Consider the following 57671-nt stretch of genomic DNA (forward strand, 5'->3'; position numbering starts at 1 on the left):
CGCGAGCGCGAGGCCGCAGAGCGCGAGCACGACGGGGTCCAGCGTCGAAGACACCGGATCCGCGGTGCTTCTCTCGACAACGATCGACGCGCGCATCTGATCGGGCTGACGCCGGGTGTCGAAGTCGGTGACGCACGCGCTGCCGGAATCCTGGGCGAGGGGCGTCGCGTGGAGCCTTGCGAAGCCGATTTTGGGGAGCGCGCAGCGGCCCCGACCGGGTGGTGGACCATCCCGGTCGCGAAGAGGGAAGTGCCGTTGCGCGCGCGGCGCACGAGCACGGCCTCGGTGCCGATCAGTGGATCGGCGCCGGACGTCGTGCGGGCGAGGCCTGCGAGCGACTCTGCATTCGTGGGTCACCCGTAGTTGGCGCCCCGCGGAGAGCCGACCCTGGTTGCCAGGTTGGGGCCCGCGGATCCTCTGTGCCACGCCGCGTGGGTGAGGATCCTCCCGGCTCTGCTGCGTAGACTCCTCGGCGAGGAGAGGATCCCATGACTGCATCGAACCCCACACCTGAGACGGGCGAACACTCGACCCGCGGAGCCTACGTCACCGGCGCCGAGTTCACGCGCGACACCCAGTACATCGAGGACCGCATCGTTGCCGACCCCGCAGCGACCGGCGCGCTCCCCGCCCCGCCTGCCACCGGCATCGGCGCACTCGGCTTCGGCCTGAGCGAGGGGGCCGAAGCCTGGCCGGTCGAGGCCGGCCGCTACCGGCTCGTCGCAGCCGCGGCCTGCCCGTGGGCGAACCGCACGGTGATCGTGCGCAGGCTGCTCGGCCTCGAAGACGTGATCTCGCTCGGCTCACCGGGTCCAGTGCACGACGTGCGCTCATGGACGTTCGACCTCGACGAGGGCGGCCGCGATCCCGTGCTCGGCACCGAGCGGTTGCAGGAGAACTACTTCAAGCGCTTCCCCGACTACCCGCGCGGCATCACGGTGCCGGCGATCGTCGACATCGCCAGCGGGGGAATCGTGACGAACAACTACCCGCAGATCACGCTCGACTTCTCGACCGAGTGGCGCGAGTTTCACCGCGACGGCGCACCAGACCTGCTGCCCGCCGAACTCATGGAAGACATGTGGCCGGTCATCAAGCGGGTGTTCACTGAGGTGAACAACGGCGTCTACCGCTGCGGCTTTGCCGGCAGCCAAGAAGCGTACGACGCCGCATACGCGAGGCTCTGGGATGCCCTCGACTGGCTCGAGGAGCGGCTCGCGACGCGACGCTTTCTCATGGGCGGCACGATCACGGAGGCCGACGTCAGGCTGTTCACGACGCTCGCCCGCTTCGACGCCGTCTACCACGGGCACTTCAAGACGAACCGCAACAAGCTCAGCGAGATGGACAACCTCTGGGGCTACGCCCGCGACCTCTTCCAGACCCCGGGCTTCGGCGACACGATTGACTTCGCGCAGATCAAGCAGCACTACTACGTCACCCACGAAGACGTCAACCCGACGCAGATCGTGCCTGGCGGGCCGGATCTCGGCAACTGGCACGATGCGCACGGCCGCGAGCGCCTGGGCGGCGAGCCCTTCGGCGATGGCACCCCGCCCGCGGCGTGAATCCTGGGAGCGTTTTGCCGCTCAGATGCTACCTTCTAGCACATGAGCGAGCGAGGGGAGAGAGAATTGAGGACCCAAATGCGGCCTCCCAAGTCGGAATTCACGCGCTGAAGCAGAACGCCTGAGAGGCAGTGGCTCGCGTCAAACTCGGCGCTCCGGCGGTCGTGACGGACCGTGGTGTGCCCGTCGCGAGAATCGTGCCGATGCAGTCGACGCCGCTTGAAGATCTCATCAGTTCGGGGGCGCTGGTGCCCGCGCGAATGAACATGTCTGAGTTCTTTGCGCGGCGGGCGGGGTGGGATCAGCGGGTGCCCGAGGGATCTGCTGCATGAGACAGCGGCGCAGCTTGCGGCATCGTCGTTGACCCACCTGGAACTGCGGCGGGTGACTGCGCGGCGTGCACCCTGGCGAGCGGCCGGAGTTTGGCCGTCGTTGTCAGGTTGAGTGCGCTAGCGCACGTCCTCGTCGACCCAGTCCATCGACTTCGTGACGGCCTTCCGCCAGAGTCGCAGCTGGCGCTCGCGTTCCGTGTCCGCCAAGGCGGGCTCCCAGCGGCGATCCTCTTGCCAGTTCGCGGAGAGCTCGTCGAGATCCTTCCAGAAGCCGACGGCGAGGCCCGCCGCGTAGGCCGCCCCGAGGGCAGTGGTCTCCGCCACGACGGGACGTACGACAGGGACCCCCAAGATGTCGGCCTGGAACTGCATGAGCGCGTCGTTGGCGACCATGCCGCCGTCGACGCGCAGCTCGGTGAGATCCACGCCCGCGTCGGCGTTCACGGCGTCGAGCACGTCACGGGTCTGGAACGCGACCGCCTCGAGCGCGGCTCGCGCGATGTGGCCCTTGTTCGCGTAGCGGGTGAGGCCGACGATTGCGCCGCGCGCGTCCGGTCGCCAGTACGGCGCGAAGAGCCCGGAGAACGCCGGCACAATGTACACGCCGCCGTTGTCTGGCACGCTCGCGGAGAGCTCCTCGACCTCGGGTGCGGTCTGGATGAGGCCGAGCTGGTCGCGCAGCCACTGGATCAGCGAGCCGGTCACCGCGATCGACCCCTCGAGCGCGTAGTGCGCCGGCCCGTCTCCGAGCTTGTAGCCGACCGTGGTGAGCAGGCCGTTCTGCGAGTGGACGATCTCCTCGCCCGTGTTGAAGATGAGGAAGCAGCCGGTGCCGTAGGTGTTCTTCGACTCGCCAGCCGTGAACGCCGCCTGTCCGAAGGTCGCCGCCTGCTGGTCCCCGAGAATGCCTGCGATCGGGGTCTCGCGCAGCAGCGAGGAATCCTCGGCGGTGCCGTACACCTCCGACGATGACTTGATTGCCGGCATCATCGACTTCGGCACTCCGAACGCGTCGAGGATGTCTTCGCGCCACTCGAGCGTCTCGAGGTCCATGAACAGCGTGCGCGACGCGTTCGTCACGTCTGTGACGTGCACGCCGCCGTCGGGGCCGCCCGTGAGGTTCCAGAGGATCCACGAGTCGGTGGTGCCGAACAGCAGGTCGCCCGCGTCGGCGGCCTCTCGCGCACCCGCGACGTTCTCGAGGATCCACGCGATCTTCGTGCCCGAGAAGTAGGTGGCGAGGGGGAGGCCCACGACGGGCTTGAAGCGCTCGGTGCCGCCGTCTGACGCGAGCCTGTCGACGATGTCTTGCGTGCGGGTGTCCTGCCAGACGATCGCGTTGTAGACGGGAGCGCCGGTGTGCCGGTTCCACACCACTGTGGTCTCGCGCTGGTTGGTGATGCCGATGGCGGCGACGTCGTGCCGCGTGAGGTCGGCGCGGCCGAGCGCGATGCCGATGACCTCCTGCACGTTCTGCCAGATCTCAGCCGCGTCGTGCTCGACCCAGCCGGCCTGCGGCATGATCTGCTCGTGCTCTTTCTGGCCGACGGCCACGATGGAGCCCGCACGATCAAACACGATCGCGCGGGAGGAGGTGGTTCCCTGGTCGATGGCGACGACGTAGTCAGACATGCATGGCTCCTTCGGCGATGAATGCGCCGCCCGAGGCGGTATCGATCCGGTGCGCCTCACGCAGCAGCGTCACCACCCGCTCGACCTCGGCGGTCGTGCGCTCGGGATCCCACCCGAGTGCGGGCGCGATCGCGTCGGCCGCGACGCGGATCCGTGACTCGGTGAGGCCGCCGACGAATGCGAGTGAGGTGCGCCGCAGCAGCAGGTCATCGAGGTGCACGAGCTGCTCACTCGCCGCGAGGTGGGCGAGCTCCGCCGCCGTGTAGCCGGGGAGCTCGGCAAGCTCGGGATCCTGCTCCGGCGTTGCCGCGAGCACCTCGACCGCGCGGGTCCCGTAACGCTCGAGAAGTTGCTCGACGCGGCGGGGGTCGCGGCCGTCCGCGTGCTCGGTGATCCACCGCGTACGCGCATTGCGGTCAGCGGGGAACCCGACGCCGCCCCCGATCTGTCGCGCGGTCGTGCTCACCCGGCGCTCGGTGCCGAGCAGCTTCAAGGTGTCGTTAGCGAGGTGCTCGGCGAGCGCGCGGAACGTCGTCCATTTGCCGCCAACGAGGCTGAGCACGGGCACGCCGAGGGCGTCTGACTGCACGATCCGGTAGTCGCGCGAGACGAACCCGGGGGCGGTGTCGTCGTGGTGCGGCAGCGGGCGGATTCCCGAGAACGAGTAGACGATGTGCGAGCGGTTGACCGCGATTTCGGGGAAGACGTGCCCGATGAGATCGAAGAAGTAGTCGACCTCGTCGTCGGTGCAGACCACGGGCTTCGCGGGATCTGCCTCGATGTCGGTCGTGCCGACGAGCACACGGCCCTTCAGCGGATAGATGAGCACGATGCGGCCGTCGGAGTGCTCGAAGAAGATCTCGCGGCCAGCGGTCGCCGCAAGCAGCTCGGGGTGGTCGAGCACGACGTGCGAACCCTTGGTGCCGCCCATGTAGCGGGTCTGCTCGCCGAGTGCCTCGTTGGTGATGTCGGTCCACGGCCCGCTCGTGTTGAGCACCACCTTCGCGGTGAACTCAAAATCTTCGCCGGTGGTCTCGTCACGCAACTGGACCTTGCCGCCCCGCATGCCTGCCCCGCTCACGTAGTTCGCGCTCCGGGCGCGGTCGCCGCCGGCCTGCTCACCATCGTGCAACACGTCGAGCGCGAGCCGCTCGGGGTCGTGCATCGAGGCGTCGTAGTACGTGGCGGTGTACTTGATGCCGTCGTTCATTGCGGGTAGTTCTGCGAGCGACTTCTTCTTGCCCAGGAAGCGGTGCCGCGGCACCTGGCCGCCCCCGCGCGAGAACGTGTCGTACATCATCAGGCCCATCTTGATGAGCACCGCCCCACGCTCACGCGGCTTGCCGCGACCGTGGGTGACAAGCAGCCGGAACGGAGCGGAGAGGATGCCGGAGAAGGTCGAGAAGATGGGGATCGTCGTCTCGAGCGGCCGCACGTAGTGGGGCGCGGTGCGCAGCAGCCGGTTGCGCTCGGCCACAGACTCCTGCACGAGCCGAAACTCGCCGTTCTCGAGATAGCGAATGCCGCCGTGGATCATGTGGCTCGACGCCGAAGACGCCCCCGACACGAAGTCGCCGCGCTCGACGAGTGCAACGTCGACGCCCTGCAGCGCGAGGTCACGGAACGTGGCGATGCCGTTGATGCCGCCGCCGATGATGAGAACGTCCGCGCTGGGGCGCTCGCGCAGCCGCGCAACACTCGGGCGGAGCGAATCGTGAGTGACATGCATGGCGCGGCCTTTCTCGGAGTGTGCTTCCAGCATGGTTCCATTCTGCACCCAATTGCAAAAGGGTTGCACAAACGTGCAAGACTGGGTGCGAACGGGAGGACAGCCGATGGCCGAAGAGCGGAAAGCTGTGAAACTGCGCGAGGCGCTCGCCGCCGCGCAGCTGTACTACCGGCAAGACTTCACGATGCAGGCGATCGCGAAAGAACTCGGGGTATCGCGCTCCTCGGTATCGAGGCTCCTCAGCTACGCGAAGGAGTCTGGGCTCGTCGAGATCCGGATCCACTCGCCGCAGGAAGCCCGCTCCCGCGTCGAGCAACGCTTCGCCGAACGATTCGGCGTCACCGCCCATGTCGTACCTGTCGCTGGCCGCCTCAGCGAGAACGAGCAGCTCGAGCGCACCGCCCAGGTCGCCGCTCACCTCATCGCCGCGAGCGTGAAGGCCCGATCCATCGTGGGTGTCGCCTGGGGATCGACAATCAGCGCAGTCACCAAGTACCTGCCGAGCACGAGCAAGCACGGCGTCCAGCTCGTGCAAATGAACGGTGCGGCAAACGTCTACTCGACCGGGGTGCAGTACACGACGGAGCTCCTTGGCGGCTTTGCCGAGCGGCTCTCGGCAGAGGTGTTTCAGCTCCCGGTGCCCGCCATCTTCGACGACCCGGCAACGCGCGAGGCGCTCTGGCGCGAGCGCTCGGTCGCGCGCGTACTCGACCTGCAGGCAGCCGCGAACCTGTGTGTGTTCGGGCTGGGCTCCCGCATCGGCGACCCACGCTCCCACATTTACTCCGGCGGCTATCTCGGCAGCGACGACCTCAGCGAACTCGCGAGCCAGGGTGTCGTCGGCGACTGCGCGAGCCGCTTCTACCGGCTCGACGGCAGCACAGCAGGGATCCCCATCAACGACCGCTCGAGCGGCCCCTCGTTCGAGGCGGTGCGGCGAGCCCCACAGCGGATCTGCGTGGTGTCTGGCGCGATGAAGCGCGACAGCCTCCGCGGGGCGCTCGCCGCCGGCCTCATCACCGACGTGGTGGTTGACGAGGCGCTCGCGCGGCTCGTGCTCGCCGCCGGGTAACAATCCGGCAGCCGCCCCGCGCGGGAGACATCCAGGCGGCGGGATGTCAGCGGTGTGTGGTGTGATTGTCGGGAAGGAACGGGCAGGGCAGACATGAGCAGCGAGCGAGGAGCGGGAGCGGGATCAGCGCAGCGCGCGACCCCGTCGATTCTGCACGTCGACATGGACGCGTTCTTCGTCTCCGTGGAGCTGCTCGACCGCCCCGAGCTCAAGGGGCTTCCCGTCGCCGCCGCCCACGACACCGTTCGCTCGGTGGTGTCGAGCGCGAGCTACGAGGCGCGGCGCTTCGGCGTGAGATCGGCGATGCCAGTGGGGCGCGCCAAACAGCTCTGCCCGCAACTCGTGCTCGTCACCCCCGTCTACGAGAAGTACCGGCTCGCCTCGCGCCAGGTGATGGCGATCTTTCGCGAGTTCACGCCGCTCGTTGAACCGCTGAGCATCGACGAGGCCTTCCTCGACGTGGCCGGGGCCGTCAGGATCTTCGGCCCGCCGCTTGAAATCGCCAGGCAGATCAAGGAGCGCGTGCTCGAGCGCACGGGCCTCCCGGTGTCGGTTGGACTCGCGAGCACCAAGCACGTTGCGAAACTCGCGTCGCAGCGCGCGAAGCCAGACGGGATCCTCGAGATCCCGCCGGCGCGCACGCTCGAGTTTCTGCACCCGCTCCCGATCGGCGCGATCTGGGGCGTGGGCGCGGCAACGGCGCGCTCGCTGCAGGCGCGGGCGATCCACACCGTCGGCGACCTCGCGCGCGAGCCCCTCAACTCGCTCCGCGGGATCGTCGGCAACGCCTCCGCTGAGCGCCTGCACGCGCTTGCGAACGGCCGCGATACGCGCGAGGTGGAGACCACCCGCGTCGAGAAGAGCATCGGCCACGAGGAGACCTTTGCGAGCGACGTCGCCGACCCGGAGAAGCTCGAACGCGAGCTGCTGCGGCTCGCAACCCGCACCTCGGAGCGACTGCGCGACGCGGGCCTCGAGGCGCGCACCGTCGCGATCAAGGTGCGCTGGGACACTTTCGAGACGGTCACCCGGTCACGCACGCTCGGTGAGCCAACGAACGCGACCCAGCGCGTCTACCGCACCGCGCGCGAACTCTTCGCCGCACTCTCGCCAGGCGGGCGGCCGGTGCGCCCGGTCCGGCTCATCGGGGTGCGCGCCGAGCAGCTGATTCCCGCGGGCAGCGAGGGGCAGGCACTGTGGGATGACGACGAGCAGTGGCGCGCGGTCGACTCGGCCGTCGACAACGTGCGCGACCGCTTCGGCGCGCTCGGCATCACCTCGGCGAGGCTGCTCGGGGGCCGCGACGAGGTGGTGGATCCGCGCTCGCTGCAGGATCCCGGGTAGCGGGGCGGCTCGCCTAGGATTCGCCGTTTGGTGCGCTGTCGGGCGCGGTGCCGTCGGGTGTAGTTTAGTCGGTTGACGTTTCGTCGGTCGCGTCGCCAAGGGCGAGCACGGCCTCGAGGAGACCGGCGAGCCAGTCGTACACGAGCACCGTGCCGCGGGTAGCGTCGGCGTCGATGAGCCGGTTGTAGTCGGCCTCGCTTTCGAGCCCTATGCGCGCAGCCATTGCCAGCCGCAGCGCCGTCACGGTTCTCGCCCAGGCAGGAAACGACTCAGGGGTGATGTTGACGGGCACGGGGGAGCCGCCACCAAAGTCCTCACCGTCGTCGGGTGCTTCCGCGGGCGCGCCAGTATCGGGCACCGGCCCGGCCACAGCCTCTGCGGCCTCCGCAAAACTGTCGGCACCCTCGGGCATGACCGTGAGATCCGCGGTGACCTGGAGTGCGTCTTGCAGCTTTCGGTTGATGAGCCCCTGCTCGGTGACGCGGCGAAAGCCCGCCGCGTCGTCGGCGTCGGCGAAGGCGTCGGGGAGGAGCCGCGCGAGCGCTGGATCCTCTGGGGTTTCCTCGCTCCCGCCGACCTCGAGGCTCGCGAACAGCGGATCCGGATCGAGCGCCGTGCCACTGTGGCTCTCTAACAGCATGATGAGCTGGTGCACGAGCTGCTTGAGCACGCCCGCCTCTTCTGGGGCGAAGAGGATCTCGACGCCGCCGTCGCCTGGCTGCAGCTTCACGATCCATCCCCTTCTTCGGCGGTGGCCCAGAGGCCGTATTCGTGCATCGCTTCGACGTGGAGTTCCATCGCCTCGCGCGATCCCTCCGCGACGACCGCGCGCCCGAAGCTGTGCACCCGCAGCATGAGTTCTTCCGCGCGCTCGGGCGAGAACCCGAAGTGAGAGCGGAAGACATAGCTGACGTACGACATGAGGTTTACTGGGTCATCCCAGACGACGGTGCGCCAGGGCTTCGTAGGTGCGACCGCGACAGCCCCATCGCCGAGCGGATTGCGCTCGACGCCCGGGATGCGGTCTACCACTATCCCCACCCCAGCTCGTGAATTCGTTCCTCGGAGAGCCCGAGGAAGTGGGCGACCTCGTGGACCAGCGTCACCCGGATCTCGCTCACGAGATGCTCGTGGTCATCGCAGTGCGCGAGGAGGTTGAGCCTGAACAGGGTGATCCGGTCGGGCTCTTCGCCGTAGCCGTACACCTCGCGTTCGGCGAGCGAGAAGCCCTCGTAGAGGCCGAGCGTGTCAGCCCCATCCTCGGGCTTGTCTTCGACCAGGAAGATGACGTTGTCGAGGTGCTCGAGCATTTCGTCGGGAAGCGTGTCGAGGCCGTCGGAGACCAGCGCCTCAAACTCATCGAGTGACACATCGAGCATGCCTTCACCCTAGCGGCTCGGCTCGAAGCCCGCCGTAACAATCTGTGAAGACTGGACCGGTAGGGTGCGGGCCGGGAGCGCCGTTGTCTGCCTATCCCATCCGGTAGGCGTGCACGGGCAGCGCAAATGGCAGCCCGGACTGCTCGCCACCCGCGGTGAGCACGCCGGTGACGAGATCCTCTGGCGTCGGGTGGTCGGGGAGCGCCGCCAGGTATTCGCGGTGCGCGGCGAGGGAAGCGATCCCGCGCTGCAGCGACTCTGCCGATACCTCGACCGCGTGATCCGGCCGGTGTGCGGTGGCGAGCAGCCAGGTCGTCTTCCATGCTTCGACGCCGTCAGTGAGCTGCTCGCGGAACAGCCACGGGTTGTCCGCGTCGCGGATCGCGTCGACGACGGCGAGCCCGGTCGCGCGGTGATCGGCGTGGTTGAGCCCCCAGCCGGCCTCGAGATCCCAGGTCATGGTGAAGATCGCGTTGGGGCGGGTCTCGCGGATCGCCTGCGCGATGCGTCGGCGCGTCTCGAGTGAATGCTCGATGAGGCCGTCGGGGAGATCGAGGATTGTGAGCTTCGAAACCCCAACAATGTCGCAGGCCTCGCGCTGTTCGGCGGAGCGGAGCGGCCCGACCTCTTCGGGGGAGCGGTCGCGCATACCGGCCTCGCCGGCGGTGAGTAGGAGGTACGAGACCTCGATGCCCTGCGCCGTCCACTCGGCGACGGCCGCTGACGCGCCGTACTCCATGTCGTCGGGGTGCGCCACGATGCAGAGGACGCGCTGAATGCCTGTCGGATCGAAACGTTCGAGAGTGGTCATGTCTCTGACTCTAGCCTCGCGAGCATGTGGGTGCGGAAAACAGTTGAGGCCCACACTCTCTGTGAGAGTGTGGGCCTCAACTACTTGGGGTGGCTAACGGGACTTGAACCCGCGACCACCGGCACCACAAGCCGGTGCTCTACCGACTGAGCTATAGCCACCATGCGGCCGAGGGGGTGGAGCCCACCCGGCAACCCCATAAGCATATCCCAAGGGGTGCCGCCTCGCCAATTCGTCGGCGGTCGCGTGTCGCGCGGAGCGAATCAGGCGGTGTGAATCAGCTCGCGGGCTCCGCGTCGATGAACGGCGCGTACTGCTCGCTCACCGCACCCGCAACCTTCTTCGAAGCCTTCGAATCGGGGCCGTCGCCATCGATCATCACGGTGCCGCGGAAGTATGCGAGCTCCTGGATCGACTCGGCGATGTCTGCGAGGGCGCGGTGCCCGCCACGCTTCTCGGGGGAGGCGTAGTACGCCTTCGAGTACCAGCGGCGCGCGAGCTCCTTGATCGTGGAGACGTCGATGGAGCGGTAGTGGAGCCGCTCCTCAAGGATCGGCATGTACTTCGCGACGAAGCGACGGTCCATGCCGATGGTGTTGCCTGCGACGAGCGGGCGGCGGCCAGCCGGCACGAACTTGTCGATGTACTCCAGCACCTGCGCCTCGGCGTCTGCGGGCGTGACCCCAGCTTCGATGCGGGGGAGGAGGCCCGACTTCTCGTGCATGTTGCGCACGAAATCGTTCATGTGCGCGAGCGCGGCCTCGCCGGGGTTGATCACGACGTCGAAGCCCGGGTGCAGCGGCGTGAGGTCGAAATCGGTGACGATCACGGCGATCTCGCACAGGCCGTCGTTGTCTGTGTCGAGCCCGGTCATTTCGCAGTCGATCCAGACGATCTGTTCTGCGGGGGCATTCGACAAGGTGACTCCTTCACGCGGGGGATACGGTGAGGCCAGTCTATCCGCGCACTCGCTCGCCGGTAGGCTAGCCGTCATGGCTATTCTCCCCATCACCATCTGCGGCGAGCCCGTACTGCACCGCCCCGCGGCACCCGTGACCGAGTTCGATGCGAAGCTGCGCACCCTCGTCGACGACATGTTCGAGACGACCGTCGCGGCCCCCGGAGTCGGCCTCGCCGCCCCGCAGGTCGGCATCGGCCAGCGGTTGTTCGTGTGGATGTACGAGGATCAGGACGAGGCACCCGCCCAGGGCGTCGCGATCAACCCGGAGCTGTGGATCGCGCCCCTCGAGCCCGGTCTGCCCGAGGAAGACGAGGTCGAGGGCTGCCTCTCATTCCCGGGCGAGCGCTTCCCGCTGCGCCGGTCGCAGAAGGCACTGCTGCGCGCGCAGGACATCGACGGCAAGCCGTTCGAGGTTGAGGCGAGTGGCTGGTTCGCCCGCATCATGCAGCACGAGTACGACCACCTCAACGGACTGCTGTACGTGGACCGGCTGGTGCACCCAGACAGCCGGACCGCGCAGAAGATCGAGCGCAAGCGCGGCTGGGGCGTGCCCGGCTTGAGCTGGCTTCCCGGCGTCGACGACCTCGAGGGCGAGTAGCCCAGCGCTCCCCAGCGTCGAAATGATATGTGTTCGGCGAGGTCAGGCATTTTCTGCTGCCAAAAACCCCTGACTTCGCTGAGGACATGTCTTTTGAGCGCCACTCAGCGTGGGAACTCTTCCTGTTTGAGGGAGAGCAGGAGAGCTTCCCTGTGTCCCTTGGTGCGGAGCGGGCCGCTCAGCGCAACTCGGGCCGCCTGCCCGCGCTACGGCCTGCCGAGCGCCGCGGTCTGCTTCGAGGTGACGATCCACCCCATCGCTGCGGCGGCGAGCAGCGCGGCGGTAAGGCCGAACGCCCAGCCGAAGCCCGCGAAATCAACGATCGCACCCGCAATCAGCGGCCCGAGCACCCCGCCGAGGTCGCTCGACATCGAGTACGTCGAGACGACCATGCCGCCGCGGCGCGCGCCGAGCACGTCGGCGAGCACAGCCTGGTGGCCGGGGTTTGCGAGGGCGGATCCGACGCCCGCAACCACCATGATCGCCATCGCGACCCACAGCGCCCCCGAGAACGGGAACGCGAGGAACGCGGCTCCCATGAGCACGAAGCCGGTGATGAGCAGTGGCGTGCGGCCGATCGAGTCGCTCCACCGGCCAGACGGGAAGATGAACAGGGCGTTGCCTGCGGCGTAGGCGGCGAGCACCCACGCGGCGGTCGGTGCGTCGCCGGAGAACACGACGGCGACGAAGATCGGGATCAGTGAGACCCGTACGCCAAACGACGTCCAGCCGAAGGCAAACTGTGACAGCAGCAGCGACCGGTAGGTCGGCAGCCGCAGCGCCTCGCGCAGCTGCATTTCGTCGCCGCCGGTCTTCGAACCGGGGGCGGACTGCGGCAGCGCGTGCTTGCTGCGCAGCGCGATGGTCACGACGATCGCCGCGGCGACGAGGGTGAAGAAGTAGAAGATGAAGGGCGCGCGGATCCCGAAGCCAGCGACGATGCCGCCGAGTACCGGGCCGAGCAGCCCGCCGAGCAGGAAGCCCGCGGCGTTCACACTCGCGACGCGGGCGCGGCCCTGCGGCGGGCTCGCTTCCACGAGGAGCGCGGTCGCGGCGATCGTGAACATCGCTGATCCGAGGCCGCCGAGGCCGCGGAGGATCAGGAACTGCGGGTAGTTCATCGCGAACGCCGCGGCCCCGGTCGATGCCGCAACGATGAGCAGACCGGTCGTATAGGTCGCGCGCTCGCCAAACTTGCCGACGATCCAGCCCGCGAGTGGTGCACCGACGAGCCGCATGAGCGCGAAGGCGCTGACGATTGCTGAGGCAGCGAAGGTCGAAACGTCGAATTCGAGCGCGAATTGGGGGATCGCGGGGGCGACCACGCCATAGCCGAGGGCGACGGTGAAGCCGCCGGCGACGAGGGCCCACACTTCGAACGGAAGCCGCACCTTGGGTGGTTGAGCGGCGGAGTTTTTGGGCATCGAATCAGTCTAGCTCGCGGCCGGTGCTGGCGGCCGGGCGAGCATTGCACGGGCCCTGTTCAGGGAAACCGCATAGGATTATGGCCGACAGTACCGCCGGGACGACCTGGCGGTTGTGTGCTGAGTGGGGACGGCCCCGCAGAGGGGTGCGTCGTTATGCCCACCACATCAGTTCTCAAGCGGGTGCTCACACCCGCAGCCATTATCAGGCTCGTGCTTGGCTGGGGCGGCTTTCTCGTTCTCACGCTTGCGGGCGGTGCGCTCGACGGTGACCTGTCGACGCCCGTGCTGTTCACCGTGCTCGGCCTGATTGTCGCGGTGATTCTCGCGTCTGCGACAGGCGTCGTGACGGAGGCCGAACACCTCGCTGAGAAGCTGGGTGACCCGTACGGCACGCTCGTGCTCACGCTGTCGATCGTGCTCATCGAGGTGATCCTCATCTCGGCGGTGATGCTGGGGCCGGGGGAGCACGCGACAATCGCGCGCGACTCGGTGATGGCCGTCTCGATGATCATCTTGAACCTCGTCGTCGGGCTGGCGCTCCTCGTTGGCGCGCTGAAGCACACGAATATGCGGCCGAACAAGACTGGGGTCTCCACGTACCTGTCGCTGCTCGTCGTGCTCGTCACCGTCGCGTTCGCGCTGCCGGCGCTCATCGGCAGTGAAGGGGCATACCTGCCCGCGCAGGCGATCCCGATTATCGGGCTCACGGTCGTGCTCTACGCGTTCTTCCTCGTGCGCCAGATGGGTGCGCAGCGCGGCGACTTCCAGGAGGTCGTGGTTGCAAGCGCGGGATCGGGATCTGGAACGGGGTCGCAGCCCGCAGGCACAACCGCACAGACTGCCGAGCCCGGCAACCAGCTCTCCGACGCGCTCGCGAATCACAAGCCCGAGCTCGTCGCCCGCAGCCTGCTGCTCGTCGCGATGGTTGTGCCAATCGTGCTGCTCTCACACGATATGGCCTCGCTGCTCGATGACGGGCTTGACCGGCTGGGCGCACCCGTTGCGCTCTCCGGGATCCTCATCGCGATGATCGTGTTCCTGCCCGAGACGATCACGGCGATCCGTGCGGCGCTTGCGGGCGAGATCCAGCGCGTGAGTAACCTGTGCCACGGTGCCCTGGTGTCGACCGTGGGGCTGACGATTCCCGCGGTGCTCACGATCGGCCTGCTCACCGGGCAGACGGTCACGCTCGGCGAGGGCCCAACGAATCTGCTGCTGCTCGGGGTGTCGCTGCTGCTCACGATGACCACGTTCTCGGGCCGCCGGGTCACCGCGCTGCACGGCGCAGCGCACCTGTTCGTGTTCGTGCTGTACGGGATTACCGTGTTCCAGTAGCGGCCGACTCGGGTGGGAAACTCCTAGACTGGAGATACCGACTCGAAAGGAACTCGAAGCATGGGATTTTTCACGAAGGATACGCCGACCCCCGCGGCCGCCGGTGGCGCGCTGAAGCCGCTCTCGAAGGATCGGATCAAGCACTCACTCGAAGAGGCTGGCTGGTCGTACAACGTTGATTCCGACGGCGACATCGGCGGCGGCTGGGAGTACGGCTCGTTCTACTTCTTCGTGAACGGCGAGAACGACGAGCTGCTCTGCGTGCGCGGATTCTGGCGGGGCGAGCTCGACGAGAGCCACTACCTGCAGGCGCTCGAAACCGTGAACGCGTGGAACCGCGACAAGCTGTGGCCGAAGATGTACGTCGCCCGCGACGACGCAGGCAACGTGCGCGTGAACGCCGAGCTCAACGTCGACTACGAGCACGGCCTCACCGACGAACAGCTCTCGCAGCACCTGCTGTGCGTCGTGAACACGAGCATGTCGGGCTTCGAACACCTCAACGAGGTCTTCCCCGAGGTCTGGGAAAAGGCGAAGCCGCAGGAGTAGTCGGCGCTCCCGCGGCACCCCGCCGCGGCACGTCCCGCCCGCACCCCCGTTTCGAACTGAGGAATTTCGTGTCCGAACGTTTCCAAGTCGACCTCACCGGCATGGTCGATCTGCTGTCCCGTCACCTGTATTCGGGGCCGCAGGTGTATCTGCGTGAGCTGATCCAGAACGCGGTCGACGCGGTGACGGCGCGCGTGACGCAGGATCCCGCGGCCCCGGCCCAGATCCGCCTGCGCACCGGGGTCGACGAATCGGGTGGCTCGACCCTCGAAGTCAGCGACACGGGCATCGGGTTGACGGCTGACGAGGCGACAGAGCTGCTCGCCACCATCGGCCGCTCCTCGAAGCGCGACGCCGCCCTCGGAACCGGCCGCAGTGAGTTCATCGGGCAGTTCGGGATCGGCATGCTCGCCGCCTTCATGGTCGCCGAGCAGATCGAGTTCACGTCGCGCTCAGCGAAGCCGGGCGCGGTGCCGGTGCGGTGGCGCGGGCGGGCTGAGGGCACCTTCGATGTGACCGAGCTGCCGGGCGCTGGCGACGAGATCCCGATCGGCACGACCGTGCGCCTCACGGCCCGCCGCGACGCCGCGCACTGGCTCGCGAACGACACCGTGCTCGGGCTCGCACGCGACTACGGATCGCTGCTGCCATTCGACGTCGCGGTGCGTGTGCCGGTCGCGAGTGGCGCTGGCGAGACGAGTGGCGCAGCCGGCGGCGAGAGCGGCGAGTGGACCTGGCGTCGCGTGACGGAGCCGGAGCTGCCGTGGCGGGTCGAGTACCCCAGTGGATCGGCGCGGGCGGCCGCGCTCACCGACTACTGCGAGCGCACCTTCGGGTTCACGCCCCTCGGCCACATCGACCTGGAGCTACCGGTCGCGGGCGTCACGGGCGTCGCGTTTATTCTGCCGCAGGCCGTCACCCCGGGATCAGGGCAGCACCGCGTCTACATGAAGCGGATGCTGCTGAGTACCCGCAGCGACCGCGTGCTGCCAGACTGGTCGTTCTTCGTGCGCGCCGTCATCGACAGCGACACGCTCTCGCCGACCGCGTCCCGCGAGCAGCTCCACGACGACGAGATTCTGCTCGGGGTGCGCGATGCCCTCGGCGAGCAGATCAAGCGGTGGGCACTCAACACGCTCCGTTCGCCGAGCCAGCTCGCCCGCAAGGTGCTGCAGACGCACCACCTCGCGCTGCGCGCGATCGCCCTGACCGACTCCGAGATGCTTGACCTTGTCGCCGAGGTGCTGCCCTTCGAGACGAGCGACGGACCGATGACGCTCGCGACTGTCGCAAAGAGCGGCGAGCTCGTCTACACCTCGACAACCGAGGCGTTCCAGCGGGTCGCGGCGGTCGCCCGCGCGCAGGGCCTGGTCGTGGTGAACGCGGGCTACGTCTACGACTCCGACATCCTCGCGAAACTCGCCGCCCGCCCAGGCTGGCAGGTGCGCGAGCTGACGTCGGCCGACCTCGTGCAGGTGCTCGGGATGCCCGGCGTCGAACGCGAGATTGCGGCGGCCGGGGCGCTGAGCGTCGCCCGCGGGCTGCTCGCTGATGAGGACTGCGACGCGATCCTCCGCAGCTTCGCACCCGAGACGGTGCCCGCGATGCTGCTGCGCGACCCCGAGGGGGAGCACCGGCGCGATCTGGATCGCGAGCGCTCCGCCTCCCCAGACCTCTGGGACGGCCTGCTCGACTCGTTTGCGGGTGAGAGCCAGGCGCGTACCCGCACGCTCGTGCTCAACGACTCCTCACCCGTCGCGCGGCGACTGCTCGAATCACCCGGCAGCGAGGTGTTCGGCGCGGGGCTGCGCTCACTATATCTCTCGGCGGTGATGCTCGCCGGTGAAGGGCTGCGCTCGGCAGAATCCGCCGCGCTGTCCGACTCGCTCGGCGTGCTGCTCGAGGCGGCGCTCGACGCGCCGCGTCCCGCCCCCGAAGCTCCCAGCAACGACTCCTGAGGAACCCATGCCTGTCGCACGAGAACTCCACAACATCCGGCATATGCCCTACGGCACCGCCCGCACCGCGGCCGCGGAGGCCGCCGCGCGTAAGGTCGAGGCCGACGGCCCGCGCGAGCACCTCGCCGAGGCGCTGCTCGACCTCGTCGAGGCGTACACCTTCGGTGGGGAGGGGCAGAAGTCGTTCGTCGTCTTCGCCCGCACGCTTCGGCTCTGGGACGAGAGCCCTGAGCTCTTCGACGAGAGCGACGAACACAACCTGTTCTGGGAATTCAAGTGGATCGCGAGCGACCTGCCCGACTACCCGCAGATCACTCGTGCGCAGGCCGAGGCGTTTCTCGACGACATGCAGCGCAGATTCGAGCTGCAGGGCAGCGGCATCTCCGCGGTGCTCGCGGCGCGTTTTGGGTGGGCCTGGCAATCGGGTGCCGCGCGAGCCGAGGAAGCACGCCTTACTTGGATCACGAGCCCCCGCGACAACTTCGACGACTGCCACGCCTGCGTGATCGGTCGGCAGACCGACTTCCTCACTGAGCAGGGACGCTACGCCGAGGCCTTCGAACTCGGGAAGAAACAAGACGGCAGCTGCAACATTGAGCCGGCAAAGACCTACCACTCCGCGGCGCTCGCGGCCCTCAACGTCGGCGAGGCCGCCGAAGCACTGAAATACCATCGCCTCGCAACGGCCAGCGAGACCCGCGGTAACCGCGACCTGGCCTCGTCGCGCGGCCAGAGCTTCGAGCTGCTCGCCCGGGGTGGCCACCTCGAGCGGGCGCTGCGGGAGCTCCGCGGCGACTACCGCGAGCTGCTCACCGACCCGCCGTCGCCGCTGCAGCACCTGCGTTTTCTGCTCGGACTCCTCGCCGGGCTCTCGGCAAATCTCGACCGGGGCGAACTCTCGACTGGCGTCGTACTGCCGGGGGTCGGAAGCGCCGGGAGCGACGCCACGGTCGCAGAGTTCCACGGCTGGGCCGAGCGCGTTGCGAGCGAGCACGCCGCCGCCTTCGATGCTCGCTCAGGCACCTCGTATTACACCGATCTCGTCGCGCGCTCGCGCGCCGCGGAGCTCACCGCTGCGGTGCTCGACTTTGGCCCGGCCGTCGCCGCTGCACCCGGTGCTGCCGGTGCCGCTGGTGCCTCCGCGAACGGAGTCGCTGGCACCTCAGCGAACGGAGTTGCGGGTGCCTCCGAGACCGGTGCCCCAGGCTCTGTAGCCCCAGACCCCGCCGACCCAGACACCGCCGCCCCAGACACCGCCGCCCCAGACACCGCCGCACCTGGCGCAAGCGTTGACGCCGACGGGCTGCTCGCTCGCGCAGAAGAGGCCGTCGCGCGGAAGGACTACCCAGCCGCAACGCGCGACTTCGAGCGCGCCGTCGCGCTGCTCGAGGCCGCCGGCTGGATCGAGCGGGCAGGCCTCGCCGCGGCCGAAGCGGCGCAGTGCGCTGCGCTTGGCCTGGACGAGGAGCGCTCCCATGCTTTCTTTGGCAGGGCGCTGCCGCTGCTGCGCTCTGGCGGCGCAGACGCGGGAACACTCGCTGCCGTGCTCACCGCGTGGGCACCCATCGCAGCGCGTATGAACGACGCCGAAGCCCAGATCAGGGTGACGGCTGCGGTGCTCGCGGCGCACCCCGAGTTCGACCCCGAGGGGCTCAGCGAGGACCTGGCCGAGCGGCGAAGGCACGAGTGGGGCACGCAGCGCGCAACCCTGCGTGACACCCTCGCCCGCTCACTCGCGGCAACCCGCGGGCGAGTGTACGCGGATGATTTGAACGCCGAACGCGCCGCAGCCGAGGCGCTCACGGCGGGCGAAGAGTTCGCGCAGCTCGGCCTGCTCGCAGATGCCTCGCACGCCTTCTGGCTCGCCGGTAAGGTGCAGGTCGACCGCGGCGACACGGCGGCCGCGGTGTGGGGCCTCGAGTCTGCGTTCGAAGGGTTTGGTGTCGCCAAGAAGCGCAAGGACCGACTGCTGGTGGCCGGTGAGCTCATCGAGCTGCTCAAGCAGACCGGGCAGGCGGAGCGCGCTGCAGAGATCGTCGCGCAGCTGTAGCGCGCGAGGCCGCGGCGCCGGCCGCAACCCGCGGAGCGGCACCCCCGCGGCAGGCTGAGCCCCAAAGCCTGGGAGAGGCCACGTGTGCAGCTGGTTCCCGCGCGAGCACCCCCTTCCTGCAAAAGCACCCCCTTTCTGCGCGTAGAAAGCGGGTGCTTTTGCAGGAAGGGGGTGCTTTAGCGAGGCATCACTGGTGGGGTGCCGCAGCAGACCGGGCAGGCGGAGCGGGCCGAGGACATCGTCGCGCAGCTGTAGCGCGCGGGGCCGCGCCGTCGGCCGCAACCCGCGGAGCTGCGCCCCGGCGACCCGAGGCAAACCTCACCACGGGTGATTACCTTGCTCCGGCGAGCGCCCTGGGCGCGGTTGTTGCCTTCGGAATCTCGTTCTTGAGGAGTTGCGCAGCCATGAGTACCTCTGGCCAGCGGCTGTCGTGATGGAGATCGTCGCGAATGAGCCCCGCGATTCGCGAGAGGCGCTGTCGCAGCGTATTCCGGTGGATGAAGAGGGCGTCTGACGCGCTGACAATTGAGCCGCCGTGGCTCGCGAGCGACTCAACGGTCTCGAGAAGCTGCGTGCCGTGGCGCTGGTCGTACTGCTGCAGCGGGGCGAGCTGCTCGAGGTACATTTTCACGCGGGGTGCGAGCTCGCATACGAGTTGCGGAAGCGCTCGCACCTCTCGGACGGAGTCGTAGTCGATGAGCCGCGAGGTCTTCCTCGAAGCCGAGAAGCTCGACCAGGTCAGCGCGATCCTGGCCTGAGCGAGCGAATGGCGGATGCTGTTGCTGCGGATGGTGCTCTCTCCGATTCCGACATCCGCTGAGAGCCCGATCCTGTCCTCGAGCCGAGCCAACCAGTCACCGATACGGGTGGCAGCGCTGCCCTCCGGCGTCGACTGATCGCTGTGGAGCAGAATCACCAGCAGCGTCCCCGAGTGCGCGAGCAGAGTTTCGGGACCGAGTTCGGCGAGCACGGTCTCCTGCACAACTCGCCCAAAGGTGTCGGCGTTCGCGCCGATGTATTTCACCTGAACAAGCACGGGCGTGAAGCCGTTGCCCTTCCACCCGAGGTGCTTCAGGCTTTCCAGCATCTGGTCCTCGCGGTCGGATGCAAGGAGCGCCATGATCTGCGCCGCGCGATTCGGGACCATCCCGATGTTCTCGATGAGCACGCCGACCTGGGTAGCGAGCATATGCAGCCGACGGGTCTCCTCCTTGGTGAACCGGCGCTCGCGAAAGCAGGTGAGCACCCCGTTCGATACGCCATAGCCGAGGGTCGCAGAAATCTGGTCGTACCCTTCGGCCTCGTATCGTTTCTCAAGATCGTGAGCTTGGGTCTTGGAATGGCTCAACCAGACCTTCGGGTGCAGCGGATCCCCGAGGCGCTCTGCGACGGCAATCGGCTCGGTCGCCATAGCCATCCAGCCGACGTAGTCGATGATGCAGACGTCAGCGTCGAGCAGCGTGAGGATGCGACGGGTGCACTCTCGTGCCACCGCCGGAAAAGACGCGTTGGCGGACTGCGGAAGGTCGATGAGGAAGCGGGCGGTCGCGGACTGGAGCTCAAGCTCGTGCACCGTCTCAGCGCGTTTGAGTGCGCTCGCAAGCAGCAGCCCGACCTCCTCAGCGATCGCCAACTCATCATCGCCGAAGGCGTGCCCCGCCACGGAGTACAGCGAAAACACGCCGTAGAGCTTCTCGTCATCGTAGATGGGGGCGATGAGGGCAGACAAGAACTCGTTCTCGTCGACGCCCATATCGAAGAACCGGGGATCGTCGCGAAAGCCGTCGTTGAGCAGGATCGGCTTGCGATGCAGCGCGCTCCAGCCGGTGAGGCCCTCACCGAGTCGCATCTGCACGCTCCTTTCGGAGTAGGCGATGTCGTCGTCGGTCATGTTACTCAGGACGAGTCGATCGGCGCTCTCATCCCAAAAATAGACGAACACGCTCATCCCGCCCGTTGCCTCAGCGACGAGCTGGACGGCTGCTTCAACGAGTTCAGCGGGTTCTTTGCCAAGCGTGAACAGACGAATAAGCCCGGAGAGCACCTCTGCTCGCCGCTCCGAGAAACGTTCCCGGGCGACAGCCTGACCTGCGTGAGGGTTCTTCAAAATGGTGCCTCCTCCTCGTCATTGAGTGGTGAAACAGCGATCGTGCCGCTATAGATTATTGCGCTCAGTTCCCGTGATCCTCACGCGAGCCCCGCGCCCCCATTCATTTCTATCAGTAAACGTCCTTGGCATATTTCTCGGCGGCCCGAAGGGCCTCCAAACGGGCGGCGCCATCGCCGCTGCCGGAGCCTGAGGCGTCGCTGCCCAGAATCTGGATGAGTGTTTCCTCGACGTCGTGTGCCATGTGGTTCTTGTCGCCGCAGATGTAGATGTGCGCCCCTCTGGCGATCCAATCACGCAGCTCCGCAGCATGCGCCAACAGCTCGTGCTGCACGTAGTGCTTCGCTTCTTGGTCTCGTGAGAATGCGAGGCTCAGCCTGGTGAGCACCCCAGACGCCAGCCAGTTCGTCATCTCCTCTTCGTAGAGCCAATTGCTTGCGCGATATTGATCGCCGAAGAAGAGCCAGGTGTCGCGGGCCGAGCCGCTTGCCTCAATGTCCTCGAGAAACCCGATAAACGGCGCGACTCCCACTCCGGGCCCAATCATGATCACGGGCGCGTCGGGGGCGTCTGGCAACCTGAAACTCTTCGCCGCCACCCGGCGGACGGATACCCGTGAACCCAGCAACGCCTCAAGGTGCGAACTGCCGGTGCCGAAGTGTGAGCGGCCGTTCGCCGCGTATTCCACGGAGGAGATAGTGAGGCCCACCTGCGACGGGTGCTTCCGCGGGCTCGACGCGATTGAATACGAGCGGAACTGCAGCGGGCGCATGGCGTCGACGATGGCTTGCAGATCGGTCCCGGGCAAGCCGAGTTCCTCGACGACATCGAGCACGTCTCGGCCCCACAGCCACGCTTCGATCTCTTGCCGATCGCCCGCCTCTAACAGCCGCCGGGTTTGCGCCGCGGCCTCCGAAGCGGGGGCGAGGGTGACGAGGGCGTTGATGAGGCCGACGTGGGGGATCCGCAGCTCGAGTCTGCCCCTGAGCGCGTCTCGCACCGCGACGACCTCGCCGCCGACGCTCACAGACGTTGCCTCCGGAAACGCGTCGAGCCATTCGTCGACAAGCACGATGTTGTTGAGTGGCCGGGAGTCGAGGGAGTCGCCTGGGAGATACTCGAACGGTTCGGGGAGATCGAGGGTGAGATGAAACGCGCTCTTGTCTGAACCGGGTGCCGTGAGCGCGCGCAGCGCAACGATGTGCGCCGAGTGCCACTCTTCTCCCTGGGAGACGAACTCCCCAGCGGTCTCGGTGTCGATCTGCTCGGAGATTTCTGGGCTCCACGGGGCTGTCTCAGGCGCGGCTGCAAGGAATTCCTTGACCCAGGGCGTAGCCGTCATGTCGAAGTCGACGTCGCACTCTTTGCGACTGAGCATGGGGATAGCGCCGCGCTGCGCGAACCCATCGTCAAGATCCTGGCCGGCCTTGCAGAAATCGTCGTACATTGAGTCGCCGATTGTGAGCACCGCGTACGGGAGCCCTGCGTAGGTTTCGCCCTCCAGCGAGGTCAGCCAGCTCCAGAACGCGTCGGCGTTCTCTGGCATATGCCCGTTGTCGTGGGTCGAGGTGACGACGAGCAGTCGCTGCCATGCGAGGTTTCCCTCGGAGAGGGCGTCGTTCAAGGTCAGTAGTTCGGCGTTGATACCGGCCTTTTTCGCATCCTCACAAATGTTGTACGCAAGAAACTCTGCGTTTCCGGTCTGGCTGCCATACAAGATCGTGAGCTCTGCATCGGATAGTGAGTTCATCATTTCCAATCGCTCTGGGAACTGGCCTCCACGGCAAATCGCGAAGCCCCGCCACACTGCGTGATCATCCCGGTGCCAGAAACCCCTGGCGGGAGAGACAAGTTTGGAAGAGCCTTTCCGTGGAGAAAACTTTGGGTTCTCCAACTCTCGGGGATACGAGAATTTCCGGGGAATGCGAAGAGTACTCATCCAGCGCAAACTATGTGCAGGATGCACATAGCCAGTTGCCTGCTGGCAGGCGGGAGATTGTAGCGTTGTGACGCGCTGAGTCTTCATCGCGGGTCGAGTAGACGACCCACTTGGCCCACTAGGGAGAAACCGCAAGGGAGAAACATTGTCTGCTGGACGCGAACAACACACGCACGCAATTCTGGTGCTGCAGCCCGATGGAAACTGCGGGCCTGACCGGATCGCAACCTGGTCGGCTGAGCACGGCATCGAGCTCAACGTGTACAACATGTCCGAGTCGACGAAGATGCCGGCGTCGCTCGACGGGTATGACGGGCTGATCGTGCTTGGTGGCGATATGGGCGACCGCGACACCGCAGAATACCCGTGGCTCGAGGACATGCGCGAGCGGCTGCGCGAGGCGCACCGAAACGACGTACCGGCACTCGGCGTGTGCCTCGGTGCCCAGCTGCTGGCCTCCGCCCTCGGGGGAGAGGTGGAGCTCGGCGAACCCGGTCTTGAGACGGGGGTCGTTGGTATTCGCGTCACCGAGGAGGGCGCGGGCGACCCGCTGATGCAGGGGGTGTCCGACGTGTTCCACTCGGGCTCGATGCACAATGACGCGGTCGTGCGGCTTCCGCAGGATGCGGTCTTGCTCGCGAGCGGCGATGTGTACCCGAATCAGGCGTTCCGCAGCGGGTCTACCTGGGCTGTGCAGTTTCACCCAGAGGTGAGCCCGGCGAGCTACGAAATGTGGGTGGGGCTTGAAGACCACAGCGCCAACCCTGAACTGCAGGCCAGATTCGATGCCTCAGTTGCAGACTTCTGGCGGCGCGACGATCTCGTGGCACCCGAATGCGAGCGGCTGGTGAGCAACTTCCTGAACGTCGTGAAAAGCTCAGCCGCGGTAGGCGCGGACGGGGCCTCGCCGCAGGCGAGCTAGGGCCTCTCTGAGAGCGGGGTTGCGTCACGCGCACCCCGCTCTCGGCCCACGCTGCCCACGCTGCCCACGCTGCCCACGCTGCCCACGCTGCCCGCTGCGCCCCGCTGCGCCCCGCTGCGCCCCGCTGCGCCCCGCTGCGCCCCGCTGCGCCCCGCTGCGCCCCGCGAGCCGCTCCCACCGGGACTTCCTCTCTGACCCGATTCATTCAGACCGACCCTTGCGGCGGCCAAAACCGGGTCGGAATGGATTAATCGGGGACTTTTGAAGGCGTTTCTAGTACGCGCGGCCAGTCACAGGCACGGCTGAGCAGCGTCTGAATCGCGCACACGACGATGGCCTCAGGGAATTCTCCCTGAGGCCATCGTCGTCTCGTCATGCGGGCCATGCGTACTGAGACGCGCGGGCCCTGACTCGCAGGCCCTGACGGGCGGGTTACAGCTCGTCGAAGACGCGGCCCATGTCGGCCCACGCCTGGGCTCGCGCGCGCCGGGTCCAAGCAGCCACCGCCCAGCCAGCAACGACAACGGCGACGCCCACCCAGGGGATGAGGCGGAGCGCCATCATAATGTCGCCGCCAGGCTCGTCGGGAACGAACGAGAAGTAGAGCCCGCCCGTGATGGCCACCGTGGCGAACACTCCGGCTCCGATGCCGGCCCAAACAAACTTCGCGAGGTGGTTGCGCACCCCGTGAATGATGCCGGCGATGCCGAGCATGAGGTAGACAAACATCACAATGGGGGTGCCAAAGTTCAGCAGCAGCGTAAACGCAAACACGCCACCGGTGACGTTGTCGTCAGCGCCGCCAGCGAGCGCGATTTGCGTGTCACGCGAGACGAAGATGACCGAGCCGAAGATCAAGAGGATCCAGATCACAATCGCGAGGATCATCGAGTTCCACGGCGTATTCCAATTCGGGTGCAGGCGACCGAGTCGTTTCGGAAGCACGCCCTCGCGGCCCATCGCGAAGAGCACGCGAGACGATGCGGTGTGCAGCCCGAGCGCGCAGAACAGGCTCGCGCCGGCGGCCGAAGCGAGCACGACCGCTGAGGTGAAGGTGTTGGGTGCGAGTCCCGCAAGTCCGGTGGCCGACGCTGGCCAATCGGTCTTGGCCTGCTGCACGCCGAAGCCAATGGCGGTCGCGTAGCTCACGATGAGGTAGAACAGGCCGGCGATCACGATCGAGCCGATGACCGCACGGGGGATGTTCCGCTTCGAATCGCGGGTCTCCTCAGAGAGCGAAGCGCTCGACTCGGAGCCGACGAATGAGAGCATCGCGAAGCTCATGCCGAAGAAGATCCCCATCCACGAGGAGCCAGCTGCCGGTGGCCAGAAAGCGGCGGGGTCCCAGCTCTGCCCGGCGGTGGCGATCGGCGTCTCGCCGTCGACGACGCTCACCTCGGGCGATCCGATAGCGATGACGATGAACGAGACGGTGAGCATCGCGGCCATGCTCAGCACCAGGAAGATCAGCTGGTTCCTCGTTGAGACAGCGATGTTGAAGAAGTTGAGCGCCGCGATAACGACGATCCCGATGAGCGTGAACCAGTACCAGTCGACAGCGGCTCCGAAGAGCATCTCCACGAGCTGGGCCATGAAGAACCCGAACCCTGCCAGCACTCCCGAGCCGAACAACAGGTACGCGCTGACGTAGGCCCAGCCGCCCACGAATCCGGTTGTACGACTGGCGCCTTTGCTCAGGTACGTGTACATGGATCCGGAGGAAGAGAGACTGCGTGCGAAGAGCGCCACAACTGATCCAACGCACAGCATTCCGAGCGCACCGAGCAGGAAGGAGACCGGTGTCGCGCCCCCTGCCTGGGTGGCTGCGAGGTACGTGAGGAACGCGCCAGACATCGCTGGCGCAATGACTGAAAGGCTCTGAGCAATCACATCCGGGAGTCCGAGTTTCTTCCGAAACTCTTGGACGGGTTGTCCATCTAAAGTTGTCATTCTGACTCCTGATTGAACGAAAACACCCCTCATTGGGTGCAATCTGCGTTCGCAGATTGCCAAGACTGTAGGTTAGCTATGCGTCAGGGGCAAGGGTGCTCGGGCAAGCTCGCGGCAAGTGTGGTGAGATGTGCCGCCCTATGGATTCTTTGCCCATATGGGGCTATGGACTGCGCAATTTCGGTTTGATATGTTGCAGCGGAGCGGGGCAGGAACACGCGCCCGCTTCCCACACACCTGCGCCGCCACCTGTGCCGCAGGCTGCCCGGCGAGCTGGGCGTTTTCTGACGAAACATCGAGGTTGAGTTGAATAGTGCGTTTGCGTCCATCACGCTGCAAGAAGCTATCGAGCAGGCCGATCCGCAGCTGAGACAGGTGCTGACGATGCTCGCCGGGCTTGACGGAGTCACGCGGGGACGGCCGCGCGAGGTTCGCGACATCGTCGGAGCTGCGTCGGCGGTTCACGAGCTCGCGGCGAACCGGAGTGTCGGGCAGACAGCGGTCTCCGTGCGCACCCCCACGGTGAGCGAGGACGGGTGGAGCTCGCGCGGCACGGTGGTCACTATCTGCACCGAGGACGCGCCCTTTCTTGTCGACTCCGTGGTAGCGGCGCTCGCGCGCGCGGGGCTCGGGATCCACGCGCTGACGCATCCCATCGTGCCCGTGCGGCGGGGAGCCGACGGCGAGCTCCTCGAGATCAACGCGCCTGGCGGTGAGCTTGAATCGTGGATCTACCTCGAAGTCGACCGGGTTGCGTCTGCAGCGGCGGGCGTGGAACTCAGCGAGCGGCTCCACTCGGTGATCTCCGACGTCCACCTCGCGGTCGACGACTGGCAGGCCATGCGCGAGGCCTGCCTCAACGTCGCGGCGTCGCTGCGCGCAGCACCACCCCGCTCCGTTGATGAGACAACGGTCGAACCAACGATTGAGTTCCTGAGCTGGCTCGCGGACAACAGCTTCACGTTTCTGGGCTACCGAGAGTACGCGCTCGAGACCGATGAACGCGGCGCGGAAGTGCTTCGCGCGCTGCCCGAAACCGGCCTCGGGATCCTGCGCAATTCGAAGCAGCACGACGTGCAGCTTGGCCCAGAAGCGAGGCGTACCGCCAGGGAGCCGCGGCTGCTCACGATCACGAAAGCGAACTCACGGGCGACCGTCCACAGGGACGCGTTTCTCGACTACATCGGGTTGCGCACGTTCGACGAGCTCGGGAATGTGACCGGTGAGCGCCGCATTCTCGGGCTGTTTACCTCTGCCGCCTACGCGGCATCGGTCATGTCACTGCCGATCGTGTCCACAAAGGTCGCAGCCGTGCTGGCGGCGTCCGGGCTCTCGCTGAACTCGCACTCGGGCAAAGACCTGCTGCAGATGTTCGAACAGTACCCGCGCGACGAACTGTTCCAGGATTCCCCGGAGCACCTCCTCGAAGTGGGGACTGAGGTGACTCGGCTGTCAGAGCGGCGCCGCACTCGATCGTTCATGCGCCTCGACGAGTTCGGACGCTTCGTCTCAGTGCTCGTCTTCATGCCGAAGGATCGCTATAGCAGCACGGTCCGGCAGCGGATTGAAGCCTTGCTGAGCGAGACATTTGACGCGACGAGCGTGGACCACACGACACGCATTGGCGACGCGCCGCTCGCGCAACTGCACTTCGTGGTGCGATTGAAGCGGGGGGCGGCGGCTCCCGTGCTCGACGAGGCCGGCACGCAGGAAGAGCTGGAGCAGGTGATCCGCAGCTGGTCCGAACACCTCGGCGACGCACTGCTGCGTGACCACACGGAAGACGATGCGGGCTCCCTGCTCAGTCGATACGGCGAGGCGTTTCCTGCGGCGTATCGGGAAGCGGTCGCTCCCGAGGAGGCGCTGCGTGACATTCGACTGCTCGAAGACCTCGAGCACACGGAGTTTTCCGTCCGCCTGGGCGCCCCACAGCCCGGTGACGACGCGAGGCGGGTGCACACCGTCGCCTCGCTCAGACCGTATCCGCTCACCGAGGTGCTTCCCGTGCTCACCGATCTTGGCGTAGATGTCGTTGACGAGCACCCGTATACCGTCACACTCCCCGACGGTCGTATACGATACCTTGCCGACTTTGGGCTCCAGGGCCCTGATTCGCCGCGGTGGCGAGACCCCGCGTGGGGCGAAACCTTTGACGAGGCGTTCACCGCGGCGTGGACGGGCAGGGTAGAAAGCGACCGGCTCAACTCCCTCGTGCTGCTCGCGGGTCTTGACTGGCGGCGGATCGTGGTGCTGCGCGCGGTGGCGATGTATCTGAAGCAGATCGGCTCCGCGTTCTCCGTGGACTACATCGATCAAGCGCTGATCGCGAACCCCGAGATTGCCGTCGATCTCGTGCGGTTGTTCGAGCTGCGCTTCGATCCGGCGCTCGGGCAAGATCGCGCCGCTGCGTGCGCCGCACACCAACGGCATCTCGACAGCGTGCTGGCTGAGGTGGCGAGCCTCGATCACGACCGCATTCTTCGCTCTCTCGCGGGAGTGATTGTCGCGACATGGCGCACGAACTTTTACCAGCTCGCGAGCGACGGAACCCCGAAGCCGTGGGTGTCGATGAAGATCGACTGCGCGCGGGTTCCCGATCTACCGAAGCCTCACCCAATGGCGGAGATCTGGGTGTACTCGCCCGAGGTCGAGGGAGTCCACCTCCGCTTTGGGCAGATCGCACGCGGCGGCTTGCGCTGGAGCGATCGCCGCGAGGACTTCCGCACGGAGGTGCTCGGCCTCGTGAAGGCACAGATGGTGAAGAACGCGGTGATCGTGCCGACCGGGTCGAAGGGCGGGTTCGTCGCGAAGCGGCTGCCGTCGCCGAGCAACCGGAGCGCGTGGCTCGAGGGCGGACGGAGCGCCTACGCGACGTTTATTCGCGGGCTTCTTGACGTCACTGACACCCGCGAGGGCGCAGAAATCGTTCCTCCGGCGGATGTTGTTCGGCACGATGCTGACGACTCGTATCTCGTTGTCGCGGCAGACAAGGGCACGGCAACCTTTTCAGACCTCGCGAACAGCATCTCCGAGGAATACGGCTTTTGGCTCGGCGACGCGTTTGCCTCCGGCGGCTCCGCGGGGTACGACCACAAGAGCCTCGGGATCACTGCTCGCGGTGCCTGGGAGTCGGTGAAACGACACTTCCGTGAGCTTGGTCACGACACGCAGGCAGCTGACTTCACGGTTGTGGGAGTGGGCGACATGTCGGGCGACGTGTTCGGCAATGGCATGCTGCGCTCGGAGCACATTCGCCTGGTTGCGGCGTTTGACCACCGTCATGTATTCGTGGATCCGCATCCAGACGCTGCTGCGACCTTTGTCGAGCGGCGCAGGCTGTTTGAGCTGCCCGGTTCATCGTGGGATGACTTCGACCGGTCGCTCATCTCGCCGGGTGGCGGCGTGTTCCCGCTCAGCGCGAAATCAGTCGATATCACGCCCGAAATGCGCGAGGCGCTCGGCCTCGATGCCGCGGTCATGACGCTGACCCCGGCGCAGTTGAAGCAGGCTGTGCTGCTCGCTCCCGTCGACCTCATCTGGAACGGCGCGATCGGCACGTACATTAAGTCAAGCGAGGAGACACACGCGTCGATCGGGGACCGGGGCAATGACTCGGTTCGCGTTGACGGCAGGCAGCTTCGCGCCCGCGTAGTCGGGGAGGGTGGCAACCTCGGGGTGAGTCAACTCGGGCGAATCGAGGCGGCCCGAGCGGGGGTGCGCATCAACACCGACGCGATCGATAACTCGGCTGGCGTCGGCACGTCTGACCGCGAGGTCAACATCAAGATCTTGCTCGGCGCCGCCGAGCGAGCCGGACGCCTCACCCGCGAGGGGCGCAACGAGCTGCTGCACTCCATGACCGCCGAGGTCGCAGAGCAGGTCCTGCGGGACAACTATGAGCAGAATGTGCTGCTCGGCAATTCCAGGGAGAACGCGGTCGAGATGCTCCCGAGCCACGAGCGGCTCATCGAGTGGTTTGAAACCAATGGGGTGCTCGACCGTGAGCTCGAGAGCCTGCCGAGCCCCGCGAGCATGGCGGACCTCGTGCAGTCTGGGCGGGGGCTCACACGGCCGGAGTTCGCGGTTCTCGTTGCCTATTCGAAGATCATGCTCAAGGATGACCTCGTGCTCACCGAGCTCGCGGAGGATCCGTGGCTCGCCAGTACGCTCGCCGACTACTTCCCCGAGGCGTTGCGGCTCGCGTATGCGGGGGATCTCTCAGCCCACCCGCTCCGCGCCGAGATTATCGTGAACTCGGTGGTGAACTCGATGGTGAACCGGGGCGGGATCACCTTCGCCTATCGCGCAGCTGACGAGACGGGTGCGAGCAGTGAACAGATCGCGCGCGCGTTCATCGTGGCGCGCGAGGTGTTCGACCTTCAGTCGTTCGTCGCGGCGGTCGAGAGCACTGACAACTCGGTGTCTACCGCGGTGCAAACGGACCTGTATCTCACGTTCCGCCGCCTCCTCGATCGGGCGACACGATGGTTCGTGCAGCACCGCGCAGGCGGAATCGATATCGGCGAGGAAATCTCACTCTTTGGCGAGTCTGTGCGCGAGCAGAGCGCGCGCATGGAGCAGCTGCTGCGTGGGGACGACCGGAACCACTTCAGTCAGCGCGCGGCCGCGTTCATCGCAGCAGGCGTGCCTGAGGAACTCGCGCGGCGCGGTGCGGGGCTCCTCGAATCGATACCGCTGCTTGACATTATTGAGCGCGCTCGGGCGGCCGGCTGGGACCTCGATGCTTTCGCTGACCTCTTCTTTGCGCTCGCCGCTCGTGTGCACTTCGACGACATGCTTGAGCGAGTGTCGGCCCTCCCGCAGGATGACCGGTGGGGATCGATGGCGCGCGCTGCCATGCGCGACGATCTCTACGGCGTCATGATCGACCTCGCGGCTTCCGTGGCCAGCCTTACGGAGCCAGGAGCGTCCGAGTCGCGAATCGACGAGTGGATAGTTCAGGGAGGCGCGTACACCAGCAGAGCGCTCGGAGAGGCGCTCGAGGCGACACGCGCGGGGGACGAAACTGGGCTCGCAACTCTTTCGGTTGCGTTGCGGCGGCTGCGTTCACTCGTGAGGTAGTTCTGGAGGGGGCTGGACAGCCCCCTTCCTGGAGTTCCTTCGTTAGGGCCTGGCAACCGCACATTCGTGGTCTCGGCCTGGCTTCCGGGGCCCTCACGGTGTTTCGTCGCGCCCGAACTTCGGGCCCCCTTGCCTCGCGCATTCAGGGTCAGAAATCTCAGTGTGTGCGAAAGACGTTCCTACTGCACTGCCGATGAGCGAGCTGTGTCCGAAATGCACACCGGTCGGAGTAGGTTCCTTGCATACGGTTGAGCAACACACATCGGCAGAAGAAAGGCCTTCCTCGAAATGAACAAAGAAGTTCGTGGGTACGACCCGGCAACCGACCTCAAAACCTATCTCGAAGAGAACGGCGTAAAGGTTGTCAAAGTAGGTGCGCCTGACATGGAAGGCATGTGGCGTGGCAAGCGGATCATGACGGAATTCTTCCTGAAGACCGTTGCGGCAGAGGGCAGCCACTTCGCAGACCTGTTCTTTGCTTGGGACCCCCAGTCAGAGCCGATTACCGGCCTCGACTACACGGGAGCGCACACCGGCTACCCAGACCTCGCGCTCGTGCCCGACCTCTCAACGCTGCACCTTGTCGCCGGTGAACCGGGCGTCGCCGCGGTGATCTGCGACGCGTTCACGCCGACGGGCGAGCCGCTCGAACTCGCCCCGCGCGAGGTGCTGCGACGCGTCATCTCACGTGCGGAGGAGGCCGGCTTCGACCCCATCTGTGCATACGAGTTCGAGTTCTACCTCTTCAAGGGCACCCCGAACGAGCTTGCCTCCCAGGGATACCGGGAGCTCGTTCCGATCACTGAGGGCATCTTTCCCTACAGCTTCACCCGCGACAGCAGCACCGAATACATCATCGGCGATATCCGCGAGCGGCTCGCCAAGATGGGCGTGTTCATCGAGGCGAGCAACAGCGAATACGGCCCCGGCCAGATCGAGGTGAACATCCACTACAGCGACGCGATGTTCGCTGCAGACAGCGCGCTCATCCTCAAGAACACCGTCAAAGAGGTCGCCGCGGAGCACGGCTACACTGCCTCGTTTATGGCGAAGGTGCAGTCGAACGTCGCCGGCAGCTCGGGCCACGTCCACCTGAGCCTGCTCGACCGCGAGACCGGCGCGTCGCTGTTCGCGAACCCCGACTCACCCCGCGACCTGAGCGATCTCGGCATGCACTACCTGTCTGGCATCCTCAAGAACGCCGGGCACATGGCAGCGATGTACCTGCCGACACCAAACGCCTTCAAGCGCGCGGCCGCGGGCGACTTCTCGGCCACGAACTGCACGTGGGGCGTCGACAACCGCACCGTGGCGATCCGCTCGATCCCGGCGGCCACGAACTCGGCACGAGTCGAGAACCGTCTGGCCGGGGCCGACGCGAACCCATACCTGGTCATCGCGGCGAGCATCGCGAGCGGCCTCGACGGCATCGAGCGGCGCCTCGAAGCAGGCGAGCCGGTTGTCGGCACCGCCTACGGCATCGAAGACAGCGAAGAGCTGCACCTGCCGGACTGCCTCGAAGAAGCAGCCGACCTCCTCTTGAGCTGCGAGGTCGCGAAGAACTACTTCGGCGAGACCTTCCTCAAGCACTTCGCGCGGATGCGCCAGTGGGAAGCAGAGCAGGCTCGCCTGGCTGTGACCGACTGGGAGATCCACCGCTACCTCGAACGCATGTAACGCGCGCTGCAGCAAGCGACGCACCCGGACAAGCAAAGGAAAGAATTCATGGCTAAGACCAAAGCAGATCTAGAGAACTTCAGCTACCACGGCGACAACCTCGACGACATCTTCGAGGACTACGAGGTCATGGTGAACGAGTGCCCGGTCGGGCGCAGCAAGCGCTACGGCGGGTTTGCCTTCCTCGCGAAGAACGACGATATCTTCGAGGCGGAGCAGGACTACGAGACCTTCTCGGTCACCCCGACGATGCTCCTGCCCGACCTCGAGATGGGCATGCCGATGATCCCCATCGACGTGGATCCGCCCGAGCACACCGCCTACCGCAAGGTGCTGTTGCCGCTGTTCACCCCGATGAACATCGCGAAGCTTGAGCCGGGCATGGTCGAGACCGCCCGCAAGCTTGCCGGCGAGGTCGTCGAGGCCGCGGCGGAGAACGGCGGCGTCGTCGACCTCTCGACGACGTTCGCGCGCCCGCTGCCCACGATCATCTTCAGCCGCCTGTGCGGCTACCCAGAAGATGACTGGCCCAAGTTCGACCGGTGGGTCGATGACGTGCTCTACGAGCGCACGGAGCACCCCGAGATCGCCCGCGCGGCGAGCGCCGAGATCCTGCGCTACTTCGAGGGAATCATCTCGGCGCGCAAGGCCGAGGGCGGCGAGCGCAACGACCTCATGGACAAGATCATCAACGCCCGCGTTGATGGCCGCGAGCTCACGCTCGACGAGATGCTGTCGTACAGCTACCTGTTGTTCATCGCGGGTCTCGACACCACCGCGTGGGGCCTTCGCTCGTCGCTCTGGTACCTCGCGCAGAACCCCAAGGCGCAGCAGCAGCTCCGCGAGAACCCCGACCAGATCCCGGCTGCGGTCGAGGAATTCCTGCGCACGATGTCGCCGGTGCAGGCGATGGCCCGCACCTGCATGCGCGACACCGTCGTGCAGGGCGAGGAGATCAAGGCCGGCGAGCGCGTCGTGCTCGTGTTCGGAGCGGGTAACCGCGATCCCGAGATCTTCGAGAACCCCAACGAGATTCAGATCGACCGCGAAGATAACCGTCACCTCTCGTTCGGCGGCGGCCCACACCGTTGCCTCGGATCGAACCTGGCCCGCAAGGAAATGGTGATCGGCATTGAGGAGTTCCTCAAGCAGGTCCCACAGTTTGAAAGCGCTGGCGGTGAAGTGTGGCACGGCGTTGGCCCGCTGACCGTTCGCCTGATTGAGGAGTAGCCGCCATGTCACAAGAGCTCTACATAGATCCCAAGCGCTGCCAGGGGCACGCGCGTTGCTGGTCGATTGCCCCCGAGACCTTCGGCATTGACGAAGAGGGATTCGCGCATGTGCTTCCCGGCCGCGAGGGTGCGTACGACGAAGAGAGCGCCATCAAAGCGATGAAGAACTGCCCTGAGCGAGCGATCAAAGTGCGCGATGTCGAGGTGGGAGAGTGACCCCGGACCGGGGAAGCATCGTCCTGGTGGGTGCCTCCACCGCGGGCGAAGCGTTCGTCACTCGGCTTCGCGAGCTGGGCAATGACGAGGAGATCGTCATCGTCGATCGCGACGCGCGGATGCCCTACGACCGCCCTCCGCTGTCGAAGGGGTACCTCACTGATCCTGACGACACCGATATCGACGTCGAGTGGGCTGACGGCACGAGTATCTTGGTGGCGGAGGCGACGGGGGTTGACCCGGTTGCCCAGACGGTCACCGTGGTGGATCCTGAGGGGAACGCGCGGGCCGTTGCGTTTGACACCCTGGTGATCGCGGCAGGAGCGACACCGGTGCGGCTTCCCATCGAGCCCGAGGGCGTCCTCCATTTCCGCTCGGTCGAAGATTCAGAGCGCATCCGCGCCGCGGCGGGCGAGGGGAGCCGCGTCGGAATCATCGGCGCCGGCGCCATCGGTGCCGAGCTCGCGACGTCACTGAGTCACAACGGTGCGGCGGTCGTGCTGCTCGATAAGGCTGACCGTCCACTCGAGCGGCTGCTCGTTGGATATCTCGGAGCCGACGTGACCTCGTGGCTGCAGTCGACCGGAGTTGATTGCAGGTGGGGCGTCGACATTGAGCGGATCAGCGGAGCTCCTGGCGACTGGAGCGTCGATCTCGGCGACGGGAGCCAGCTGGGTTTCGACGTGCTGGTGAGCGCCGTCGGAGTGCGGCCAACGGTCGAGTGGCTCGCCGAGAGCGGGCTGCTGACGTCCGGACAACTCGTGTGTGACGTTGCCGGCCGAGTCGTCACCGGTGAGGGGCCGCAGCCGAACATCTACGCGATTGGTGACGTCGTCACCCGCGTACTTCCGTCGGGCGACACCCTCCGGACGGAGAGCTGGACCGCGGCGAAGGAGCACGGTGCGCAGCTCGCCGAGCGGCTGAGCGGCGCACTCACCACCCCGGAAGAGCTGCCCTACTTCTGGACAGACGTCGCGGGCCGCAAGATTCAGGTGCTCGGCACGCTGCGGCGTGAGGGAAGCATCGAGGTCGAGTTCGAGAGCCTGTCGCGCGGCGGCATCGTGTACCGGGTGAACGGGGACGACGGGAATACAGGCTGGATCGGCGTCAACGCCCCAGCACGGATCGCTATGTTGCGCATGTCGGCACTCGCGACATCGGAAGGAACATGAAATGACTAGAACTCCGCCCCAGATTGTCGTGCAGCGCTCGTACATTGACGGCAGCTGGATCGAGCTGCAGGACAGCGGACGGCCCCTGTGCGACCCGAACACCGGTGAGGTGCGGCAGCCGAAACTCACGACGACGCCGGAAGACGTCGAGCGTGCACTCGCTGCGGCCCACCGATTCGACGAAGCGGGTCTTGCGCGCACGATTCCGCTGAGCGATCGTGTCGAGTTTCTCGAGGCCTTCGCTGATGAGCTCGACAAGCACCAGGAGGCAATCGCGCTGCAAGACGCGATCACCACCGGAGCCACGATCGGTACGACGCGGCTCGTCGCAGCATCGCTCGGTGCGCGGGTGCGGTCGATGGTGAGCGATGCCAAGGAGCTCGGCGAATCGGTGGATCTCGGCTCGGCGGAGTTCCCGGTGAAGCTGCTCCGGGAGCCCATTGGCCCTGCGGTGATCATTGCCCCGTGGAACGTGCCGGCCTTTACCGCCTCAGGCAAGGTCGCTGCCGCGCTGCTCGCCGGGTGCCCGGTGATCCTCAAACCGTCTGAGAACACGCCAACTGGCGTGCAGGTCCTCTCCGAGATCCTGGTCTCCGTCATGGAAGCCCGCGACCTCCCGCCCGCGTACTTCCAGCTCGTGCAGGGCGGGTCGGCAATCGGCTCGCTGCTCACGGGGGACCGTCGCGTCTCCGCGCTCGTGTTCACGGGAGGCGTTGAAACCGGCCGCGCAGTTGCGCAGCAGGCCGCCTCTGCGCTGATGGTCACGCAGATGGAACTTGGCTCGAATAACACGGTCATCGTGCGGGAGGACGCTGACGTGCGGCACACCGCAGCGTCGCTCGTACAGGGCACGACGCGTGTGAACGGGCAGTGGTGTGAGGCCCCCGGCAAGGTACTCGTCCACGAGAGCCTGCACGACGAGCTCGCGGAGGCCCTTCGAGAGGAGTTCGCGGCGCTGCGGATGGGGGACTCGCTCGACGAGCACACGCAGCTGGGGCCGCTTGCCTTCGAGCGGCACCGGGATTCGCTTCGTGCCGAGGTGGCTCGACTTGAGAGCCTCGGCGGCCGGTTCATGGGCAAGCAGGAGTTGCCTGAGTTCGACGGCTGGTTCGTCGCACCCGGAGTGATTGTTGGCGTAGCCCCGGAAGACGCGACCACAGAGTTGTTCGGGCCGCTCCTCACACTCCACCCGGTGAGCGATGACGAGGAGGCCCTGCGGCTCGCGAACGCGCCAGAGGGCGGCCTCGATGCCTACGTCTTCAGCACCGACATTGAGGCAGCCATGAGCCTGGGCTCACGCATCAGGGCGGGTGAGATCCGCATCAACGGGACTTTTATGTCTGACCTCGCGAGCGGCTCGCAACAGACGTTCTGGGGCTCGAGCGGAATCGGCGGACACGCCCCGCAGTACGGGGTCCGCTTCTTCCTCGGCGATCGTGTCGTCGGCGTCGATGCAGGGAACTTCGCGCTCTAGCGCTTTCCTCACCAGAAGAACGATTTACCGTGCCGGGCGCACCCGGCACGTACACACACCAACCATGCTGATGAGCGCTGATTTGTAGCGCTCAAAACACCCAACTCGAAGGAGAGAACAATGGCTATTCGCACACTCACGCACTTTATCGAAGGCGAGTATCGCGAGGGAACCTCTGGCAGGTTCGCTGACGTCTACAACCCCAGCACGGGGCAGGTGCAGGCGCGGGTACCGCTCGCGAGTAAGGAAGAACTCGAGGCGGCAATCGCGACGGCCGCCGAAGCGCAGATCGCCTGGGAAGCAACGAACCCGCAGCGGCGTATTCGCGTGCTGATGAAGTTCATCGACCTGGTTGCGCGCGAGCGCGACTCCCTGGCCGAGCTGCTCTCGAGTGAGCACGGCAAGACTTTCGAAGACGCGAAGGGTGACATTCAGCGTGGCATCGAGGTCGTGGAGTTCGCGCTTGGCGCCCCGCACTTCCTCAAGGGCGAATACTCGGGCGGAGTCGGCACGGGGATCGACGTCTATTCGATGCGCCAGCCGCTCGGCGTCGTTGCCGGCATCACGCCGTTCAACTTCCCCGCGATGATTCCGCTGTGGAAGCTCGCTCCGGCGATCGCGGCGGGCAACACGTTCATTCTCAAGCCATCGGAGCGCGACCCCTCGGTGCCGTTGCGCTTCGGCGAGCTGCTCAAAGAAGCTGGGCTCCCTGACGGGGTGTTCAACGTGGTGAACGGCGACAAGGAGGCCGTGGATACGCTGCTTGACGACGACCGGATCAAGGCGATCGCCTTTGTCGGATCCACCCCGATCGCCCAGTACATCTACGAGCGGGCGGCCGCCAACGGGAAGCGCGCGCAGTGCTTCGGTGGGGCAAAGAACCACATGATCATCATGCCTGACGCAGATCTTGACCAGGTCGCAGATGCGCTGATCGGTGCCGGCTACGGCTCCGCCGGCGAGCGCTGCATGGCGATCTCCGTAGCGGTGCCGGTGGGGGAGGCCACCGCGAATGCGCTGTCGGAGAAGCTGGCAGAGCGGGTGAAGCACCTGAAGGTCGGCCCAGCGATGGATCCCGCGTCTGACTACGGTGCCCTCGTCACCGCAGAGGCAAAGGCGCGGGTCGAGAACTACATTCAGATCGGTGTCGACCAGGGCGCGACGCTCCTTGCCGACGGCCGCGGCCTGACCGTTGCAGGCCACGAAGAGGGCTTCTACCTCGGGCCAACGCTGTTCGATCACGTCACCCCAGACATGACCCTCTACCTCGAGGAGATCTTCGGACCGGTGCTCATCATCACCCGCGCAGACACCTACGAGGACGCGCTCGCGCTGGCCTCGGGGCACGAGTACGGCAACGGCGTCTCGCTGTACACGCGCGACGGCGACACCGCACGCGACTTCAGCGCTCGCGTGAACGTCGGGATGATCGGCATCAACGTGCCCATCCCCGTGCCGATCGCGTACCACACGTTCGGCGGCTGGAAGAAGTCCGGCTTCGGCGACCTCAACCAGCACGGGCCTGACTCCTTCCGCTTCTACACCAAGACGAAGACCATCACGAGCCGGTGGCCGACCGGCGTCAAGGAGGGCGCAAGCTTCGTGATGCCGCTCATGGATTAGTCCCTCTCGGGTGTTCTCGGCGCAGAGTCTCGCCATCGTGTTAAGTGTGAAAGGAACGAACAAATGTCAGATTTCGTTGGAATGAACGGCGCTGCTGAGAGCTTCGGCGACACCGCAGCTCAGCGAGAGGTCCGGGCGAACGACCGCCAATACGTCTTCCACTCGTGGTCGGCGCAGGACGCGATCGATCCGCTGCCCATCGCAAAGGGTGAGGGGGTGCGCTTCTGGGATTACGACGGGAACGAGTTTCTTGACTTCTCCTCGCAGCTCGTGAACCTGAGCCTCGGGCATCAGCACCCGGGGATGGTCCGGGCGATTCAGGACCAGGTGGGCCGGCTCGCAACGATTCAGCCCGCCGTCGCCAACGACGTTCGCGGCGAGCTCGCCAAGCGCATCGTGGATGCGTCGTTTGAGGGCGCCCGCTCGGTGTTCTTCACGAACGGTGGTGCCGACGCAAACGAGTACGCCATTCGCATGGCGCGGCACCACACCGGCCGCAGCAAGGTGCTGGCGCGGTATCGCTCGTACCATGGCTCGACGGCGACCGCGATCACGCTGACGGGGGAGCCGCGCCGCTGGGCGAACGGGACGCTCGACGCCGGGGTCGTGCACTTCATGGGACCGTACCTGTATCGCTCAGCGTTTTACGCGCAGACCCCCGAAGAAGAGACCGAGCGCGCGCTCGCACACCTCGAGCAGACCATTCAGTTCGAGGGCGCGAACACGATCGCGGCGATCATTCTCGAGACCGTGACGGGCACGAACGGTGTGCTCGTCCCGCCTCCGGGCTACCTGCCAGGTGTGCGCGCGCTGTGCGACAAGTACGGCATCGTGATGATCTGTGACGAGGTGATGGTCGGCTTTGGCCGCATCGGTGAGTGGTTTGCCTATCAGGCATTCGATGTGAAGCCCGATCTCGTGACATTCGCCAAGGGCGTGAACTCCGGCTACGTGCCCCTCGGCGGGGTCGTCGTATCCGAAGCGATCCACAACACCTTCGCGAAGATCCCGTTCCCGGGTGGGCTCACGTACTCGGGGCATCCGCTCGCCTGTGCGTCGGGCGTCGCCACCTTCGATATCTACGAGGACGAGGGGATCCTCGAGCGCGTACGCGACCTCGGGGAACGAGTTGTCGCCCCGCGCCTCGCCGAGCTTGCCGCGAGGCACCCCTCGGTGGGCGAGGTTCGCGGTGCCGGGCTCATCTGGTCGCTCGAACTCGTTCGCGACAGGGAGTCCCGCGAGCCCCTCGTGCCGTACAACGCGGCCGGCGAAGCTGCGGCACCGATGGCCGCGGTCGTGAAGGCGTGCAAGGACGCGGGGCTCTGGCCGTTCGCGCACTTTAACCGGCTGCAGCTGGCTCCGCCGCTCATCATCAGCGAGGCGGATCTCGAGCGCGGCCTCGGGATCATCGACGCCGCGCTCGGCGTCGCAGACACCTTCTACACGGGGCAGTAAGCCGAGAGATGTCGGACGAAACGAAACAGGAAGAGGGCGCGCAATGACCGTTCAGACGCCGGCCGCAGCTGGCCGCGAGACAAAGGTTGTCATCGGGATTCCCGCGCCCATCGAGCAGGCGAACTGGCGGTGGGTGGCAGGCAAGGCGCACCTGCTGGCAGCCGGCTATTCGACGCACCTGCAACACGCGGGCGCAACGGTCATGGTGTTGCCGGTGCCGAGCGTGATCGGAGACGACCTCGACCTCGAGGCCGCGAGCATCGTCGCGATGCTCGACGGGCTGGTCATCGCCGGCGGTGCCGACGTGGACCCGAAGCACTACGGCCAAGACCCCGTGCCGGAGGCGGGGCCTTTCAGTCCCGAGCGTGACGCGTGGGAGCTGGCCCTCGTTCGCGCGGCGGTCGCCGCAGGCGTGCCCGTGTTCGGGATCTGCAGGGGGCATCAGCTGCTGAACGTCGTGCTGGGCGGCACGATTATTCAGCACCTGCCGCCGCATGTCGACGGAAGCGGGGCGCATCAACCGTTTCCGCAGGCATTCGGTGAGCACGCCGTGCAGACGGTTGCGAGGAGCTGGCTGCGCGGCGCGATCGGCGAGGAGCTCGATGTCGCCACTTTCCATCACCAGGCGATTGACACGCTCGGTGCGGGCCTCACCGTGACCGCGACGACCGAAGACGGAACCGTCGAGGGCGTCGAGGACCTTGCCCGCGGGCTCATCGGCGTGCAGTGGCACCCGGAGATGCGGGAGCACGCCGGCGTGTTCGAGCACTTCGTGCGGCTCTGCGAGGAGCGCCGTGCGCAGCGCAGCTAGCACGCGACAAATCGGCTCGCAGCCCGCGCTGGGCGAGTCCCGTCACCAAATCACTTCACAATCTGAGGAGACATCACCATGAAGGCTGCAATTCTTGAGGATGGGCGAACCGACCTAGAGATCCAAGACATCTCGGTTGGCCGCGTTGGCCCGAACGAGGTGCTCATTCGCACGAAGGCCGCGGGGCTCTGCCACAGCGACCTGCATCACCTCGACGGGGTGTTCGAGATTCCACGGCCCTCGGCGCTCGGGCACGAGTCCGCCGGCGTGGTCGAAGAAGTCGGCTCGGACGTCGAGGGCTTCGCGCCGGGCGACCACGTCATCACCTGCCTCGCCACGTTCTGTGGAACCTGCGATCGCTGCCTCGGCGGGCGCTCGTACCTGTGCGAGAGCGCGAAGAGCCAGCGGGCGGCGGGCGAGCCACCCAGGCTGTACCGCGACGGCACGGAGGTGCACCAGTTCCTCAACGTCTCGAGTTTCGCCGAGATGCTGCTCGTGCACGAGAGCGCGGTCGTTCGCATCGACGAGCGTATGCCGCTCGATCTCGCCGCGCTCATCGGCTGCGGCGTGACAACTGGCCTGGGGGCGGTGTTCAACAAGGCGCAGGTGCGGCCGGGCCAATCGGTGGCGGTGCTGGGCTGCGGCGGCATCGGGCTGAGCGCGATTCAGGGCGCGAGGATCGCTGGCGCATCAGAGATCATCGCTGTCGACCTCAACCCAGACAAGATCGAAGTGGCGATGAAGCTGGGGGCGACCCACGCGGTGGTCTCCGACCCGAACGGCAACCTCGCAGATCAGATTCGCGATGCAATTGGGCGGGGCGTCGACCACAGCCTCGAGGCTGTCGGCGCAGTCGCAACCGCGACCGCGGCGTTCGAATGCCTGGGCGTCGGCGGCACGGCGACGATCGTCGGGCTGATGCCGGGCGGGCGGACCTTCCCGGTGCAGGGCCGCATGCTCCTCGACGACCGCAAGCTGCAGGGCTCGTACATGGGCACCGAGAACTTCCGCTTGGCGATGCCGAAGTATGTGGAGATGTATCTGCAGGGGCGGCTCAACCTTGAAGACATGGTGAGCTCACGCATCGCGCTCGAAGACGTGAACCGCGGCTTCGACACGATGCGCAAGGGCGAGGCGCTGCGAGACCTCATCATCTTCGACAGCTAGTTCGAGGCCGGTGACGAGAGCGGGCGCCAGCGTGAGGAAGTCCCCACGCTGGCGCCCGCTCGACGCATGAGCCGCGTCGTTAGTTCATCGAGACGAGGATCTTGACCTCGCTGCGGTCGTGCAGCAGCTTCTCGTAGCCGTCCTTCACGATGTTGTCGACGGTGATCTTGCTCGTGATGAACGGGGCAAGATCGACGAGGCCCTCGTTGACGAGGCGGATCGACTCTTCGTGGTCGTTCGCGTAGCCGATCGCGGATCCGAGTACGCGATCCTGCATCGTGAGCTGCGCGGTGAGGTTGATCTCGTACGGCTTCTGGTGCAGTGCGATGACCTCGAGGCGGCCGCCAGCGCCGAGCGATTCGAACAGCTGGTCGAGCACGACGCCGACGCCCGCGGCGTCGAACGCGAACTCGGCCATTGCGCCGCCGGTTGCCTCGCGGACGACATCGGCGAGGTTCTCAGCTGACGGATCCACGACGATATCGGCGACGCCGGTCTCCTGTGCCTTCGCGCGGCGCTCTGGTGAGACCTCGCTGACGATGGTCTTCAGGCCGTACGCGCGGAGCACGGCTGCGGTGAGCAGCCCGATGGGGCCGGCACCTCCGACGACAGCAAACTTGCCGGCGGCCGTGTCAGCACCCGCGTGGCGCACGGCGTGCAGCGACACCGCGAGGGGCTCGATGAGGGCGGCCTGGTCGAGCGGCATTGCGCCCACCTTGTGCACCCAACGCTCTTCGACAACGATGTGCTCGGAGAGTCCGCCACCGAGGCCCGAGATGCCGATGAAGCCCATCTTCTCGCACAGGTTGTACTTGTTCGCCTTGCACGCGTGGCAGACGCCACACACCATGAGCGGCTCGACAGCGACGTTGTCGCCGACGGCAACGCCGGTCACGCCCTCGCCGACCTCTTCGACAACGCCCGAGAACTCGTGGCCGAACACGACGGGGAGCGTTTCACCCGAGATCGGGTGCGGCTCAGCGTCGGTGGGGCCGGGGGCCATGGGGCCGTCGTGGTAGAGGTGCAGATCACTTCCGCAGATACCGTTGAATGCCGGGGCGATCTTCACGGTGCCCGGACGGGTCGTGGGCTCCTCGATCTCCTCGATGCGAACCTCATTCTTGCCGTAGTAGCGTGCTGCTCTCATCTGTTCCTCCTGTGAACGTGTCTTGTGGACACGTCCAGCCTACGGCGACAGAATCTGCGGCTGCACAGGCCCGCTCGATAGGCTGGACGCTACGGAGAAACCCGAATGATCAGCCCTCCGACCTCGCCATGAACTGTCGCCGTGACCGGCGGTCGAGGAGCAGCATCACGCCAGCGCCGAGCGCCGCTGCCGCGAGCGCACCTGCCGCGGCGATTGCGCTGGACGCGCCAGACGCGGCGAGGTCGCCTTCGTGACCGGGCCCCGCGGGCTTCGGATCAACAGGCTTCGGGTCGGAGGTCGGGGGAGTCGGGCCCGGATCGGTGGGGCCCGGGGGCGTCGGGCCTGGATCGATCGGGTCAGGCTTTTCGGCCTCGCTCACGAGCAACGCATCAGCTGCGAGCGTCGCCGTGATGCGGCAGTCGGCAGCGCCGGTGACGCTCACGGTGACCCGTGCGTCAGCGTCGGCCTCGGTGAGTGAGTACTGTGCTCCCGTCGCCCCGGCGATCGGGGTGCCGTTGCGCTGCCACTGGTAGCTGAATGTCGCCGCTGGATCCCACGCGGACACCGACGCGGTGAGCGTCTTGCCGACGGTCGCTGTGCCTGAAATCTTCGGTTTCGTTGCTGACGTGAATGCGACGTCTTCAGACACCGTCGCGAAGGTGAGACCGAACGTGTCGGGGGCTGAGCTCCCTGCCCGCGACACACCGTTTTTGGCTTGAAGGGTCACTGATCCCGCCTCCGTGGGAGTACCTGTGACTGCGCCCGTGTCGGAGTCGAGTGACACGCCCGCGGGGAGCGCCCCTTCTGAGATCGTCACCCAGGTGGGCAGCGGATTTCCGGTGAACTCAGGAGCAAGGTCCACGGGGGAGGGAGCACAGAGATTTGTGGTGATGGTGCCCTCGGGGTACGTGATTTCCGAAGACTTCAGCTGCATGAAATCTACCGGCAGCACGCCCCACGGGCTGAACCCAGAAATGTAGAGCCGGCCGTCGGTGCCCCAGCGCGATGCGTACGTGTTGAAGAAGCCGATTTGCCCGAAGTTCACGACAGTGGTTTGGGCTTTGGTTGCCGCATCGATCGCCACGATTGAGGTGCCGGGCGTGACGTAGATCGTCCCCTCGGTGAACTCGGTCATATCGATGCCGCGGATCGTGCCGCTGACGTCATATGTGGTGACCGTTTCAGGGGCGCCAGCGGGGTCTGCAATCACTCCGACCTGGTTGGTGTCCGCGGCAAAGGCGATTGCGCCGGTGTCGTGGTCGACCTGCATCCAAGGCGTCTGCTCGGAGTTTCCAGTGGCCGCGAGGCCCAGCGAAAGGGGCGAGACTGCGCCGCTCGCAAGGTCTACACGCCAGATGCCGTTCTGTGTCGAAGGCGAAGCCGCATCGACCCGGAGGTACGCGGTGGTGCCGTCGGCAGAGACCGCAAGGCCGTTGCTCGCGCCGTCGGTTACGCCGGGGATGACCGGAGTCACTATGCCAACCAGCGAACCCTCTGGTGTCCACCGGGCGATGCTCACGGGGTCTGGCAGTCGGCCGGTGCGATGGAGCGAGAAGACATTCCCCGCCGCGTCAGTGGAGATCGAGTAGACCTTGCCGATGACCCCGACTGCGTCGTTGGTGTTCCACGAGGTGGCCGCAGTGCCGTCTTCGAAATACCGGTAGATCAAGGTGTCGTTTGTCCCGCTTCCGCTCCACGTCGCACTGTAGAACGAGCCTCCAGTGCCGGGTTCGAGCTGTCCCTGCGGGCCAGCCCCGGTAACAGTCATCACTTCATCGGGAATGATCAGCTGCTGCCCATCTTGTCCGAGGTAGCCGGGTTCTCCCGCAAGCGCGGGGCTCGCGATCCCCATGGTGAAGGCGACGATCGTGGCGGCCGCGAGCGCGTGCAGTGCTCCGCGTCGAGCCGTGCTGGTCTGAATTTTCATAGCTCCCCCGAGCTATCACGAAAGCCCGCGAACTGAAACTTCATCGCGAATTGATCCATGACTGTTCTTTTTTACAATGTATATCCGGTTGCGATCCGCCCGCAAGGAGATTCCGGTGGCGGAGTGCGCGGGCCGCCTCGCCCCACCAGAGCCGGGGTTCGTTGGGGAACCCCTGCGAGCTAGCCGCGGCGCTGGGTGGTGAAGCGGTACATGGCCTCCTCGGCCTCTCCGTCAAGCCCTTCATCGGTCCAGCCGATTGCGGCGAAGAACGAGCGAGCGCCAGTGTTTTCCTGATCCACGAACGCGATCCAGCAATCTGTTTGCGGGTGCTCTGGCCACGCGATCGTCGCATCGATCGCGGCGCGGCCAAGCCCGTACCCGCGGCGGGCGGGATCAATCGCCAGGTCGGTAATCGCATGCCCCGTGCCGTCACCTCCCCATACGACGCCCACGAGCGCGATGGGGGCGGGCCGTCCTGTCGACGGGTGGGCTGCCTCGATGACGAGCTGAACGCCTTCCGAGTCTGAGAGGACGTGGTCGAGCCAGTCGGAGTCGAGCGGACCGAGTTCGCGGTCGAGCGTCTCGTCCTCGAACCAGCGCTGCACCCACTCCCAGTCCGCGCGTGCAAAGCGCCGCGCGATCACACGATCAGCGGAGCCCTGAGAACCATGCACCATTGCCATGATCTGAACGTAGCAGGTTGTCACGGGCCGGGGAAGAGTGAAGGAGCGGCCCTGGGCCCCCGGCTCGCGGAGCCCGAGAGCACTCGGCTCGCGGCCGCCAGAGCTCGTCGTGACTGGCCAGCGCCCGCTGCTCGCGGCCGGTGTCTGCCGTGAGCGGTCAGGACTTCCTCGGGGCGTTGCGCTCCAGCCACGTCAGCACATCCTGCGGGTGCGCTGCGGGGTCGGGGATCTCACCGAACCGATGTACGAGGGTGCCGTTCTCGACGAGCAGCGTCGCTCGACGGTACAGCTGTAGGCCCTCAAACCCGAACGTTTCAAGCCGAAGCGGCCCAGCGAGCTCGAGGCGTGCATCGGACAGGAGCGGGTAACTCAGATGCAGGCGCGTGCTTGCCTCCAACTGGTACTGCGGATCCTGCGTCGACACACCGAAGATTCGCGCGCCGAGCCTCGCGAAATCGTGTGCGAGGTCGCGAAAGCCGCACGACTCTGCGGTGCAGCCGCGAGCACCTGGCAGCGCCTGCCATGCCATCGACGGGCCGCCGGGAGGGCTCGTGCGCGGGTAGACGAACACGACGCTCATGCCGAGCTCAGAGCTGAGATCAACCGTTCCGCCCGCGGTCGACGGGAGGCGCGTGCCGGGAACCAGCGGATACTCGGGCATAGCTGAGCGTAACACTCGCGCCCAGCAGCGCCGCAGCGTGGGTGCCGCTGATGGCTCCTTGGTAAGATCTGTACAGTCATGCCACTGTGGCCCCGTGCGCGCGGCCGAAGCGGGGCGAAACCGTACCGAACGAGGTGGATGCTCTATCGCTCATCACGCGACTGACAGCGCGGAAATAGCCTGGACCGAAGGCGGGCGCGAGGCGACCGCTGCCTGGCTCACCGCCAACGACCGGCCCGCACCCAAGCGCGTGACGGTCGTCGATGACCGCCTCACCGCAGACCAGGCGGTGCGCTACGCCGCACAGGGAACCGCGATGCTCTGGCGCGGCGACTTCCACAACGCCAAGCAGCTGCTCAGCGCGATCGATCGCCGGCTCGCGAAGGGCGGCAAAGGCGGCAAGGGCAGCAGAGCTGGCAAGGGCAGCAAAGCTGGCACAGGTAGCAGTGCTGCGAAGACGTCAGCCGCCCGCGCCCCTGAGTCCCCGGCGGAAGAGTTCTACCGGCTCCGGCAGGCCCGCGCCCAGCGATCCCGGATGCTTTCCCTCGTGCTGGTGCCTGTCGAGTTCGGTGCACCCGCCGACGGTTCGGGGTCCATACAGCACAGCGCGATCCTCCCGCTCCCGCGCGCACCGCGCGTCGCCGAGGCGATTGAGTTCGCCTACGCGAGCCGACTAGGCTTCGGAGCTGCGCTCGCCGCCGTGAGCCTGCAGGAACTTACCGGGGTGCTCAGCGCGCACCAGTGGTTCCTGAACGGTGTCGACGTGCCGAGCCTCGGGGCGAAGATCCACCCCCACTACGGCACCTTCTTGCCGACCCGCCACGAATACGTCGACCTCGTCGCTCGGGCGCCGCTCCCCAGCCGCGAGCTCGCGTTCGACATTGGCGTCGGCACTGGGGTCCTGTCGGCGGTGCTCGCGAAGCGCGGCGTCGAACGCGTCATCGGCACCGACATCCACCAGCGCGCGGTCGACTGCGCGCAAGACAACTTCGCGCGGCTCGAGATCACCGGCGTCGCGACCGCACAGCTCGGCAGCATGTTCCCCGATGGGCGAGCGCCGCTCATCGTCTGCAACCCGCCCTGGCTGCCGGGGAGCGCGGCGAGCACGCTCGACGCCGCGGTCTACGACCCGAGCAGCCAGATGCTGCTGCAGTTCCTCGCGGGCCTCCCCGCGCACCTGAGCGATGGGGGAGAGGGCTGGCTCGTCCTGTCGGACCTCGCCGAGCTGCTCGGGCTGCGCACGCGCGAGATGCTGCTCGAAGCGATCGCGGCCGCCGGGCTCGAGATCGTGGATCGGCTAGACACCGTGCCGACGCACCGCCGCGCTCGCAACACCGACGACCTGCTCCACGCCGCACGCTCGCGCGAGGTGACGTCGCTGTGGCGACTGCGGGTGGCTGGGTAACGCGGCAACAAAGATTCGCCGATTCTTGCCGCCAGTGATGAGCGGGCGAGGCGGCTCATCCAGTAGCCGGGGCGGGGGTGGTCGTGTGCATATGCCAGGGTGACAATTCCATCGCGTTCAACGCTGCATACGATACGAAGCTGTACACGATACGAAGTGGGAAGCCCCAAAGGCCTTGCTTGAAATGATCGTGCTGTCTTCGAGCTAGGCGAGCGCCGGAGCGGCATGCGGCCAATACGCCATAGCGCTGCGGGTATCCTCCGCCCGATCAATGAGCCGAAGTCCCCGCCCTGCCTGTTATGACTCATGCCAACGCACCTGCTCGTCGAATCCCTCGACAGCTGCAAGGTGTTCGCGTTGAACAAGGGTCATGGCGTCAACGACGCACGCAGAATCGTCTAGTGTTCGTCGGCATCAACCAGCCCAACCTCACCGCTGCGAACTTCATCGAGACGCCGAACTGCTACTGCTGTCCAAGCGTCTCGGGCTTCCCGCGGCTCAGGGATATCGTGGAGACTCTCGAGCAGTGCGTTGGCGACAGCCGCGTGCTGATCCGCGCCGAGGGCACGTCCCTCTCGGCTGAGAGCAGCAGTGCTGGTGACATGCGGCAGAGGTGCGCCGAATATCTCGGCCTTGGGTGGTCTTCAGCCGTGAGTGCTGGTGGACTTCCTGTGAGCTGTTCAGCGGCTGCGGGTCCTTGGTTCACGCGCCCCCGCCGCCACGTGCATGTGCTCCCCGTCTGCCGGCAGCGCAGTGACCTGCGTCGGGTCCTCCCCAATCGTGATGCCTGCGAACGCCATCGGGAGGCCCTCGGCCGTCCAGAACGAGGCGCGATCCATGAGCTGGGCGTGGACGTGCGGCTCGCTGCTGTTGCCCGAGTTTCCGCATTCGCCGATCGTCGTGCCGGCGGTGACTCTGTCGCCGACGCGCACCGCCACGGACCCGCGCCGCAGGTGTCCGACCGCGGCATACGTGCCGTCATCGCTGCGGATCGTGACGTGGTTGCCGACAATGAATCCGGGCCCGCCGACTTGGCGGACCAGGCCTTCAGCGCCGAGGTAGAGCAGGCCGAGAAGGCTTGATCTGGCCCTGTGGTCTCGCTGCCACCCTGAGGCGCGCACGACTGTGCCGTCGACCATCGCGAGTACGGGCTGGCCGAACGCGGGATACGCTTCGGCGGCGCGCATGGCGGTGTCGCCGAACGACGGCCTGACGCCTTCCTGCGGCTCTGCGACGAGGTCGATGGCGTAGGCCTGACCGTAGGCGCGCGTGCCGTGACTCGGAACCTTCGTCGCGGGGCTGTTCATGCCGAGCCAGCGCCCGGCGACGGGAGAGCGGACCACCCGCGTCGGCGGAGCTGCTGTATTCGCAAAGAGCCGCCTCGGCGCAAGGTATGCGAGCAGCACTGCGCCCAATAGCGAGGCCATGGCCGCAAGCACAATGATTGGCCATACCGTGCGCAGCGCGGTGGGGAGCGGGAACTGCAGCACGACGACATTCGCGATGAGGATCACGGCGGCCGAATAAAACATCAGGCCGCGCGCCCGGTACAGCGCGTGAAGAGTGGCCCTCATCGCTGCGCACTCATCACGCTCGTGAGGAGCGGCACCACGCGCGCTGCCGGGATCTCGTAGCTGCCGCGCCCGCTCTGCCGCACCCAGCCGGTAGCAACGAGCTGCCGCAGGTGGTGGTGGAGCTGCCCGGTCGTGCCGAGGGAGGCGATCTGTGCGAGTTCGGCGGTCGCGTGCACTCCGGAGAGGATATGGCGCAGCAGCTCCAGCCGCACGGGATGGCCGAGCGCGGCAAACGCTGCTGCCTGATCCGACCAGTCGGTCTCAAGCATCGCGGCGGTGGCGAGACCCTCCTGCCAGGCCACGGGAGCGCCGTCGGGGAGTGTCAGCGAGCCGACGGTCATCACGACGCCATCGACGGTGCTGGGGTGGTCGTGCAGACGTGACTGGAGCTCGTTGAGCGCCCAGAAGGTGTCGTGGTCTTGGAGGGGCTCCGGTGCGGGGAGCGTGGCGCTGCGCTCTGCTGCAGCTTCGAGCGCGCTGACGCGTCCGCGGAGCTCGCTGAGCTCTTCCCTGAGGGTGGTCTCTTGATCGCTCATGTTTTGATAGTACGTTAATACGTTTTAACGCACAAGCCTCAGTGTGCTCGTCTTTACCTTCCGGTTGGTAAAGTAGGTGCCGTGACAGCAGATACACCCACCAGAATCATGGAATCCGCGAAAGAACTCGTGAGCGAGAACGCGCGGGTCGAGGGCGTGACGCTCTCCCTCGAGTCCGTCGCGAAGCGCGCCGGACTCACGAAGCCGGGACTCATGTACTACTTTCCGAACAAAGAAGCCCTCATGGTCGGCCTCGTCGACTTCGCGGCCGAACACTGGCACGAGCTGCTCGTCGCCCAGGCGGGCGCGGGGCCAGCCGAGCTCAGCCCGTTCGAGCGGCACCGGGCCTACGTCGAGGTCGCCACGACCGAGGATGTTTCACGCGCCGACTACTGGATCTTCTCCGACGCGCTCTACCATCCCGTGCTCGCCGGCCCGTGGCAGGCATGGCTCGGCCCGTGGTTCTCGCTCGAAGACGCGCCGGCCGCGGCCCGTGGCGCGCTCGCCGCCGCGAGGTTCTGCGCAGACGGTGCGTGGATGTCCGAAGCCTCCGGCGTCATGCGCGTCGATGATCTGGCGCCCGTGCGGGCGCACGCGCTCGAGCTCATCGCCGTCGCAGAGCGCGGGGGAGTGCGATGAGGGGGTGGATCCTGCTGTCGGGGGCAATCGTTGCCGAGGTGATCGGCACGCTGTCGCTGCGCGCGATGGTGGATCAGCCTGCCTGGGTCGCCGTGACCGTGGTCGGGTACATCGTCGCGTTCGGGCTGCTGGGGCTCGCGCTGCGTACCGGCATGCCGATCGGCGTCGCCTACGGCATCTGGGGCGCCGTCGGAGTCGCGCTCGTCGCGCTTTTGGGGGCGCTCGTGTTCGGTGAGGCGCTGAGTACGCAGGCCATCATCGGCATCGTCGTCATCATCGCCGGCGTCTTCATCGTCGAGACCGGTTCGCGCCCGGCGGCTGGTGCTGGTGCTGGTTCGGATTCTGACAGTCCGGAGGCGACCGCATGAGCGCGCTCTGGCTCGTCTTCTCGATCCTCTCGGAGGTTGCCGCGACGCTGAGCCTGCGCGCCTCTAACGGCTTCCGCAAGAAGCTTTGGTTGATTCCCGTGGTTGCCGGCTACGGCCTCGCATTCACGTTCCTCGGGCTCGCGCTCGCCGCGGGAATGCCTGTCGCGGTCGCCTACGGGATCTGGACAGCGGTCGGGATCGCGCTTATCGCTGTCTTCGCGCGCGTTGTGTGGAAGGATCCGCTCACTCGACGCATGATCCTCGGCATCGTACTCATCATCGCCGGCGTGGTGCTGGTGGAACTGGGATAGCTGCCGCCCACCCCACCCCAACGCACCCCACCAGCCCTCAGGTGATATGTCTTCAGCGAGGTGTGCCCTTTTCTGCGGTGGAAGCGATGTCCTTTCGCCGCGAACATATCGTTTGAGCGGCGTCGGGGTGTGGTGGCGGGGCGGTCATTGCTACTTGAATCGAAGTTTGTCAATATAGAGGCGTGGCAATTCATGAGGCTCAGTTACTGCTGTTCGACTCCGTAAAGACGAAGCCTGCGTGCGCGGCAGCGGGAGGGCGCCGCAGCGTCGGCCACCACAACGCGGCGGTCGCCGAGTGAGCGCCACTGCCACGGGCGTCGCGCGCGTAGCCCCTGCCCAAATGTCGGTCCTCGACAGGTGGCTGGCCGTGTGGATCGGCCTGGCGATGCTCGCCGGACTCCTGCTCGGCCGATTCGTCCCTGGGCTTTCTGAACTCCTCACCACCCTCGAAGTCGGTGGGATCTCAGTGCCCATCGCCCTGGGGCTCCTCGTGATGATGTACCCGGTGCTTGCAAAGGTGCGCTTCGACCGCGTCGCCGCCGTCACCGGCGACAGGAAACTCCTCGTCTCGTCGCTCGTGCTCAACTGGGTGGTTGGGCCGGCGCTCATGTTTGCGCTCGCCTGGATCTTCCTGGCAGATCTTCCGGAGTACCGCACCGGGGTGATAATCGTTGGCCTCGCCAGGTGCATCGCGATGGTCGTGATCTGGAGCGATCTCGCGTGCGCTGACGGCGACGCGACCGCCGTGCTCATCGCCGTGAACTCGGTGTTTCAGGTCGTGATGTTCTCGGTGCTCGGCTGGTTCTATCTCACGGTGTTGCCGGGCTGGCTCGGCCTTGACACCGACGGGCTCGACGTCTCTGTCTGGCAGATCGCACTCAACGTGATCGTGTTCCTCGGGGTCCCGCTGCTCGCTGGTTTCGCCTCGCGGTGGATCGGGGAGAAGCGCTGCGGCCGAGCTTGGTACGAAGAGCGGTTTCTTCCGCGGATCGGACCGTGGGCGCTCTACGGTCTGCTCTCTACGATCGTGCTGCTGTTTGCATTCCAGGGCGAGGCAATTACATCGAGGCCGCTCGACGTCGCACGGATCGCGGTACCGCTGCTCGCGTACTTCGCAATCATGTGGTTCGTGGGCATGTTCGTCGGGAAGAGCATTGGGCTCGGGTATGCCCGCACTAGCTCGCTCGCTTTCACTGCCGCAGGAAACAACTTTGAGCTTGCAATCGCTGTTGCGATTGGCACGTTCGGGGTGAGTTCGGGGCAGGCGCTCGCCGGTGTGGTGGGGCCGCTCATTGAGGTTCCGGTGCTTGTGGGTCTCGTCTATGTCTCGCTCAGGCTCGCGAGAAGCTGGTTTAACGTCGATCCGTACGCGGTTGAATCGAGCAAGAAATGACCGAGCCTGCCGCGCAGGTCGCCGCCGGGCCGCGCGTTGCCGTGCCGCGCGTTGCCGCGCCGCTCGCCGCCGTGCCGCGAGACTCCGAACCGTGCACGCCGAGCGCGGCGCACGCAATCGGCGCTGAGGCCGCGACGGCCGTGGCCGGCGTGCTCAAGGCGCTCGCCGAGCCGCTCCGGCTGCGGATGCTGTCGGCCATCGCCGCAGACCCGCGCGGGGAGTCGTGCGTCTGCGATCTCGCCGCCCTCGCGGATGTCGCGCAGCCGACGGTCTCGCACCATCTCAGGGTGATGAAGGAGGCGGGAGTTCTCGAGTCCGAGCGCCGGGGAACCTGGGTCTGGTATCGCCTCGTCCCCGAACGGCGGCGGGCGGTCACGGCGCTGCTCGAGTTGTTCGCGCCAGCGGCGCTCTCGGGAGCGGCGGCGTGCGATGCCGAGCGGCGTGAAGCGCTCGTTTTCATGGATCCGCGCGTGACGCGGCTTGCTGACGATCTCGCGAACGAGTTCACCTGGATCGACCGCGAGCGAGTGATGTCGACCGTTCGTGAGTCCTTCACCGCACTCGTCCGCAGCGCACAACCGACTGCGCACCTGGTGCCGCTCACTGAGCGTTTCGCGCGGCAGCGTCTCGCAGATATGTCGCGCGATCGCGCGTCCGCCGTGCCGCAGGTGCTGTTTGTCTGCGCCGCCAACGCGGGTCGTTCCCAGCTCGCCGCGGCGCTCCTCACCGAGATCTCAGGTGGGCGGGTGATCGCCCGGTCGGCAGGGTCTGCGCCCGCGGGGGAGGTGCAGCCCGCGGTTCGCACCTTGCTCGCGGAGATGGGGGCCGCGGCGGAAGCAGCTGCCGCGTTCCCCAAGCCTCTCACCGATGACGCGGTGCGAGCCGCGGACGTTGTCGTCACGATGGGGTGCGGAGATGTCTGTCCGATCCTCCCGGGAGTGCGCTACGAGGACTGGCCGGTGGGCGATCCCGCCCTCGCCTCCGAGGCCGGCGTCGCGGCGATCCGTGACGACATTGCTGCGCGGGTGCGCGTGCTGTTCGAATCTCTCACGCAGTAAGAAGGAATCTGGATCATGACTCGACACACTCCGACCGTGCTGTTCGTCTGCGTGCATAACGCCGGTCGTTCGCAAATGGCGGCGGGCTACCTCAGACACCTCGCTGGTGACCGCATTGAGGTGCGTTCGGCTGGCTCGATACCGGCGGAACGCATCAACCCCACCGCGGTCGCTGCGATGCGCGAGGAAGGCATCGACATCACTTCCGAGGTGCCGAAGGTGCTCACTGCCGACGCCGTGCAAGCATCGGATGTGGTGATCACGATGGGGTGCGGCGACGCGTGCCCGTTCTTCCCAGGCACTCGCTACGAGGACTGGCAGCTCGAAGATCCTGCGGGCCAGGATCTGGCCGCCGTACGCCTGATTCGCGACGAGATCAAGGGTCGCATCGTGCAGCTGGTAGCGGAGCTCGGGTGAGCGATGCCGGGATGCTGGATCCTCGGCTGCGCCGTGTCTGGCGCTCGGCTGATCCTGGCCTGATCCTCAGTTGATCCCCCGGGCGGCAAGATCGCGCCGCAGCAACGGCAACGAGAGGCCGTCACGGTGAAGGCCCAGCCTGCGCGACGTGTTTCCGTGTCGCAGGCTGGGCCTTCGCCTGTCCTGTGCCCCCTGCTGGACTCGAACCAGCGACCGACAGATTAGAAGGCTGTTGCTCTATCCGCTGAGCTAAGGAGGCGAACATATCGAGGGTACTACGGTTGAGCGTCCTCGCGTGGCACCTGTTACTGTGGTGCGGCGATCCCTCAACTGCGGAGAGCTCCGACGCGCCGCTTCCCAGCGGCTGCACAATGGTAAACGAGGTAGCGCAACACTGTGAAGCGACGCGAACCCAGGCCCGGCCAGGTGCTGCTCCGGCCGAGTATCCCAACGGGCGGGCGGGCGATTCTGCCCGGCGCGCGCAAGCCGTCGGTGATGCTCCTGAGCCTCTCTATCGTCCCCGCCATTGCCTTCACCATCGCGGTGGTCGACGATCGTCTCGGGTTCCGGCTGTTCATGGCAAGTCTCGGCGTCATGATGCTCGTGCTGATCCTTGCGCTGTTCTCTCGCGTGCGTGGCCTGCGGCCCGGCGTGATCCGAGTTGCCGCGGCGGGCGGGCTTCGGTTTGTGCCCCCGCGTGCGCACCGAGCGGGGCTGGTCGCAGTGCCGCTCGCGATGCTGCTGCCGCTGCTCTCATGGCTCATGGTGCGCATGTTGGATTTGCCAACCCAGCCGAGCTCGTCGCGGCTCATGGCTGCGCTCCCTGCCGTGTTGGTGGCGGTGTCGCTGGGCTCGCTCTTTGTCGTCGCGCGGTCGATGAGGATCCCGCTTGGCCTGAGCGTCGGGCCGAACGGCCTCGCGGGGATTCGCGGAGGGGCGCGTGTCGACATCGCGTGGAGCGACCTTGCGCGCGCCGTGCTGGTCGGCGTAAGCGGGCCCAGGTTTGTGCTGGAGACGCGCGCGGGGCCCGCAGTTGAGGTCGACGCGCACCACCTGGGATCCGATCCGGCGATCGTGGTTGCGGTGCTCGAGTTCTATCGACTGAACCCTGCAAGGCGCGACGAGCTCGAGGACGGTCTTGTTGCCATCACGGCTGTCGAGGAGTCCAGCAAGCTTTCCGGAGAATAAGTCTGAGAAGACCTGCGCGCTGGCAACTCCTGGCGCGCGGCGATGTTGGCATCCGAATACCAAAACACCGCCTCCCAGCTCCGCCGTTTCTTGCAGCCGCCCTGAGTTATGCTGACTGGCACAAGCAGGCAGCACCTGCCGCCGGGCACCGCGCGGAAGCACGACCGAAACACCACTGCGCGTGCCCAAGCACAGCACCCAAGCAAAAAACCAAAGCAAGGAATTCAGTGGTCGATTCGAACCTCATCACAGTCGTCGAGCTGCGTCATGCCGGTGAAGGCACGCGCATTCTCACCCCGACCGGACTCCTGCCGTATATCGAATGGGTTGACTGGACCGGCGACACGGCCGAGGGCCTGACTGTTGAGGTTGAACTCCACGACGAAACCTCGCTCGCCGGCGACGGCCTCACGCTTGTTTCGACTGTCTGGCATGAGGACGCTGACCGCGTGACGGAGTGCGATCTCGCCGAGTCGCTCCCGATTACCGCCCTCACGCGGAGCGCGTCAGAGTAGGGCCGGACCGCTCCGAGCAGGCCTACTCGAAGCGGTTGACGAGCGCGAGCGCTGCGCGCTCGATGTAGTCGCGGAACGCGGCGTCGTGCATCGGCGGCAGCTCGACCTCGTCGAGGGCGGCGTGCATGTGCTTCAGCCAGCGCTCTTTCGCATCGGGCGTCACCGGGAACGCGTTGTGGCGCATGCGCAGCCGGGGATGCCCGCGCTCTTCCTGGTAGGCCGACGGGCCGCCCCAGTACTGCTCGAGGAACGCCCGGATGCGCCAGGTCGCGCCCTCCCAGTCGTCCTGCGGGTACATGGGTGCGAGCACCTCGTCCTCGCGCACGCCCCGGTAGAACGCGACTGCGATCTTCTCAAACGTCTCGGTGCCGCCGACCTGCGACCACACGGTATCGGTCACTGCGTGACCGGCCTCGCCGCTGCGAAGCGTGAGGCGCGGTGCCGGTGCGCTGCTGCCGGGCTGGTCTGGTCGCTGATCGTCGCTCATACTTCTCCCTTGGGCAGGCGGGGGAGCTCGTCGGAGAGGCGGATGCCTTCCTCGGTGAACCGCTTGCGCAGCTCGGCTCGAATGCCCCGCTGCACCTCCCATTGTGCCTCGGGCCGTGTGCGAATAGCGAGTCGGAGCGTTGCGCGGTCACCGAACACGCTCTCGAGACCGAGCAGCTCCGGTTCCCCGGTGACCTTTCGGGCGAGGTTGTCGGTGGTGAGTAGGCTCCTGGCCGCGTCGAGTGCGATCTCGGAAACGTGGGTGAGATCCTGATTCGCGTCGACCGTGAAGTCGACGAGCGCGCGGCCCCAGCCCTGCGACGAGTTGCCGAGGGTGAGGATCTCGCCGTTGCGAATAAACCACAGCGTGCCGTCGAGCGCGCGCACCTGGGTGACGCGGATTCCGACGTTCTCGACGGTGCCGGTGATCTGATCCACCGTCACGAGGTCGCCGACGCCGAGTTGATCCTCGAACACCATGAAGATGCCGTTCAAGACATCCTTCACTATGTTCTGCGCACCGAACGCGAGGCCCGCGGCGACAATACCGGCGGAGGTAAGCACCGCGCCGAGATTCACCTCGAGGATGCTGAGGATCAGGAAGATCGCGACCACCGCGACCGTCCACGTCACGATCGCGCGACCCACCGAACCGAGGGTGCGGGTGCGCTGCACGGCGCGCGCGTGAATGTACGGTGCCGCACGCATCTCGCTCGTCGTATCGACGTTCTGCGAGCGTTTCACACCCCGGACGATCTGGGTGACCGTCCGATTAAGCAGCTTGAGCAGCAGCCAGTTCGCGACAATCGCCGCGACGATGATGCCGACGATCCACAGCGGTTTTTCCCACGCCAGGAGGAAGTCAACGAAGGCCGAACTGACGGCCTCCGTGACCTCCTCCGTGGTGGTACCCAGGTGAAACATTAGACGCTCGCGTCAGCCGCCTGCGCCACGAGGGCGCGCTCGACACCGGCGAGGTGCTCGACGATCATGCGACGCAGCGCCGCGGGTGCGTCAGCGTTCGCGTCGAGCCACGCAGCGGTTGCTGCGCGGAGCTCCTCGTTCGCGAGCGGCGACGCGTAGAAGCCGTCGATGAGCTCCTCTGCGATCGCGTAGCTGCGTGACTCCCAGACCGGCATGAGTTCAGCGAAGAAGCGATCCACGTAGGGCACGAGCAGCGAGCGATCCTGCGCGCGGAGAAACCCGAGCCCGGTCGCACGCACGATCGCGTTCGGCTTGCTGGCGTCGTCCCAGACCGAGGCCCAGGCTGCCGCCTTGTCATCGGCGGTCGGAAGCGCGGCGCGTGCGTGCGCTGCCGACTGGTTGCCGTTTGCGGTGCGATCGTTCTCGAGCGCGGCGTCGATCTCGGCACCTGTCGCGCGGCCACCCGCGGCGAGCGAGGTGAGGAGCTCCCAGCGGAGGTCGGTGTCGATCGCGAGCCCGGTGAGCTGCATGCGCTCCTCGAGCAGCGCGGCCACCTGGTCAAGCTGCGTGTCGGTGCCGGCGAGGCCAGCGAACGCCTTCACGAACTGGAACTGGTTGTCCGACCCCGCCTCAGCTGCGACTGCGAGCTCCCAGAGCGCGTCGGCAGCCTTCTCGAGCGTCGCCTCGCGCTTCGCGGGTGCGACGTAGCTTGACGCCGAGAGCATGACCTGCTGGATCACGGTGCGCAGCACGGTCGAGTTCGTCTCGCCGGCCACGTGCGCGAGCACGATGTCGACGAAGCGGCTCGCCGGGAACTCGCCGTCGCGGGTCGCATCCCAGAGCGATCCCCAGACGAGCGAGCGGGCG

Annotated in this window: 50 protein-coding genes and 2 tRNA genes (1 of these 52 running past the window's edge); 29 read left to right on the forward strand and 23 right to left on the reverse strand. The window is 66.4% G+C overall.

All coding sequences use genetic code 11. From position 1 onward, the window contains the following. The first annotated feature begins 488 nt into the window (after positions 1-488). Positions 489-1568, forward strand: coding sequence for a glutathione S-transferase family protein (locus ACI1US_RS01220; RefSeq protein WP_461637497.1), 1080 nt, complete (start codon positions 489-491; stop codon positions 1566-1568). 131 nt (positions 1569-1699) lie between these two features. Continuing rightward, positions 1700-1900, forward strand: a complete 201-nt coding sequence (locus ACI1US_RS01225; RefSeq protein ID WP_461637499.1) for a hypothetical protein — start codon at positions 1700-1702, stop codon at positions 1898-1900. Between the two features lie 117 nt (positions 1901-2017). On the opposite strand, the gene glpK is transcribed toward ACI1US_RS01225, so the two are convergent. Next, positions 2018-3532: a glycerol kinase GlpK gene (gene glpK, locus ACI1US_RS01230; RefSeq protein ID WP_461637501.1), complete on the reverse strand. Its 1515-nt coding sequence runs from the start codon at positions 3530-3532 to the stop codon at positions 2018-2020. After that, positions 3525-5294, reverse strand: coding sequence for a glycerol-3-phosphate dehydrogenase/oxidase (locus ACI1US_RS01235; protein WP_461637503.1), 1770 nt, complete (start codon positions 5292-5294; stop codon positions 3525-3527). Before ACI1US_RS01235 ends, glpK begins: the two co-directional genes overlap by 8 nt. A gap of 73 nt (positions 5295-5367) precedes the next feature. On the opposite strand from ACI1US_RS01235, the gene ACI1US_RS01240 reads away from it, so the two are divergent. Both ACI1US_RS01240 and dinB read left to right on the forward strand, forming a co-directional pair. Further along, positions 5368-6333: a sugar-binding transcriptional regulator gene (locus ACI1US_RS01240; RefSeq protein WP_461637505.1), complete on the forward strand. Its 966-nt coding sequence runs from the start codon at positions 5368-5370 to the stop codon at positions 6331-6333. A gap of 93 nt (positions 6334-6426) precedes the next feature. Continuing rightward, positions 6427-7677, forward strand: a complete 1251-nt coding sequence (dinB, locus tag ACI1US_RS01245) for a DNA polymerase IV (RefSeq protein WP_461637507.1) — start codon at positions 6427-6429, stop codon at positions 7675-7677. 64 nt (positions 7678-7741) lie between these two features. Here the strand turns inward: dinB and ACI1US_RS01250 are convergent, their stop codons facing one another. The 6 genes from ACI1US_RS01250 to orn all read right to left on the reverse strand — a co-directional run bounded on the left by ACI1US_RS01250 (position 7742) and on the right by orn (position 10786). Then, positions 7742-8407, reverse strand: coding sequence for a DUF2017 family protein (locus ACI1US_RS01250; protein ID WP_461637509.1), 666 nt, complete (start codon positions 8405-8407; stop codon positions 7742-7744). Next, a complete protein-coding gene (gene clpS / locus ACI1US_RS01255) occupies positions 8404-8697 on the reverse strand; it encodes an ATP-dependent Clp protease adapter ClpS (protein WP_461637632.1) in 294 nt (97 codons plus the stop codon). Before clpS ends, ACI1US_RS01250 begins: the two co-directional genes overlap by 4 nt. A gap of 11 nt (positions 8698-8708) precedes the next feature. Next, positions 8709-9056 (reverse strand): metallopeptidase family protein, encoded by a 348-nt coding sequence (locus ACI1US_RS01260; RefSeq protein ID WP_461637511.1) that lies wholly within the window; start codon positions 9054-9056, stop codon positions 8709-8711. Positions 9057-9147: 91 nt separating this feature from the next. Further along, positions 9148-9867, reverse strand: coding sequence for a PIG-L deacetylase family protein (locus ACI1US_RS01265; protein ID WP_461637513.1), 720 nt, complete (start codon positions 9865-9867; stop codon positions 9148-9150). A gap of 85 nt (positions 9868-9952) precedes the next feature. Beyond that, positions 9953-10028, reverse strand: a tRNA-His gene (locus ACI1US_RS01270). 116 nt (positions 10029-10144) lie between these two features. Beyond that, positions 10145-10786 (reverse strand): oligoribonuclease, encoded by a 642-nt coding sequence (orn, locus tag ACI1US_RS01275; RefSeq protein ID WP_461637515.1) that lies wholly within the window; start codon positions 10784-10786, stop codon positions 10145-10147. A 73-nt stretch (positions 10787-10859) separates the two neighbouring features. Between orn and def the strand changes: the two genes are divergently transcribed. Then, positions 10860-11426, forward strand: a complete 567-nt coding sequence (def, locus tag ACI1US_RS01280) for a peptide deformylase (RefSeq protein WP_059061393.1) — start codon at positions 10860-10862, stop codon at positions 11424-11426. 206 nt (positions 11427-11632) lie between these two features. Here the strand turns inward: def and ACI1US_RS01285 are convergent, their stop codons facing one another. Next, positions 11633-12850, reverse strand: coding sequence for an MFS transporter (locus tag ACI1US_RS01285; protein ID WP_461637517.1), 1218 nt, complete (start codon positions 12848-12850; stop codon positions 11633-11635). Between the two features lie 156 nt (positions 12851-13006). Here ACI1US_RS01285 and ACI1US_RS01290 point away from each other — a divergent pair, with 156 nt between their 5' ends. The 4 genes from ACI1US_RS01290 to ACI1US_RS01305 all read left to right on the forward strand — a co-directional run bounded on the left by ACI1US_RS01290 (position 13007) and on the right by ACI1US_RS01305 (position 18745). Further along, positions 13007-14188 carry a calcium:cation antiporter gene (locus tag ACI1US_RS01290; protein WP_461637519.1) on the forward strand — a complete coding sequence of 394 codons (1182 nt, stop codon included), beginning with the start codon at positions 13007-13009 and terminating at the stop codon, positions 14186-14188. A gap of 60 nt (positions 14189-14248) precedes the next feature. Next, positions 14249-14737, forward strand: a complete 489-nt coding sequence (locus tag ACI1US_RS01295) for a type III secretion system chaperone family protein (protein ID WP_461637521.1) — start codon at positions 14249-14251, stop codon at positions 14735-14737. 68 nt (positions 14738-14805) lie between these two features. Beyond that, positions 14806-16695, forward strand: coding sequence for an HSP90 family protein (locus ACI1US_RS01300; protein WP_461637523.1), 1890 nt, complete (start codon positions 14806-14808; stop codon positions 16693-16695). Positions 16696-16702: 7 nt separating this feature from the next. After that, the gene (locus ACI1US_RS01305) at positions 16703-18745 is read left to right on the forward strand and encodes a hypothetical protein (protein ID WP_461637525.1); all 2043 of its coding nucleotides are present in this window, start codon (positions 16703-16705) and stop codon (positions 18743-18745) included. A 331-nt stretch (positions 18746-19076) separates the two neighbouring features. Here the strand turns inward: ACI1US_RS01305 and ACI1US_RS01310 are convergent, their stop codons facing one another. Both ACI1US_RS01310 and ACI1US_RS01315 read right to left on the reverse strand, forming a co-directional pair. Beyond that, positions 19077-20852: a helix-turn-helix domain-containing protein gene (locus ACI1US_RS01310; RefSeq protein WP_461637527.1), complete on the reverse strand. Its 1776-nt coding sequence runs from the start codon at positions 20850-20852 to the stop codon at positions 19077-19079. A gap of 112 nt (positions 20853-20964) precedes the next feature. Further along, positions 20965-22605, reverse strand: a complete 1641-nt coding sequence (locus ACI1US_RS01315) for a diflavin oxidoreductase (RefSeq protein ID WP_461637529.1) — start codon at positions 22603-22605, stop codon at positions 20965-20967. A 331-nt stretch (positions 22606-22936) separates the two neighbouring features. On the opposite strand from ACI1US_RS01315, the gene ACI1US_RS01320 reads away from it, so the two are divergent. Beyond that, positions 22937-23713 carry a type 1 glutamine amidotransferase gene (locus ACI1US_RS01320; protein WP_461637531.1) on the forward strand — a complete coding sequence of 259 codons (777 nt, stop codon included), beginning with the start codon at positions 22937-22939 and terminating at the stop codon, positions 23711-23713. 432 nt (positions 23714-24145) lie between these two features. On the opposite strand, the gene ACI1US_RS01325 is transcribed toward ACI1US_RS01320, so the two are convergent. Beyond that, complete coding sequence (locus ACI1US_RS01325) at positions 24146-25663, reverse strand: APC family permease (RefSeq protein WP_461637533.1); 1518 nt, start codon at positions 25661-25663, stop codon at positions 24146-24148. Between the two features lie 306 nt (positions 25664-25969). Here ACI1US_RS01325 and ACI1US_RS01330 point away from each other — a divergent pair, with 306 nt between their 5' ends. The 10 genes from ACI1US_RS01330 (at position 25970) to ACI1US_RS01375 (ending at position 41572) form a co-directional block, all read left to right on the forward strand. Continuing rightward, on the forward strand, positions 25970-30745 hold the full coding sequence (locus ACI1US_RS01330; RefSeq protein WP_461637535.1) for an NAD-glutamate dehydrogenase: 4776 nt from the start codon (positions 25970-25972) through the stop codon (positions 30743-30745). 288 nt (positions 30746-31033) lie between these two features. Next, positions 31034-32422: a glutamine synthetase family protein gene (locus tag ACI1US_RS01335; RefSeq protein ID WP_416549706.1), complete on the forward strand. Its 1389-nt coding sequence runs from the start codon at positions 31034-31036 to the stop codon at positions 32420-32422. 48 nt (positions 32423-32470) lie between these two features. Beyond that, positions 32471-33652 (forward strand): cytochrome P450, encoded by a 1182-nt coding sequence (locus ACI1US_RS01340; protein ID WP_416549705.1) that lies wholly within the window; start codon positions 32471-32473, stop codon positions 33650-33652. A gap of 5 nt (positions 33653-33657) precedes the next feature. Further along, positions 33658-33870, forward strand: a complete 213-nt coding sequence (locus ACI1US_RS01345; protein ID WP_416549704.1) for a ferredoxin — start codon at positions 33658-33660, stop codon at positions 33868-33870. Between the two features lie 26 nt (positions 33871-33896). Beyond that, complete coding sequence (locus ACI1US_RS01350) at positions 33897-35042, forward strand: NAD(P)/FAD-dependent oxidoreductase (protein WP_461637538.1); 1146 nt, start codon at positions 33897-33899, stop codon at positions 35040-35042. A gap of 1 nt (position 35043) precedes the next feature. Beyond that, a complete protein-coding gene (locus tag ACI1US_RS01355; RefSeq protein WP_461637540.1) occupies positions 35044-36516 on the forward strand; it encodes an aldehyde dehydrogenase family protein in 1473 nt (490 codons plus the stop codon). Positions 36517-36636: 120 nt separating this feature from the next. Next, positions 36637-38139, forward strand: coding sequence for a CoA-acylating methylmalonate-semialdehyde dehydrogenase (locus tag ACI1US_RS01360; protein ID WP_461637542.1), 1503 nt, complete (start codon positions 36637-36639; stop codon positions 38137-38139). Between the two features lie 63 nt (positions 38140-38202). Then, positions 38203-39594, forward strand: a complete 1392-nt coding sequence (locus ACI1US_RS01365; protein ID WP_461637544.1) for an aminotransferase class III-fold pyridoxal phosphate-dependent enzyme — start codon at positions 38203-38205, stop codon at positions 39592-39594. Positions 39595-39637: 43 nt separating this feature from the next. Further along, positions 39638-40405, forward strand: coding sequence for a gamma-glutamyl-gamma-aminobutyrate hydrolase family protein (locus ACI1US_RS01370; RefSeq protein ID WP_461637546.1), 768 nt, complete (start codon positions 39638-39640; stop codon positions 40403-40405). 78 nt (positions 40406-40483) lie between these two features. Beyond that, positions 40484-41572, forward strand: a complete 1089-nt coding sequence (locus ACI1US_RS01375; RefSeq protein WP_461637547.1) for a Zn-dependent alcohol dehydrogenase — start codon at positions 40484-40486, stop codon at positions 41570-41572. 79 nt (positions 41573-41651) lie between these two features. Here the strand turns inward: ACI1US_RS01375 and ACI1US_RS01380 are convergent, their stop codons facing one another. From ACI1US_RS01380 to ACI1US_RS01395, 4 genes are all read right to left on the reverse strand, one after another. Then, a complete protein-coding gene (locus tag ACI1US_RS01380; protein WP_461637549.1) occupies positions 41652-42719 on the reverse strand; it encodes an alcohol dehydrogenase catalytic domain-containing protein in 1068 nt (355 codons plus the stop codon). Positions 42720-42828: 109 nt separating this feature from the next. Continuing rightward, positions 42829-44646, reverse strand: a complete 1818-nt coding sequence (locus ACI1US_RS01385; RefSeq protein WP_461637551.1) for a putative Ig domain-containing protein — start codon at positions 44644-44646, stop codon at positions 42829-42831. Positions 44647-44825: 179 nt separating this feature from the next. Then, complete coding sequence (locus ACI1US_RS01390) at positions 44826-45329, reverse strand: GNAT family N-acetyltransferase (RefSeq protein WP_461637553.1); 504 nt, start codon at positions 45327-45329, stop codon at positions 44826-44828. Positions 45330-45486: 157 nt separating this feature from the next. After that, complete coding sequence (locus ACI1US_RS01395; protein WP_461637555.1) at positions 45487-45990, reverse strand: peroxiredoxin; 504 nt, start codon at positions 45988-45990, stop codon at positions 45487-45489. A 94-nt stretch (positions 45991-46084) separates the two neighbouring features. Between ACI1US_RS01395 and ACI1US_RS01400 the strand changes: the two genes are divergently transcribed. Continuing rightward, a complete protein-coding gene (locus ACI1US_RS01400; RefSeq protein ID WP_461637557.1) occupies positions 46085-47395 on the forward strand; it encodes a methyltransferase in 1311 nt (436 codons plus the stop codon). Between the two features lie 398 nt (positions 47396-47793). Here ACI1US_RS01400 and ACI1US_RS01405 read toward each other — a convergent pair whose 3' ends face one another. Genes ACI1US_RS01405 through ACI1US_RS01415 form a run of 3 tightly spaced genes read right to left on the reverse strand, consistent with a single transcriptional unit; the run spans position 47794 to position 49505 of the window. Further along, positions 47794-48021, reverse strand: coding sequence for an addiction module protein (locus tag ACI1US_RS01405; protein WP_461637634.1), 228 nt, complete (start codon positions 48019-48021; stop codon positions 47794-47796). A 54-nt stretch (positions 48022-48075) separates the two neighbouring features. Continuing rightward, complete coding sequence (locus tag ACI1US_RS01410; RefSeq protein ID WP_461637559.1) at positions 48076-48969, reverse strand: M23 family metallopeptidase; 894 nt, start codon at positions 48967-48969, stop codon at positions 48076-48078. Beyond that, a complete protein-coding gene (locus ACI1US_RS01415) occupies positions 48966-49505 on the reverse strand; it encodes an ArsR/SmtB family transcription factor (RefSeq protein ID WP_461637561.1) in 540 nt (179 codons plus the stop codon). The genes ACI1US_RS01410 and ACI1US_RS01415 overlap by 4 nt, the downstream gene beginning before the upstream one ends. A gap of 81 nt (positions 49506-49586) precedes the next feature. On the opposite strand from ACI1US_RS01415, the gene ACI1US_RS01420 reads away from it, so the two are divergent. The 6 genes from ACI1US_RS01420 to ACI1US_RS01445 all read left to right on the forward strand — a co-directional run bounded on the left by ACI1US_RS01420 (position 49587) and on the right by ACI1US_RS01445 (position 53691). Continuing rightward, positions 49587-50144: a TetR/AcrR family transcriptional regulator gene (locus ACI1US_RS01420; RefSeq protein WP_461637563.1), complete on the forward strand. Its 558-nt coding sequence runs from the start codon at positions 49587-49589 to the stop codon at positions 50142-50144. Continuing rightward, complete coding sequence (locus ACI1US_RS01425) at positions 50141-50512, forward strand: DMT family transporter (RefSeq protein ID WP_461637565.1); 372 nt, start codon at positions 50141-50143, stop codon at positions 50510-50512. Before ACI1US_RS01420 ends, ACI1US_RS01425 begins: the two co-directional genes overlap by 4 nt. Further along, entirely contained in the window at positions 50509-50823 is a 315-nt protein-coding gene (locus ACI1US_RS01430) for a DMT family transporter (protein ID WP_461637567.1), read from the forward strand. The genes ACI1US_RS01425 and ACI1US_RS01430 overlap by 4 nt, the downstream gene beginning before the upstream one ends. Positions 50824-51163: 340 nt before the next feature. Continuing rightward, the gene (arsB, locus tag ACI1US_RS01435) at positions 51164-52216 is read left to right on the forward strand and encodes an ACR3 family arsenite efflux transporter (RefSeq protein ID WP_461637636.1); all 1053 of its coding nucleotides are present in this window, start codon (positions 51164-51166) and stop codon (positions 52214-52216) included. After that, positions 52213-53274, forward strand: coding sequence for a metalloregulator ArsR/SmtB family transcription factor (locus tag ACI1US_RS01440; protein ID WP_461637569.1), 1062 nt, complete (start codon positions 52213-52215; stop codon positions 53272-53274). Before arsB ends, ACI1US_RS01440 begins: the two co-directional genes overlap by 4 nt. A 15-nt stretch (positions 53275-53289) precedes the next feature. Next, positions 53290-53691, forward strand: coding sequence for an arsenate reductase ArsC (locus ACI1US_RS01445; protein WP_461637571.1), 402 nt, complete (start codon positions 53290-53292; stop codon positions 53689-53691). 186 nt (positions 53692-53877) lie between these two features. Here the strand turns inward: ACI1US_RS01445 and ACI1US_RS01450 are convergent. After that, positions 53878-53950, reverse strand: a tRNA-Arg gene (locus tag ACI1US_RS01450). Positions 53951-54087: 137 nt separating this feature from the next. Here ACI1US_RS01450 and ACI1US_RS01455 point away from each other — a divergent pair. Continuing rightward, positions 54088-54879 carry a hypothetical protein gene (locus tag ACI1US_RS01455; protein WP_461637573.1) on the forward strand — a complete coding sequence of 264 codons (792 nt, stop codon included), beginning with the start codon at positions 54088-54090 and terminating at the stop codon, positions 54877-54879. Between the two features lie 227 nt (positions 54880-55106). Continuing rightward, a complete protein-coding gene (locus ACI1US_RS01460) occupies positions 55107-55394 on the forward strand; it encodes a hypothetical protein (protein ID WP_461637575.1) in 288 nt (95 codons plus the stop codon). A gap of 22 nt (positions 55395-55416) precedes the next feature. On the opposite strand, the gene ACI1US_RS01465 is transcribed toward ACI1US_RS01460, so the two are convergent. The 3 genes in view from ACI1US_RS01465 to pepN are tightly spaced (each overlapping or abutting the next) and all read right to left on the reverse strand, a layout consistent with a single transcriptional unit that may run on beyond the window. After that, the gene (locus ACI1US_RS01465) at positions 55417-55881 is read right to left on the reverse strand and encodes a globin (RefSeq protein WP_416549703.1); all 465 of its coding nucleotides are present in this window, start codon (positions 55879-55881) and stop codon (positions 55417-55419) included. Next, positions 55878-56804 carry a mechanosensitive ion channel family protein gene (locus tag ACI1US_RS01470; RefSeq protein WP_416549702.1) on the reverse strand — a complete coding sequence of 309 codons (927 nt, stop codon included), beginning with the start codon at positions 56802-56804 and terminating at the stop codon, positions 55878-55880. Before ACI1US_RS01470 ends, ACI1US_RS01465 begins: the two co-directional genes overlap by 4 nt. Next, on the reverse strand, positions 56804-57671 hold the 3' end of the coding sequence (gene pepN, locus ACI1US_RS01475) for an aminopeptidase N (protein ID WP_416549701.1). Its footprint extends 1718 nt past the window's final position; 868 of the gene's 2586 nt are visible here — the last part of the coding sequence; the start codon falls outside the window, past its right edge — the gene reads right to left on this strand; its stop codon occupies positions 56804-56806. Before pepN ends, ACI1US_RS01470 begins: the two co-directional genes overlap by 1 nt.

The organism is Leucobacter sp. BZR 635 (assembly GCF_048061935.2).
Lineage (GTDB): Bacteria > Actinomycetota > Actinomycetes > Actinomycetales > Microbacteriaceae > Leucobacter.

Excerpts from the sequence above, each read along its gene's own strand:
- ACI1US_RS01220 (WP_461637497.1), top strand. The coding sequence starts at position 489 with ATGACTGCATCGAACCCCACACCTGAGACGGGCGAACACTCGACCCGC.
- glpK (WP_461637501.1), bottom strand. The coding sequence starts at position 3,532 with ATGTCTGACTACGTCGTCGCCATCGACCAGGGAACCACCTCCTCCCGC.
- ACI1US_RS01235 (WP_461637503.1), bottom strand. The coding sequence starts at position 5,294 with ATGCTGGAAGCACACTCCGAGAAAGGCCGCGCCATGCATGTCACTCAC.
- ACI1US_RS01240 (WP_461637505.1), top strand. The coding sequence starts at position 5,368 with ATGGCCGAAGAGCGGAAAGCTGTGAAACTGCGCGAGGCGCTCGCCGCC.
- dinB (WP_461637507.1), top strand. The coding sequence starts at position 6,427 with ATGAGCAGCGAGCGAGGAGCGGGAGCGGGATCAGCGCAGCGCGCGACC.
- ACI1US_RS01260 (WP_461637511.1), bottom strand. The coding sequence starts at position 9,056 with ATGCTCGATGTGTCACTCGATGAGTTTGAGGCGCTGGTCTCCGACGGC.
- ACI1US_RS01265 (WP_461637513.1), bottom strand. The coding sequence starts at position 9,867 with ATGACCACTCTCGAACGTTTCGATCCGACAGGCATTCAGCGCGTCCTC.
- def (WP_059061393.1), top strand. The coding sequence starts at position 10,860 with ATGGCTATTCTCCCCATCACCATCTGCGGCGAGCCCGTACTGCACCGC.
- ACI1US_RS01285 (WP_461637517.1), bottom strand. The coding sequence starts at position 12,850 with ATGCCCAAAAACTCCGCCGCTCAACCACCCAAGGTGCGGCTTCCGTTC.
- ACI1US_RS01290 (WP_461637519.1), top strand. The coding sequence starts at position 13,007 with ATGCCCACCACATCAGTTCTCAAGCGGGTGCTCACACCCGCAGCCATT.
- ACI1US_RS01295 (WP_461637521.1), top strand. The coding sequence starts at position 14,249 with ATGGGATTTTTCACGAAGGATACGCCGACCCCCGCGGCCGCCGGTGGC.
- ACI1US_RS01305 (WP_461637525.1), top strand. The coding sequence starts at position 16,703 with ATGCCTGTCGCACGAGAACTCCACAACATCCGGCATATGCCCTACGGC.
- ACI1US_RS01315 (WP_461637529.1), bottom strand. The coding sequence starts at position 22,605 with ATGATGAACTCACTATCCGATGCAGAGCTCACGATCTTGTATGGCAGC.
- ACI1US_RS01325 (WP_461637533.1), bottom strand. The coding sequence starts at position 25,663 with ATGACAACTTTAGATGGACAACCCGTCCAAGAGTTTCGGAAGAAACTC.
- ACI1US_RS01335 (WP_416549706.1), top strand. The coding sequence starts at position 31,034 with ATGAACAAAGAAGTTCGTGGGTACGACCCGGCAACCGACCTCAAAACC.
- ACI1US_RS01340 (WP_416549705.1), top strand. The coding sequence starts at position 32,471 with ATGGCTAAGACCAAAGCAGATCTAGAGAACTTCAGCTACCACGGCGAC.
- ACI1US_RS01345 (WP_416549704.1), top strand. The coding sequence starts at position 33,658 with ATGTCACAAGAGCTCTACATAGATCCCAAGCGCTGCCAGGGGCACGCG.
- ACI1US_RS01355 (WP_461637540.1), top strand. The coding sequence starts at position 35,044 with ATGACTAGAACTCCGCCCCAGATTGTCGTGCAGCGCTCGTACATTGAC.
- ACI1US_RS01360 (WP_461637542.1), top strand. The coding sequence starts at position 36,637 with ATGGCTATTCGCACACTCACGCACTTTATCGAAGGCGAGTATCGCGAG.
- ACI1US_RS01365 (WP_461637544.1), top strand. The coding sequence starts at position 38,203 with ATGTCAGATTTCGTTGGAATGAACGGCGCTGCTGAGAGCTTCGGCGAC.
- ACI1US_RS01370 (WP_461637546.1), top strand. The coding sequence starts at position 39,638 with ATGACCGTTCAGACGCCGGCCGCAGCTGGCCGCGAGACAAAGGTTGTC.
- ACI1US_RS01375 (WP_461637547.1), top strand. The coding sequence starts at position 40,484 with ATGAAGGCTGCAATTCTTGAGGATGGGCGAACCGACCTAGAGATCCAA.
- ACI1US_RS01380 (WP_461637549.1), bottom strand. The coding sequence starts at position 42,719 with ATGAGAGCAGCACGCTACTACGGCAAGAATGAGGTTCGCATCGAGGAG.
- ACI1US_RS01385 (WP_461637551.1), bottom strand. The coding sequence starts at position 44,646 with ATGAAAATTCAGACCAGCACGGCTCGACGCGGAGCACTGCACGCGCTC.
- ACI1US_RS01390 (WP_461637553.1), bottom strand. The coding sequence starts at position 45,329 with ATGGCAATGGTGCATGGTTCTCAGGGCTCCGCTGATCGTGTGATCGCG.
- ACI1US_RS01395 (WP_461637555.1), bottom strand. The coding sequence starts at position 45,990 with ATGCCCGAGTATCCGCTGGTTCCCGGCACGCGCCTCCCGTCGACCGCG.
- ACI1US_RS01410 (WP_461637559.1), bottom strand. The coding sequence starts at position 48,969 with ATGAGGGCCACTCTTCACGCGCTGTACCGGGCGCGCGGCCTGATGTTT.
- ACI1US_RS01415 (WP_461637561.1), bottom strand. The coding sequence starts at position 49,505 with ATGAGCGATCAAGAGACCACCCTCAGGGAAGAGCTCAGCGAGCTCCGC.
- ACI1US_RS01425 (WP_461637565.1), top strand. The coding sequence starts at position 50,141 with ATGAGGGGGTGGATCCTGCTGTCGGGGGCAATCGTTGCCGAGGTGATC.
- ACI1US_RS01430 (WP_461637567.1), top strand. The coding sequence starts at position 50,509 with ATGAGCGCGCTCTGGCTCGTCTTCTCGATCCTCTCGGAGGTTGCCGCG.
- arsB (WP_461637636.1), top strand. The coding sequence starts at position 51,164 with ATGTCGGTCCTCGACAGGTGGCTGGCCGTGTGGATCGGCCTGGCGATG.
- ACI1US_RS01440 (WP_461637569.1), top strand. The coding sequence starts at position 52,213 with ATGACCGAGCCTGCCGCGCAGGTCGCCGCCGGGCCGCGCGTTGCCGTG.
- ACI1US_RS01445 (WP_461637571.1), top strand. The coding sequence starts at position 53,290 with ATGACTCGACACACTCCGACCGTGCTGTTCGTCTGCGTGCATAACGCC.
- ACI1US_RS01465 (WP_416549703.1), bottom strand. The coding sequence starts at position 55,881 with ATGAGCGACGATCAGCGACCAGACCAGCCCGGCAGCAGCGCACCGGCA.
- ACI1US_RS01470 (WP_416549702.1), bottom strand. The coding sequence starts at position 56,804 with ATGTTTCACCTGGGTACCACCACGGAGGAGGTCACGGAGGCCGTCAGT.